This is a genomic window from Suilimivivens sp., from assembly GCF_037359455.1.
In the GTDB taxonomy this organism is placed as follows: Bacteria; Bacillota; Clostridia; order Lachnospirales; family Lachnospiraceae; genus Suilimivivens; species Suilimivivens aceti.
Genome location: NZ_JAXXXI010000035.1, coordinates 115,343 through 173,013 on the forward strand (window position 1 = coordinate 115,343; position 57,671 = coordinate 173,013).

A 57,671-nucleotide genomic window follows, 5' to 3' on the forward strand; every position below is an offset into this window, starting at 1 on the left:
ACAGGAGATGCTCCAGAAATATAAGGAGCTGCAGGATATCATTGCCATTCTTGGTATGGAGGAGCTGTCTGAGGAGGATAAGCTGACCGTAAGCCGTGCAAGAAAGATCCAGAGATTTCTTTCACAGCCCTTCCATGTGGCTGAGAACTTTACTGGTATTCCCGGAAAGTATGTACCGCTTAAGGATACGATCCGTGGTTTCCAGGCGATCATTAACGGAGAAGCAGATGCTTATCCGGAAGCAGCATTCTTTAATGTCGGAACGATCGAGGATGTGGCAGAAAAGGCGAAGGCAATGGAAGGTAGTGTATAGGCAGAGGCTGGCAGACGGTCTTGAAAGGAGCTTATGATGTCAGATTTTTATTTGAAAATGATCTCCAGTAATGGAGTCTTTTATGAAGGACTCTGTAATTCATTGATCATTCCGGCACCAGATGGAGAAAGGGCTGTTATGGCACACCATGAAGAGCTTATGATCGCTGTGACAGAAGGGGAAGCCAGATTCCGGAAGAAAGAGGGAGAGGCTTTTACCAGTGTGGTAGTAGGACGTGGCTATTGCCAGGTAGCCAATAACAGAGTTGTGCTTTTGACAGACACGATAGAAAGACCGGAGGATATTGATGAAAACCGGGCAAGAGAAGCGCTGGAAAGAGCAAATGAACGGCTGCGCCAGAATCAGAGCATCCGGGAGTATCATATGACGCGGGCGGCCATGGCAAGAGCACTTGCAAGGATCAGGGAATCGGAAAAATTTGCAGGACATTAAAGCTGGGAATCATAAAGAAAATGCAGGCTGTCTGGCCTGCATTTTGTTATATTTATTTTTCGTGGATGGGGTAGCCGCTTTCAGAGAGGATAGCGGCTGCCTTTTCTATGCTTTCTTCAGCATAAAATTCAATATTCAGGGCACCCTCCTGCTGTTCTCTGTTGTGGAGGATACCAATATTCTTGATACTGATATTATGATCGGCCAGAATGGCAGCAACATTTGCGATGGAACCGGTTCTGTCGGCAATATCAATGCTGAGGGTATAAGAGGTTTTGATAGGACCGCTGGAAGCATTGATGAAGGAATCCCGGTATTCTCTGGCACTGCGGAAAAAATCATAGATCCGTTCACCGTCTGCAGCGGAAATCTCCGTGCGGATCGCAGAAAGGGCTTCCATATAATGGTCAAGCAGAGTAAGGATATTATCCCTGTTAGTCAGGCAGATCTGCTGCCACATATCAGAAGAAGAGGAAGCGATCCTTGTGATGTCCTTAAACCCCCCGGCAGCGATCATTTTCATCAGTCCTTCACTACCGTCCTCTTCCTTTACCAGATTGACAAGGGAAGCAGCGATCACATGAGGCAGATGGCTGATGGCAGCGGTGATGTAGTCATGCTTTTCACAGGTGATCACAAGAGGGATGGCCTTCAGGGAGGTGACAAGCTCCCTGTATTTTTCGACCCATTCCTTCCTTACGGAAGCGGTAGGGGTGAGGATATAGTAGGCATTCTGCAGAAGAAGTGCCTTGGAGTTGGCAAAGCCTGTCCGTTCACTGCCAGCCATGGGGTGGCCTCCGATAAACTGATCCTCCAGAGAAAGCTCTTTAATATGCCTGTGGATATCGGATTTGACACTGCCGACATCGGTAAGCAGACAATCCTTTGAGAGGTATGCTTTAAGAGCCAGAAGGTTTTCGTCATTAAAGGATACCGGTGCGCATAAGAAAATATAGTCACAGGAAGAAAATTCACTGCTGATACTGGAAAGCTCCAGATCAAGGATACCTTCTGAAACAGCAAGTGCAGTTGCTTCCCGGTTGACATCATAACCGATCAGCCGGTAATCCGGGTGATACTGCCGAAGGGCCCTTGCGATTGAACCGCCGATCAGGCCAAGACCGATAAAGCCACAGGTAATCTGATGTTCCATGATGATTTTTCTTCCTTTCCGGGTACAAAATACTAAGGGTAATATAGCACTTTAAAGCACGAAATTCAACTGGAATGTATAAGAGATGGAAAATACTATGAACAATGCTGACGTGTGTACTTAATTAACAAAAAGTATTGAAAAATTCAGATTATTTTAGTAAAATGTACTCATGGGTTTTCCTGGAGAAAAGGATTTTAAATTCAAATTTTGTTAAAATGCCCAAAATAACAGAAAACGGAGGAAACAATATGAATATTTACACTACTGACAAGATTCGTAATGTCGTTCTGCTGGGACATGGCGGCAGCGGCAAGACCAGTCTGGTTGAGGCTATGGCATATCTGTCAGGTATTACTTCCCGCCTTGGAAAGGTAGATGACGGAAATACAGTGAGCGATTTTGGCAAGGAAGAGCAGAAACGTAAAATTTCAGTGAGTACTTCCGTGATCCCGATCGAATGGGCTGGAAATAAGATCAATATCATTGATACACCTGGCTTTTTTGATTTCGCAGGCGAAGTGGAAGAGGGCATCAGTGCTGCCGGAGCAGCGATTATTGTAGTTAATGGTAAGGCCGGTGTGGAGGTCGGTACGAAGAAGGCATGGGATCTCTGCGAGAAGTACAAACTGCCCCGCATGATCTACGTCAGCAATATGGATGTGGATAATGCATCCTTCCGTCAGGTAGTAGAAGATATGACCGCCATGTTTGGCAAGAAAATGGCTCCCTTCCATCTGCCTATCCGTGAGAATGAGAAATTTGTCGGCTACATCAATGTCATTACAGAGACAGGTAACCGCTGGCAGGGTAAGGAGGTTACAGAATGCGAGGTGCCGGATTACAATAAGCCAAATCTCCAGATCTGCAGAGATACCCTGATGGAATCTGTGGCAGAAACCAGTGAAGATATGATGGAGCGTTATTTTAACGGAGAGATATTTTCAGAGGCGGAGATCAGGGCAGCACTTCGGACCAATGTCTGTGATGGCAGTATCGTCCCCATGACAATGGGTTCCAACACACTGTGTCAGGGTATGTATACACTGCTTGACGATATCATCAAGTACTTCCCGAGTCCGGAGAACAGGGTAGTAGCAGGTATCAATATGAAGACCAGTGATATTTATCATGCGGACTATGATTTCTCCAAGGCCAAATCTGCTTATATCTGGAAGACGATCGTAGATCCCTTCATTGGAAAGTATTCTCTGATCAAGGTGAACTCCGGTGTATTAAAGGCAGATGATATGATCTACAATGTTGATAAGGATATTGAAGAAAAGATCAGCAAGCTGTATGTAATGCAGGGAAGCAGGGCGATTGAGATCAAAGAGCTTCATGCGGGGGATATCGGAGCACTTGCCAAGCTGACAGCAGCAAGAACCGGTGACAGTCTATCCACTAAGGCTACGACAATCAAGTATGGTAAATGGGAGCTGCCGGTACCTTATACATATATGAGATATAAGCCTAAGAATAAAGGTGATGTTGATAAGATTTCCCAGGCTCTTCAGAAGATTTCCCATGAAGACCTGACCATGCGCTATGTCAATGATGCAGAAAATAAGCAGATGCTCCTGTATGGAATGGGTGATCTTCATCTGGAGGTGATCGCAAGCAAGCTTCTGAATGAATATAAGGTTGAGATTGAACTGAGCAGGCCTAAGGTAGCCTTCCGTGAGACCATTAAGAAAACCTCTGATGTGGAATATAAGTATAAGAAGCAGTCCGGCGGTCATGGACAGTATGGTCACGTAAAGATGCGTTTTGGCCCTTCCGGTGATCTGGAAAAGCCTTATGTATTTGAACAGGAGGTTGTAGGCGGCGCCGTGCCGAAGAACTACTTCCCGGCTGTAGAAAAGGGTATCCAGGAAGCAACTGTGAAGGGACCTCTGGCAGCCTATCCGGTTGTTGGAGTAAAGGCGGTTCTTTACGATGGATCCTATCATCCGGTTGATTCTTCAGAAATGGCATTCAAGACTGCAGCAAAACAGGCATTTAAGAAGGGCTTTATGGAAGCTGGGCCGATCCTCTTAGAGCCGATCATGTCACTTAAGGTTACTGTACCGGATTCCTATACCGGAGATGTTATGGGAGATCTGAATAAGAGAAGAGGAAGAGTGCTTGGCATGAATCCGGTAGCCGGAGGAAGTCAGGAGATCCTGGCAGATGTTCCGATGATGGGACTGTTTGGATATTGTACGGATCTTCGTTCCATGACGGGAGGAAGAGGAGATTATTCCTATGAATTTGCCCGTTATGAACAGACACCCTCTGATATTCAGGAGAAGGAAGTAGCAGCGAGAGCTGCCAAGGTAGCAGAAGGAAATGAAGAATAAAAGACGGATGTCTTTTTAGAGAAGGAAAAGAGGACACATATGGGGGTATGTGACCCTGAAGAAACGGTGCTGCGCACAGGCGCAGTGCCGTTTCTTTTTCTTGACAATGCTCTTAAGAGTAGGTAAAATTGTGATTGGTTTATTATGCCATGATGAGAGGAGAGTTTACAATGGCTGAATTATATAATCACAGGGAAGTAGAGACCAAATGGCAGAAGGTCTGGGACGATGAAAAGGCTTTCAAGACATCAGATGACTTTACCAAACCGAAATACTATGCACTGGTTGAGTTCCCTTATCCTTCAGGACAGGGACTTCATGTAGGACACCCAAGACCGTATACGGCACTGGACATCGTAGCCAGAAAGAGGAGAATGCAGGGCTACAACGTTCTGTATCCCATGGGCTGGGATGCATTCGGACTTCCTACCGAGAACTATGCGATCAAGAATCATATCCATCCAAGGATTGTTACCGAGAATAATGTGAAGAGATTTAAGAGCCAGTTACATTCCCTTGGCTATTCCTTTGACTGGGATCGTGAGATCAATACGACTGACGTTAAATATTATAAATGGACACAGTGGATCTTCTTAAAGCTGTTCAAGGCCGGACTTGCCTATAAGGCAGAGATGCCGATCAACTGGTGTACCTCCTGTAAGGTCGGACTTGCCAATGAAGAGGTAGTCAATGGTGTCTGTGAGAGGTGCGGAAGCGAGGTTATCCGTAAGGTAAAGAGCCAGTGGATGCTGAAGATCACTGCTTATGCAGACAAGCTGATCGAGGGACTGGATACGGTAGATTATATTGAAAGAGTCAAGGTTTCCCAGAAGAACTGGATCGGTAAGTCAACCGGTGCGGAAGTAGACTTTGCTGTTAAGGGCAAGGATGAGAAGCTGACAGTTTATACCACAAGACCGGATACCCTTTTTGGTGTAACCTACATGGTCATCAGCCCGGAGCATCCGATGATCGATAAGTATAAGGATGATCTGAAGAACTATGATGAGGTCGTTGCCTATAGAGAGCAGGCAGCGAAAAAATCTGATTTTGAGCGTACAGAGCTTGCCAAGGACAAGACTGGTGTCATGCTGGATGGCCTGACAGCGATCGACCCTGTGAATGACAAGGAAATTCCGATCTGGGTTTCTGATTATGTACTGATGAGCTATGGTACCGGTGCCATCATGGCTGTACCTGCCCATGACGAAAGAGACTGGGAGTTTGCAAAGAAGTTCAATATGCCGATCATCGAGGTCGTAGCAGGAAGTCCTGTTGATGTCAATGAGGCTGTTTATACAGATGTAGCAACAGGAACACTGGTGAATTCAGGATTCCTTGATGGATTATCCGTTGCGGATGCCAAGGAGAAGATCATCGAGTTCATGACCGAAAAGGGAATTGGACATGCAAAGACCAATTATAAGCTGAGAGACTGGGTATTCTCCAGACAGCGTTATTGGGGAGAGCCGATCCCGATCGTACACTGCGATAAGTGCGGCTATGTAGCGCTGCCGGAAAGTGAGCTTCCACTGGAGCTTCCGGATGTGGAAAGCTATATGCCGACAGATAATGGCGAATCACCTCTTGCAGCCATGACGGAGTGGGTAAATACTACATGTCCCTGCTGTGGAGGTCCTGCCAAGAGAGAAACAGATACCATGCCTCAGTGGGCCGGATCATCCTGGTATTTCCTGCGCTATACTGATCCGCACAATGATAAAGAACTGGCAAGCCAGGAAGCACTGAAATACTGGATGCCTGTTGACTGGTACAATGGCGGTATGGAGCATACCACGCTGCATCTTCTGTACTCCAGATTCTGGCACAGATTCCTTTATGATGAGGGAGTTGTTCCCTGCCCGGAACCGTATCAGAAGAGAACCTCCCACGGCATGATCCTTGGATCTAACGGAGAAAAGATGAGCAAGTCCAGAGGCAATGTTGTCAATCCGGACGATATTGTACGAGACTATGGTGCTGACACCTTACGTACTTATGAAATGTTTATCGGAGCCTTTGACTTAAGCGCATCCTGGTCAGAGGATGGTGTGAAGGGCTGCAGAAGATTCCTTGAAAGAGTATGGAAGCTGCAGGATATCCTGACAGAGGAGGATGGTTACTCTGCTGATATGGAAGTAAAGCTGCACCAGACCATTAAGAAGGTCAGCAGCGACTTTGAAAACCTGAAGTATAATACAGCGATCGCAGCCATGATGGCACTGATCAATGAATTCTATAAGAAGAATTCCGTAACAAAGGGTGAATACAGGACACTGCTTACACTGCTGAATCCGGTTGCTCCCCATATCACAGAGGAACTGTGGCAGAGAGCAGGATTTGACGGAAGAGTTTATCAGACAGTATGGCCCGAGTTTGATGAAGAGAAAACAAAGGAAGCTACAGTAGAGATCGCTGTCCAGATCAATGGTAAGACAAGAGCGACTCTGGCGATCCAGAAGGATGACCAGAAGGATACTGTCATTGAGAATGCGAAGAAGGTGATCGCTGATAAGCTGACCGGAAGCATTGTAAAAGAAATCTATGTACCGGGAAGAATTGTAAATATTGTTATGAAATAAATGTCAGGGACTGCAGAATGATGCTATATCAGTCTGCAGTCCCCTTTTTTGCACGCAGGATCAGGAGCGCGCCCGCATGGAAAGAATCTTATCCATTTTGGACAGCTCTTCTGGTGTGGCGTGCTTCTTTAGCACAGCGGCGATAGTGCTGATTTCCTCATCTGAGAACGTGACCTTCTTTTCCTGTCCCCGTCGGGCTACTGCCATTAAAAATGGGAGGAGCTGCTCTTTACGCAGATTACTGCTTTCAAAAACCAGCGCCTGAAGGAATTCCAGCTTATAGGGATCGATATTTTGCAGGGATTCATCCTGCATCCATTCATTTGTCATTATGGTTACCTCCAAACATCTGAAATATTTCCTGCTGCTCAGGAGTGAGCATATTGATTAGTAACGACATGATATCCGGTGAAGAGCCTGAAGAAGGATCACCAGATGAAAACAGATCAGACATATCAGCAAATCCGGGGATCATATCTTTCATGGTTTCCATCGTTTTTGAAAATTCCCGGTACATTTCCATGCTTTGGAAAAGGCTGCAGAGCTGCTCAATCTGTTTCTTTTCCTTTTCATCACAGTACGGAAGAAGCTCTTTACAGAGAGAGGGAAGATCACGGGAAGCGTCCGGTCCAGTGCAGCCGCAGAGAGGATGAGGATTCTGGTTGTAATAATGGATCGTATATTGCAGCTCAAGAAATTTAATATAAACAGCCATGGATTTCTGAGCCTGATAGTCCAGACAGGAAAGAAGGATCTTAAGCATGGCAATATGATTTGTGCTGAATAATGTGTCAAATGCCATTACCTTGTTCCCATCCTGCTGCTCCATGGAATCCTCCTTTCAATGCCTGACGGATGAAGCTGTTTTCTCTGCTATCTTAAATGTATGAGCTGACTACCGGTCCTATGCAGAAAAGTAGGCCCTTTTCAGGACCTACCTTCAGAAATGATGAAAAGAATCAGAAGCTGTTAGTTGCATCCGCAGCTGTTGCCGCCACAGCAGCCAAGAAGTAAGAGAATGATCAGAATACTTTCACATCCGCAGCCGTTGCCAGAGTTAAAAAGACTGTTATTACCACAGCCGTTGCCACATCCGCCACACAGGCACAGTAAGATGATGATCCAGGTCATGGTGCTGCATCCACATCCGGAATTAGAAGATGTATTGGATGTGCATCCACATCCGGTAGCTGTTAAATCACTCATGGTATTGCCTCCAAAAGGGTTTGTTGTTTTATGCTATATCTTATGAAGGCAGGCTTGTATGTGTTTCTATGGGGGACAGAAAATTTTTAAAAACTGGCCAAAACGTCATTCTTGAAAATATACTGATATTTGCATATGATATAGATATCCTATCTGTACAGGGCTGGCAAGGGGAAAGGAAGTGAACGTCATGGTTTCCGATGAAGAATTATACAGGCGGTACGTAAATGGAGATGAAACGGGACTTGATGAATTAATGAAAAAATACGGTAATCCGCTGACTATGTACATAAACGGGTATCTGCAGGATGTTCACGAGGCTGAGGACCTGATGATAGAGGTTTTTTCCTATCTGTTTACGAAAAAGCCCCACATACGGGATGGAGGACTGAAAGCATATATGTATAAAGCAGCGCGACATATGGCATTGCGTCATAAGAGCAAACGGAGACATTCCTTCAGCCTTGACGACCTGGATGGAGAGCCAGATGGGAAAATGCTGGTGGAGGATGTTGTACGGACCAAGGAGCGCAACCGGATCCTGCATTTCTGTATGGGAGAGCTGAAGCCGGATTATCGGGAGGCTCTCTATCTGACCTATTTTGAGGGCATGAGCTATTTGCAGGCAGCCGAGGTTATGGGGAAAAGCGTAAAGCAGATCACAAACATGGTGTACCGGGGAAAAGAAAGACTGTGCGGATTACTGGAACGGGAGGGAATCACAAATGCGGAGTAATGAGGAAAGGATTGCCGAGGTGAAACGGCGGATCGAAAAAAGAGAGAGAGAGGAAAGACTGCACCGCAGCCGGATCACTGGCATCTGTGCAGTAGCAGCAAGCCTTGTGCTGATCATCTGTCTCTCCTTTTTCATACCTGATGCTGCCAGCCGGAGCCGGAACAATAGCTATTCCAATTATGATATGGCAGCCAGCATATTTGGCAACAGTGAAGCACTTGGCTATATTGCCATAGGGCTGCTTGCTTTTCTACTTGGCATATGTGTTACCATTTTGTGCTTCCGCATCCGCCTGCTGGATGGGCAGAGCCAGGATACAGAAGATAAAAAGGGGGACAGAGAGGATGGAGCTGATCAATAATCTTTTACAATTTCTGGCTGCCCTGCTGGGGTTTGGTCTTGCGGGTATCCGGTACTGGAAAAAACGCAGTCAGGCTTATTTCCTGCTGACCTGCTTTTATGGCTGTTTTACACTTGGCGCACTTTACTGGACACTTTATCTGCTGTTGTTTTCAAAAACGCCACAGGTTTTTTATGTATCAGAGTTTGGATGGATCTCAAGCGTTATTTTCCTTCACATTCTGCAATATACGCTGTCCAGTGGGGAAGAGCGTTCTTTCAAATGTAACGCGGCATGGCTTTCGCTGATCATTGGGGTTCCCCTGTTTTTGTTTTTCTGCAGCTATGGTGATATTTTGTCCAACCTGCTATGGTGCGCTATGATGATCATTATTTCTTACTGCTCCATCAGGGGGCTTTTCTATGCAGAAAAACAGATAGGGTGTGAGAAAAATATGAAGTATTTTCACATCGTGGTCTTATGCTATGTGGCTGCAGAGTATGCACTCTGGATTTCAGGCTGCTTCTGGCAGAACAACAGTTTTTTAAATCCCAATTTCTGGTTTGATATTCTGCTGACCTGCTGTATTTTGTGGCTGCTGCCTGCTACAAGAAGGGCGGTGGTATCATGACTTACATAGAAAATGTGTTCATCTGTATGGTGTCACCGCTGCTGATCGGGGCTCTTTGCATGGGGAAACGGAAAATCAGTTTCTTTTTCTTCTGCTTTGCCGGAATGAGTGCATGTATGCTTTCTGCTTATATCAATACATTTTTTGCTGTGCTGTACAAGGCAGATGCATTTGTGGCTGCTGCAGAGATTGCTCCGGTTGTAGAGGAAGTGATGAAGTTTCTGCCACTGCTGTTTTTTCTTCTTATATTTGAACCGGAGCCGGGGAAGATCAAGACGGCTGCCATGATCGTTGGTCTTTCCTTTGCAACCTTTGAGAATGTCTGTTATCTGATACAAAATGGCGCAGAGTATTTTTCATTCATTTTCTTCCGCGGGTTTGGAACGGGAGCAATGCACGTAATATGCAGTGCAATCGTGGGAGATGGGCTTGCGTATGCATGGCATCGGGCATGGCTGAAAATCGCCGGAACCTGTGGTCTGCTCGGGGCTGCTATTACCTTTCACGCGACATATAATCTTCTGATCGCTTATGGAGGCGCAGCACAGTATATTGCATATGCCCTGCCTGTCATGATTCTGGCAGCCGGAAAACTGATATTTAAAAAAAGGTGAGAGTTTTTCTGATTTTCTGTACCTAAGATAATAAAGGATCTTTTTTGTAATGTATTAGGAAAGGAGCTTCAGACAATATGTATGATACAGAAAAACGTGTCAGGCTGGTGAAAAAACGTGTGCTTGAAAAACGATACTGGCAGGAAAGAAGCCTGATCTGCCGGCTGTCTGTCCTGTGCATGGTATTGTTCGTGCTTCTTGTGGGAACAGCGGGTGCTGTGACCGGGCAGACACAGATCACGGCACAGGGAATGTATGGCGCTATTCTTCTGCATGAGGATGCCGGGGGCTATGTGCTGACAGGAGTTGTTTCTTTTGCGGCGGCAGTCGTGATTACTGCATTGTGTATCAGATTGAAAGAAAAGAAATGAACTGTTACACATTATGTAAGAATGGGAGAAGCATACATTGACTTTAGGAGCTGGATGAGGGATAATAAGCAGGATGAAAAGAACCAAATCAAAGGAGATCAGCCATGAGATTATCCGAGCTAGCAGAAGGAACACCGATCAGACTGGAGGCATCCCGGGACGGCGGAAAGAAAACTGAAATCTGGGGAAAAATACGAAGGAATTCCGAGAAGAGATGCCAGATCGATATTTATTACTATGAGGGACTGAATATTGATTTGAATTCTCCAGATTATGATATAGAGGCAGTTGCATTTGACCATGGTGAAAAGAAGATCGAATGGATCAACAGAGCAGAGGCTGGTAATGAGAAAAAAGAGGACAGGCTTCAGGAAAAGAGGGAGTCGTTCCGTATCTACATAGGGATCCCGGTAGACTGCCAGATTGAGGGAGAAGACAGCTTTGTGCTGCTCGTGGATGTCAGCGAAAAGGGCTTCCGTATCGTAAGAAGAGAAAGCACAGCACTGAAGGAAGGAACTTTTGCAGAGCTTCATGTTGAAGACGAAGAATTTGACTTTGTGCTTCAAGGGATTATCGTCTGGAGCAAACAGATTGATGATGGCAAGATCATGTATGGCTGTAAGCTGCTGAAAGAAAAGAGCAGCGAGGAGCTGCTTCCTTACATCAAGGTAAAGCAGAAAAAGCTTCTGGAAGAACTGACAAGAGAAATTGGACAATGAAAAGAAGGAACTGTTTTGCGGCAGTTCCTTTTTCCTATTTCGATATATAGCGAAAAGTCTTGAATAAATTTCAACATATAGTAAAATAAATTATATATGTCATAAAGGAGAAGTGGGCGCCATGACGGCAGATATGCTGACAGTAGCCGGCAGACGTTTCAGAACCAGAGCTGATTATGAAGCAGCGCTGCGGGATCTGAAAAAGATAGAGCAGATCAAAAAGAAACTGGATCAGGAGAATCCGAAGCAGGTATATGAATTATATGCAGAGCTGCAGAGTGGGAGCTTCCGGTTTGAAACAGTAGTTGGTACTGATTTTGATGATGAGATATATGAAAAAATAGAAGCTTTTAAAGCACAGGGAATCACCGCCAGTAATGCAGGCACTAAAAGAAAATACATAAAAGAGAAAAAAGCAGGAAGAAAAGAAAAATCCGCAGAAAAGAAAAAAAATCAGACTGTGCACTCAGCGCAGTTTGACAAAAATCTGGAGAAACAGATCCAGAAGGAGCTGAAGAAAAGAGAAAGAAGACGGAAGCTGATCGTAGTGCTGGCTTCCGGGATCGCAGTGGTCTGCTTTGGGTATTTTGGTTTTTATTATTTTCAGAGTACAAGGACAGGCATGGATTATGAAAGTCTTGCAGAATTAAAAGGAAGCAGGACACTGAGCCAGCTAAATATGGGCAATGATGTTACAGTACACAGGACATCAGAGGATATGCCTGAGATACTCGACGAATATAAAACCTTATTTGAAAAGAATAAAAAGCTAATCGGATGGCTTAAAATTGACGATACAATAATAGATTATCCTGTCATGCAGACATCGGATAACAAGTATTACCTTGAGCATAATTTTAATCAGGAATATGACAAAAACGGCAGTCTTTTTCTGGACTGCTCCTGTAGTGTGTATCCAAGAAGCACGAACCTGATCATATACGGGCATCATATGAAGTCCGGGCAGATGTTTGGACAGCTTCAGAAATATGCCAAGGAATCCTATTATGAAAAACATAAAGAAATTCAGTTTGACACCATCTATGAAAAGGGAACCTATGAGATAATGTATGTATTCCGTTCCCAGGTGTACAACGAAGATGATCTTGTTTTTAAATATTATCAGTTTATTAATGCAAATTCCGGAACAGAGTTTCAGTCATATATGGAGGAGATGAAGAAGCTTTCCTTATATGATACGGGAGTGACAGCAGGCTTTGGAGACAGCCTGTTAACCCTGTCTACCTGTGATAACTCGCAGAAGGACGGAAGATTTGTGGTAGTGGCAAAAAAGATTTTATAAGGTCTTTGATCGATAGAAGGATACAAAGATGAATAGGGAGAAAAATCTGATGGCAAAAGCAAAGGAAACAAAGGTAAAAAATCTCAGACTCAGAAGAAGGATAAGGAAAACAGTCGGTGCACTGTTTATGGCATCTGCGGTAGCAGTGGCTGCGATACCTGTGCAGGATATAGAGGCTGAGACTTTGAAAGCTGATTCTGTAAATGATACCAGAAATAACATTTCTTATAATTCAGCAAATCATGATATTTCTTATGATATGCAGACAGCATTGTCAGGGCCTGGAAATAAGCCGACAAATACTTCCTACTATGTAAGAGACAATGGCGGTACATGGTCCCTGAACTGGCAGTTTAAATATTATGTGGTACAGGTTAATAATGCGAATGCAGCTATTATTTCTGATTACAATGATACCTTTCAGGAATCAGAGATTAATATAGACAGTTATACCTCCAATGAGTATATGAAGGTAAACAAGACGGAATTCGATAGCTTCTATAACACAGGAACAGGAAGCCAGAAAACTTCATTTGCCTATGATCCAGATTACCTGAATTACAATTCGAGCGGACAAAAGACAAAAGAAATGGAGTGGATTGAAAAGTATCGTAAGGAGGAATACGATACCTTCATGGAAAAATGTGATTATTACCTGAAGTATACAAAAGCAGAAAAAGCATATAATGACGCTATTGATGAGTGGAACAAAGCTGGAGCCATAGAAGAGAACAAACCGGAAAAGCCTGCCATATTAAATGATCCTGCACCATCACAGCCAACAAAACTGGAATATGTGCCTGCTAATGATTTTTCACCTGCCGAGAAATATAAGTATTATTGTGACCAGACACCTGCGATCAGTGTGTATGGTGACTTTGCACTGGTACCGGCAAAAGATGGTACGCCGGAAGCAACAGAAGCAGATATTTATCTGGTAAAGGCAGATACGGCTACTTCAGATACAGATAAACTGGGCTTCCTTGTAACTGGAACGGCACCGATGCCTGTTCTTGGTGTAGCAAGTAATGCATTTAAGGGTGTTACGAACGTTAATACTCTGAATATGCCTGATACACTGAAATATGTAGGAGATGAGGCTTTTGTAGGAAGCTTTATCCAGAATGTGGAGCTGAACAATGTACAGCATATCGGGAACAGAGCCTTTAAAAACTGTTCTGATCTGAAAACGGTATCCCTGTCATATACAAGTAAGATAGGAGCGGAATGCTTTTATGGCACAGGAATTACACAGGTAAGCTTTCCTTCCCTGCTTTCAGAGATCGGATATGGCGCATTTGCAAACTGCTCCAATTTAAATGAAGTGAATTTAAATACGATCACGACAGAATGCACGATCGATGATTATGCATTCTATAATGATCCGGCTATCCAGAGTATTCAGATGGACACCTCCGGTGTTATTGACCTGGGCGAAGGTGTATTTGCTCTTTCCAGTGCACCGACAGGGGGACTTAAAAATATCGCCTTACCCAATGGCATTACAGGAGAAAAGAATAAAAGTGAGCTGGGAGATTTGCTGTTTGCAGGAAGAACCGATCTTGAAACTGTAAAATTCCCGAGCAACTACGGTACTGGAATTTCCAATAAGGTGAATGTTCCTTCCGGAATGTTCCGAAGCTGTGCAAGCTTAAGGGAAATTGATTTTTCGCCAGCAAAAGGAAGCAATATCAATGGATTCGTCGGTTTTAACGCAACTGATACGTCAGCAGATTATAATCTGTTATTCCTGGATGTGATCAATCCTGATTTTCAGGTTAAGGGACCGGAGACAAATCTTTCCGGACAAACTGCATTTCCAAGAAAATCCACCTGGAATGCCTTTACTAAGGTTTCCAATTTTGTACCCTACAACTACGTGGATTCCAATGGAGTAAATTGCTATGAAGTAAGTGATGGTAAATATCTGCTGCAGGCAAATGAAAATGGTGAACTGACCTCCTGCGAGCTGATAGACAGAACCACCAGTGCATATCCGATCGATCTCATTATTCCGAGCAAGGTCGGAAATTATCCTATTACCAAAATAAGCAATGGCTGTTTTGCAGATGATAAGCTGAGAGATGCAATCAGGTCTATTACGATTGAGGATAATTCTATCCAGACGATCGATGCAGAAGTATTTAAGGGACTTGGTAAGCTGGAACGTGTTGAGATAGGAGATTCTGTAAAGAGCATAGGGGACAGTGCTTTTGCAGATTGCCCTAAACTGATCGATGTAACATTCCATACACCGTCAGTTGGATATGATGGCTTTACAATTGGAAATAATGCATTTAAAACGACCAGTAATGAACTGACCTTCCATGGAGATATTGTGCCTGGATATGCGCCATTTGATTTTGCAACTGATAAAGACAGCAGTAAAATAGATGATCAAGGTAAAAGAATATGTTACAAGAGTCTGGCACCGGATTTCCTGACTGTTATGTATGACAATAAGTCTGGTGAAGTAACGCTCTTGGATTATCCCAAGTATAATGAGCTTGATGAGCGTAATGCGGACTACTGTGCTGCAATGGAGAAGTATTATACAGAAAAGTATGGAAGCAGTCAGACTGCTTATGACGGATATCGTGACGACTTTACCAAGCAGTGGGCAGCTGCAGCTACACCGGAAGACCGGGAAAATGTGTACAAAGGTGTTTATTATGGACCGTGGATTGATGATGATTATGAAAAGGATTTTGATACATGGTGTACAAAAAACGGAATACAAAGTACAGCAATACCAAATGCAAAACCAAATGCCTTTTATAAATTGCCGGAAAACAAGTATAGTATACAGAAAAATTATGAACGGGGAAGCAGTGCCAGAGGAGAATTTGAAGCTGTTACTGATGAAGAGCTGCAATGGATCAACTCCTGTCTGAATATTGTGGTTCCTGCTGGAGTAACCTCTATAGATGCAACTGAATTTTTCGATGCAACTGAGAACACAAGAAATGTGACTACATATTTTGATTCCTCGGATGAGGGATATAAGAGTTACCAGATGTGTACCAGAAGCACAGATGATTCCATTCCCGGGCTCTTCAGCGGCTATTATAAGGATTATGATAGTGGAAGTGATGAAGAAAAGCAGTATGAAACAGAAAATAAGGGAAATGACAGAATTCTGTCTGTTACGATGACAGATGTGAAATATCTGCCGGATTATGCCTTTGACAGCTGTGAAAGACTGCAAAGTGTTACATTGGGCAGTGCATGTACTGATATTGGCACAGCGCCCTTCAGGGGATGTGATTCATTAACTGATATTACAGGAAATGATTATTTTGCAGCAGAGAACCGTATTGTATATTCTGTGAATGAAGATGGAACCTACACGATAGAAGAGTGTCTGCCCTCCAGAGGAAAGACCGGAAGCAGTCCTATCGTAGCATCATCGACAGATCCTATTATTTCTAATGTCAGTGAAATTAAAGATGGAGCCTTTGAAGACTGTGATGACGTCGTAAAGGTATATCTGGATGATGCCAAAAATCTGAAAATAATTCCTAAGAACTGCTTTAATGACTGCGATATGCTGAATGAAGTCGGGCTTCCGGATTCAGTAAACCGTATAGACAAAATAGCTTTTGGTAAAAACACAGGAATTGAAGTAACGATTCCCGGCAAAGAAGTACATATTGTAAGTGATGCCTTTGAGCATGTATCAACCAATACGATTAAAACCTATAAGGGTACTTCTGCAGATGATTATGGTCAGTATTATAATATTAATGTAGAGTATTTATCTGACCTGTATACAGTAAAATTCCTGGATTATGATGGGACACTCCTGAAAGAAGTAAAGGATGTTGAAGCCGGAAAGAGTGCTGAACCGCCGGCTGATCCGACAAGGACTGGATATACATTTACCGGATGGATGCCTAAGGACGGTTATAATAACGTAACATCAAATGTAACACTGATCGCCCAGTATTCGGATAATTCCGGATCTTCCAACAGACATACGGTTACCTTTTATGCATATGATGGTAAGACGGTCATAAGTACACAGTATGTAGACCATGAAGGTGCAGCAACGGCGCCAATGCCGCCAGCAAGGAGTGGCTATAAGTTTGTAGCGTGGATACCGGATAACTTCTCCAAGGTAACACAGGATATGAGTATAGTAGCATCCTATGAGAAAGGTGATTCTGAAAACAGTGGAAGCGGCAGCGGAAGTGGTTCCAAGTCCTCCGCATCTCCGTCACCTACTGCAAGTCCAGGAGCAGGAGATTCTACGAAGAAATATACCGTAAGTGTATCCGGCGGAAGTGGCAGCGGAAGCTATGCAGCCGGGGCAGTAGTTGCGATCAACGCATATTTTATGGGTGAGGGACAGACCTTTGATAAGTGGACAACATCTACTGCAGGAGTAGGCTTTGCCAATGCCAGTGCATCTTCTACAACATTTACGATGCCGGCAGCCAATGTTGCGATCACAGCAACCTATAAGGCAGGGAAAGGAACTGCAGCAACGGGTAGTGGCGGATCCGGCAGCAATGGCGGAAGCAGCAACAGCAGCAATGGAACAGCTAATACAGGAAATAATTCAGGAACAGTAGTAGAGATCACGAAGCCGGGTGTATCCAATACAGGACTGGCCGGAGCAACTGTAACAGGAGCAACGGATAACTTTGTTGTCAAGATCACTGAGGATCAGAGCGCTACGGATGCTGTAACAGCAGCCCTGCAGGCTGAATATGGTGATATCAGCAGGATCCAGTATTTCCCGATGGATATCAGTCTTTATGATTCAACCGGAAGGACCAAGATAGCAGATACGACTGGAATTTCTGTCAATATTACCATGCCGATCCCGGATGAACTGGTTCAGTACGCAGGCAATAACAAGGCCGGTGCGGTTGCTAACGGAAGCCTGGAAGGTCTTGGCGTGAAGTTTACAACAGTAAATGGAGTTCCCTGCATTAACTTTACAGCAACCCATTTCTCTCCGTATACGATTTATGTAAATACAGCCAGTCTGACAGCTTCAGGTACGATTGATGCAACACCTAAGACAGGTGACCCGATCCATCCCAAGTGGTTCCTGGCAATCGGTATGGCATGTATTTCACTGGTACTGTTCTTCAAGAAGGACAGGGTGTATATAAAAAAGGCAGGCTGATTGGAAGAGTGGAGAAATTATGAGCAGGAAAATAGCGAAACTTCTGAGTGCCATGCTGCTGGCGCTTGCCATAGCAGTCACTCAGATTCCTGTGTCAGATGCGCAGGCCAGTGTGGTGGTATCTTCTGACTTTCAGACAGATGGAACTAAATTATTAAAATATACAGGCACGGCTCAGACCGTGTCTGTTCCTGATGGGATAAAGGAAATTGGAGAAGAAGCGTTCTCTGGGAATGATGATCTGATCCAGATTGATCTTGGAGATCTGGTGGAAAAGATTGATTACAGAGCCTTTGCAGACTGTGGAAGCCTTCGGACTGTGAGATGTGGAAATGGCATGCAGGAGATCGGTATGGGTGCCTTCAGTAATGATACATCGCTTGTCAATATGTCGCTTGGAGATCAGGTGAAGGAGATAGGAAGCGGTGCCTTTGCCGGCTGCAGCAGCCTGAAGAGTGTAGAGCTCTCTGCAGGAAATACCTATTTAAGCTACAGTAACGGAGTCATTTATGACGATGAACAGAAGATCATCTATGCACTTCTTCCCGGCTATGAGAAGGAGGCTTTTACTCTTCCATCTACAGTAGAGGAGATCAAGGGATATGCCTTCTGGGGGAACCCATATCTGTCCTATGTGAAGCTGGACAGTGCACTGACGAATATTCCGGCATATGCCTTTTCCAATTGTATGAATCTTCAGGAGGTTTCGATTCCTCTTCCGGTAAGAACCATAGAGGCAGATGCGTTTCAGGATTGTGTGAATCTGGCGAAGGTCAATCTGCCGGAATCTATCAATAACATTCACGATACAGCCTTTGATGGCTGCAGTAAGGTGGAGTTTGAAACAGTTCCAGGAACCTATGGGGCGGCCTATGCGGCAGACAGAAAGGCAGCCCAGGCAGATACTGTAGAATATGAAGAGACCGGGGATACCCAGGTAGTTTCACCGGATGCAGTTACAGGAAATGCTGATGCACAGAGTACAGGAACAGATGAAGCTGCAGATGGGCAGCCATCAGCGTCACCACCACCATTACCATCACCGTCAGCCACAGTGCCTCCTGAGGTTCATGTGGTACAGGGAAGCTATAACAGTGAAAGGCTGCTTGGGGAATCCAGTATTGTAGCTGGAAAGGCAGTTGTATTTATTGATAATAAGCAGTCCGATGTAGTTGCCGGAAACAATGGGAAGGTCAATCTGCAGGATGCGGCAAATACTGACAACAACAGTGGAGATACAGAAGGTCTTGGGTCTTTACTGGCACAGAATGCAGAAAAAGGAAAAGATTTTCCAAAGTATACAGTAGTCGGGGATAAGATTGCCTCTAAAGCCTATTATCAGGATGGGACAATTGATACTTATGAGATAGAGGACGGGATCCATGAGATCGGAGAGTTTGGCTTTGCAAGAAGTGCACTTAAGGAAATACAGCTCCCGGATGGCATAACAACGATCGGATATGGTGCTTTTTATCATTGTGACAGTCTGACGGAGGTTTCAATCCCGGACAGTGTGACACAGATTGAGGGGAATGCCTTTGCGAAGACACCCTGGATCCAGAATGCCATGAGAGCTTCGGCGTCCTATCCTTATCTGGTAGTGGGAGATGGGATATTACTTGCCTATGATGGAAATGACAGTATTGTAAATATTCCTGCAGGTGTAAAAAGGATCGTGCCGGAATGCTTCAGGGATCATATGGGCATTACAGCAGTAAATCTGCCGGACAGCCTGATCGGAATCGGTGAAAACGCTTTTGCGGGCTGTAAAAATTTAAAAACGGTAAATGGTGGAAAAAACTGCAAAGAGATCGGTGCCGGAGCATTTCAGGACTGTCCGTTATCAAAGATCGTGATCCCGGCATCTGTAGAAAGTATCGGAATCGCGGCCTTTGACAGCAAAGGAGGAACTGATACGGTAACCTTTGAAGGAGAAACGCTGCCTGTCATGACGTTTGGAAGCAGTGCAGAAAGACTTTCCATGCCACAGTCCAGAAGTCTGGTATTTTCCGGCTGCAGGACGGCAGTTGTCAGTGACCAGATCACAGATTTAACAGGAACAGTACTGGAGAATGGAACCTTTGGTATGAAGGGGAGTGTCAGACAGGAAAACCAGAATGTACTGGCAGAGCTGACAGGACCACAGGCACAGACCACAGAAACAGGGGTAAGTGTCCGGATAAACAGCAGCCAGATCAGAAATGACGGGGCAGACACCATGGCAACCATGCCGGGAAATGATGACAGCTACCTGCTGACGGTTGATGATTCCGATGATGCAGCAGCAAAGATTACCGCTGCTTATGGAGAATTATATGGAGGTGCACAGCCCTCTGACCTGAAAGCATTTGATATTTCCCTGAAAGACAGTACAGGACAGATCCCCATAAAGAAACTGGGAAGACAGTATATGACAATACAGCTTCCGGTACCGGATGGACTTTCAACGGATAATCTTCATCTTGTGACACTGGATGAGGATGGTCAGCTTGAGGCTGCAGAGTTCCAGGTACTTTCCCTGGAGGATGGCGACTACATCCAGTTTACAGCAAGACATTTTTCACCTTATGGGCTGTATCATGGCAGTAAAGCAGTAGGACAGGGACAAGTGATAGGTGGCGGTGCACTGATCGGACTTTCCGGAAATAAAGATGATACTCCGGATACCGGTGATTATTCCCATCCCAAATGGGCATTTGCAGCCGGACTATTTTTTGCTTCTGTAGCATTGTTTTTCTACAGGGGAAACGAGAAACGAAAAAAGAAATAAAAAGAAATAAAAGCGCATCAGAAAGACTTCTGGCATAGAATAATTAAAAAGCCGGGAGTCTTTTTTATGTTTCGTGTCAGAGAACAGCTTGGGTTTAGTGATAAACTGCTTGCAGAATGTGGGAGGGACAGAATTACAGTAGCTATGCTGGATACAGGAGTAGCCAGACATCCGGATTTTGATGACAGGCTGCTTTTGTTCCGGGATTTTGTCAATGACCGGAAGGATTTTTATGATGACAGCGGGCATGGTACTCATGTAGCAGGCTGTATCTGTGGAAGCGGCAGGGCTTCTATGGGAAGATACCGGGGGATTGCTCCCGGATGCAGACTGATCGTAGGAAAGGTTTTGGATTATCGTGGAGACGGCATGCTCCAGAGCATGACAAGGGCATTGGAGTGGATATTGAATAATCAGGAAGAATTTCAGATCAGGATACTGAATATTTCTATTGGTATGGGTGAAGCATCAGATGGGGAACGGATGCGGGAGCTGCTTTTGCTGGTAGATGAGGTGTGGAACCGGGGGATCATTGTGGTATGTGCAGCCGGAAATGGAGGTCCAGGAGCAATGACCATTTCACCTATTGGAGCACGTAAAAAGGTGATCACGGTAAGCTGCAATGAGGATGGATATTTTGGAGAAAGGGAAGATCTCTGCGAGGAGTACAGCAGCCGGGGACCAAGTCCCTATGATATGAGAAAGCCCGATATTGTGGCACCGGGAACAGATATTATTTCCTGTAATGCTTTCTTTGAAAAAAGAGGGTTCCGGTATCGGAATGCCTATACCAAAAAGAGTGGAACTTCCATGGCAACACCGATCGTGTCAGGAGCTCTGGCACTTCTTTTACAAAAATATCCGAAGATGACAAACGAACAGGCAAAGCATAAGCTGATAATGACAGCAAGAGATCTGAATGAGCCGTGGAGCAAGCAGGGAGCTGGCATGATAGAGATAAATTCTTTGTTGACATGAGATGTTTTATTGTATACAATTATACATGGACTTTGGGAATAGTTCAGGAGGAGATAGTGCGATGGCAGAAGAAAACAATGTTTTTTTAGACAGACCGGTGTTTTTAAATTCCAAGAATAATCTGCTCGAGATAGAAGAGCATATGTATATTCTGGATGATGTAGAGAAACCGCAGGTATTCAGAAATATGTTTCCTTATTCAGAGGTACCTAAGATCCCTTTTAATGACAGGATCGTGCCTCACAATATGCCTAAGGATATCTGGATCACAGATACTACCTTTCGTGATGGACAGCAGTCAAGAGCACCTTATACCACAGAGCAGATTGTAAGGATCTATGACTATCTGCACAGACTGGGCGGACCAAATGGTATGATCCGTGCCAGCGAGTTTTTCCTTTACAGCAAAAAGGACAGAGATGCTGTATACAAGTGTATGGAGAGAGGATATCAGTTTCCTGAGGTGACAAGCTGGATCCGTGCCAGCAAGGAGGATTTCAAGCTGGTCAAAGAGATCGGAATGAAGGAAACCGGTATTCTTGTGAGCTGTTCTGATTATCATATTTTCCTGAAATTGAAAATGACAAGACGCCAGGCAATGGAGCATTATTTAAGCATTGTCAGGGACTGCCTGGAAGAAGGCATCAGTGTCAGATGCCATCTGGAGGATATCACAAGAGCGGATATTTACGGTTATGTCGTGCCATTCTGTCTGGAGCTTATGAAGCTGATGGAGGAGTATAAGATTCCGATCAAGGTAAGAGCCTGCGATACCATGGGCTATGGTGTCAATTATCCGGGTGCTGTTATCCCGAGAAGTGTACAGGGTATCATTTATGCGCTGCATACCCATGCAGGTGTACCGCATGAAATGATCGAGTGGCATGGACATAATGATTTCTATAAAGCAGTGGTCAATTCCACAACGGCATGGCTGTATGGATGCTCCGGTGTCAATACATCTCTGTTTGGTATTGGTGAGCGAACCGGTAATACGCCTCTTGAGGCCATGGTATTTGAGTATGCCCAGCTAAAGGGAGATTTAAATGGTATGGATACCACTGTGATCACTGAGCTTGCCGAGTACTATGAAAAGGAGATCGGCTATCATATTCCGGAGAGGACGCCTTTCGTAGGAAAGAACTTTAATGTGACACGTGCCGGAGTTCATGCAGATGGACTGTTGAAAAATGAGGAGATCTATAATATATTTGATACGGACAAGTTTTTAAACCGTCCGGCACTCTGTGCAGTCAGCAACACATCCGGTCTTGCAGGAATTGCACACTGGATCAATACTTATTTCAAACTGAAGGCTGAGAAGCAGCTTGACAAGTCAAGCCCACTCGTTGCAGAGGTCAAGAAATGGGTAGACAAACAATATGAAGAAGGCCGTGTGACTGTCATAACAGATGCAGAGCTGATCGAGCAGATCGCAATAGCCTGCAAAAGGCTTGACACAACTATCGGTTAGAGGGCAATGATAACAGAATGAGCAGTTATGATGTAAAAAAAGAAGTAACAGATAAATATTCCTTAAGAGGCAGAGTGTTTAACAGGCTCCGGGAGGATATTTTAAGCGGAAAGTATGAAGAGCACGAGGAGCTGAAGGAGGTTGCCATAGGGGAAGAGCTGGGAGTCAGCAGAACGCCTGTAAGAGAAGCCTTCAGGCAGCTTGAGCTGGAGGGACTGATCCAGATCATTCCCAATAAGGGTGCCTATGTGACAGGTATTACCGCCAAGGATGTAAAGGACATTTACATGATCCGTTCCTCCCTGGAGGGAATGTGTGCAAGACTTGCCACGGAGAATATCACAGAGGAGCAGCTTGAAGAACTGGAAGAGAATGTATATCTGGCAGCATTCCATGCGTCCAAGGGGCATATGGAACAGATGACGGAGCTGGATAACAGGTTTCATCATATCCTGTATGATGCCTGCAATTCCAAGATGCTGGAAAGACTGCTTGTAGATTTTCACCAGTATGTAGCAAGGATCAGACAGAAGACGCTTTCCACGAAGGAAAGAGGAATTGCATCCAATAATGAACACAGACAGATCATGGAGGCTATCAAGGCAGGCAATGCAGATGAAGCAGAAAGACTGGCAACCCTGCATATGAATAATGCCTATAATAACATGGTAAAGAATGGCCTGTACGATATTTATAAGAATGAAGAGCAGGAATAGGAGAGAAAGAGCATATGGCTGAGAAGATAAAAATGACCACCCCGCTCGTGGAAATGGACGGGGATGAAATGACCAGGATCCTCTGGAAGATGATCAAGGATGAGCTGCTTATTCCTTATATTGATCTGAAAACAGAATATTATGATCTTGGGCTGGAACATAGAAATGAGACTGATGACAGGGTAACTGTGGAGAGTGCGGAGGCTACGAAAAAGTATGGTGTGGCTGTTAAATGTGCGACCATTACACCAAATGCAGCCAGAATGACAGAATATAATCTGAAGGAGATGTGGAAGAGTCCGAATGGTACGATCCGTGCGATCCTTGATGGAACTGTATTCCGTGCGCCCATCGTAGTAAAGGGAATCGAGCCCTGTGTCAGAAACTGGAAGAAGCCGATCACACTGGCACGTCATGCCTATGGTGATGTCTATAAAAATACAGAGATCAAGGTGCCGGGACCTGGAAAAGCAGAGCTGGTGTTTACAGCAGAGGACGGAACAGAGACAAGAGAACTGATCCATCAGTTTACAGGAAGCGGTATTATCCAGGGAATCCATAATACAGATAAATCCATTACCAGCTTTGCGAGAGCATGCTTCTCCTATGCATTATCAACGAAGCAGGATCTGTGGTTTGCAACTAAGGATACTATTTCCAAGAAATATGATCATGACTTTAAGGATATTTTCCAGGAGGTATATGAAAAGGAATTTGAAGCGCAGTTTAAGGATGCAGGAATCACCTATTTCTATACGCTGATCGATGATGCGGTAGCCAGAGTCATGAAAGCAGAGGGCGGCTTCATCTGGGCCTGCAAGAATTATGACGGTGATGTGATGAGTGATATGGTTTCTTCTGCATTTGGCTCCCTTGCCATGATGACCTCTGTGCTGGTATCCCCTGCCGGTGTTTATGAGTATGAGGCAGCACATGGAACGGTACAGAGACATTATTATAAGCACCTGAAGGGGGAGGAAACCTCTACAAACTCTGTGGCAACGATATTTGCCTGGACCGGGGCACTCCGGAAAAGAGGGGAACTGGATGACCTTGATGATCTGATCGCCTTTGCGGACAGGCTGGAAAAGGCAACCTTAAAGACGATCGAAGACGGTAAGATGACAAAGGATCTTGCCCTGATCACATCCCTTGAAAATGTAACTGTTCTGAACAGTGAAAGCTTTATTAAAGAAATCAGAAAAACGCTGGAAGCCTTATAAGGCCTCCAGCGTTTCCCATTTTTCATATAATTCTTCAAGTCTTGCAGAGATGCTTTCTTTTTCCTTTGTCAGCTCCTGAAGCTTTGCCACATTGGTCGCATTTTCGGGAAGTGCCATTTCGTTATCAAGCTGTTTATCTTTTTCTTCCAGCTTTGCGATTTCTTCTTCACATTTCCGGATATCATTTTCCTTCTTGCGCTGCTTTGCCTGCTGCTCCTTCTGGGCTTTCCAGTCCTGCATGCCCTCGGAGGGCGGGGCAGGGGCTTTGGAAACAGTATTTTTCACAGCAAGATCTCCGTTTGGAAGATCACCGGTTTTCTTTTCCAGATAATAATCATAGTTTCCAAGAAAGCCGGTAAGCTGGCCGCCAGATAGTTCCAGGATCCTGGATGCCGTCCGGTTAATGAAGTATCTGTCATGGGAAACATACAGGACAGTTCCTTCATAGGCATTTACCGCATCCTCAAGGATTTCCTTGGAGGCGATATCAAGGTGGTTTGTCGGCTCATCCAGGATCAGGAAGTTGGATTCGGAAAGCATGAGCTTAGCCAGGGAAACGCGACCTCGTTCTCCACCACTTAAATCACGGATCAGTTTGAATACATCATCACCGGTAAACAGAAAAGCTGCAAGTGTATTACGGATCTGGGTACCGGTAAGAGAAGGGTACTCATCAGAAATTTCGTCAAAAAGCGTTTTGTCCGGATGCAGGACATGATGCTCCTGATCGTAGTAGCCAATATGTACATTTGTACCAAGTGTGATCGTACCACTGTCGGCAGGAACAAGGTCATTGATGATCTTAAGGATCGTGGTTTTCCCTGTACCGTTATCACCAATGATGGCTACGTGTTCGCCTCTTTTAATATCCATGCTGATATCCTGGAACAGGGAAAGGTCATCGAAGGATTTGGCAAGATGCTCTATATGAAGAACATCATTTCCACTCTGACAGCGGGGAGTCAGTGTCATATGGATATCAGCCCGGGTTTCCGTTGGTTTTTCAAGGACTTCAATCTTATTCAGCATCTTTTCCCGGCTTTCTGCCCGTTTGATGGATTTTTCACGATTAAAGCTTTTCAGCTTTTCAATGACTGCCTCCTGATGACGGATCTCCTGCTGCTGGTTCAAATAGGCATTTCTTGCAGCAGTACGCAGAATTTCCTTTTTGGCGGCATAAGCTGTGTAATTGCCAAGGAAGGTAGTAGCCTTTGTCTGATCAATTTCAATGATCTTGCCGGCAAAACGATCCAGAAAATAACGGTCATGGGAAACAGTAAGAACGGCACCCTTATAATTCAGAAGATAGTTTTCAAGCCAGGCAATTGCATTCAGGTCGAGATGGTTTGTTGGCTCATCGAGGATGATCAGCTCCGGTTTTTTCAGGAGGAGCTTTGACAGGGCGACTCTTGTTTTCTGACCACCGGAGAGAGTGGAAATCTGTTTGCCAAAATCCTCTTCGGCAAAGCCAAGTCCCTTTAGCACACCACCGATCTCACTCTGATAGGCATAGCCGTTTTCCAGTTCGAACTGATGGTTCAGCCTGGCATAGTTTTCCATGAGGCTGTCCAGCTCACTGCCGTTTACAGTATGCATTTTTTCTTCCATCTCACGGAGCTGTTTTTCCATGGCAATGACAGGTGCTTTGACAGAGAGTAATTCTTCATAAATGGTATTTTCACTGTTTACATTCTGGTTCTGCGCCAGATAGCCGAAGGAGGCCTCCTTTTTCAGGGTGACGATACCGGAATCAGCAGGCAGCTCCCCAACGATGATACGCAGCAGAGTAGTTTTGCCCACTCCGTTGATACCAACAATTGCTGCTTTGTCGTGCTCTTCAATATGGAAGGAAACATCCTTGAGGATGGGTTTTTCATTAAAGGCTTTGGATAGATTCTGACAGGATAAAATCATAAAAAAATGTCCTTTTCGTATTTGTTTTTATCATCTTAGAGTGTAGCGTTTTGGCGGCTTTCTGTCAATGCAGGAAGAATTGACATTTTTTTAACATTGAGCTATGATAAAATTATTAATCATATGGGAGCTGGTATTGTGGAAAATAAAGGAATATCACAAGCCGTCATAGGACGGCTGCCAAGATATTTCCGGTATCTTGGTGAACTGAAGGACCAGGGGATCGAGCGGGTTTCCAGTCAGGAATTAAGTGATATTATGAAGGTGACTGCTTCCCAGATCCGGCAGGATTTCAACAATTTCGGTGGCTTTGGACAGCAGGGCTATGGATACAAGGTAGAATATCTCTATGGCGAGATCGGTAAGATACTTGGTCTTGATCAGACGCATAATCTGATCATCATAGGTGCCGGAAATCTTGGTCAGGCGCTGGCCAATTACATGAACTTTGAAAGAAGAGGATTTTTATTTCGGGGGATATTTGACAATAATCCGGCGCTGTATGGCAGGAAGATCCGGGATATGGAAGTGCTTCCCATGAGGGAGCTGTCGTCCTTTGTCAGAGAGAATGCGATCGACATTGCAGTGCTTACCATTCCAAAGAACTGTGCAGTAGAAGTAGCCGAGGAACTGGTCAAGGAAGGAATCCGTGGCATCTGGAACTTTGCACATGTGGATTTGAATGTGCCGCCGGATGTACAGGTTGAGAATGTACACCTTTCAGACAGTCTCATGAAGCTGACCTATAATATTAACCGATATGAAACACATTATGATGCCTGATGATTGGAGTGAGGAAACGTGGCAAAATCAGACGAAGAATTCAGACATGCCCTTTCTGGCAGGAAGCTGCCGCCATTGACATTGGATCACCAATGGCACCAGCTGGTTGTAAGCATAGGGGCAGAGAAGAAGATTCACACACTATCTGCAGAACAGACAGAGCTGTTAAAACAGCAGGCCGGTGCGGCGAATGAATTGAAGAAGCTGAAAAAACTGAAAAAAAGACTGATGGACGAGATCGTTACACTGGCTGAGACCGGATGTGACGGGACAGATAAGAAGGCTGAAAAGAAGCTGGATGAGCATAAAGCACTGATAGAAGAATGTAACAGAAAGATTGATGAATGCGAGGATCTTCTGATCAGTCTGCCGGGAGAACTGGATGAGGTCAATCGTAAGCTGATGCTGAAGACCATGGAGATTTCCTATGACCTGCTTAAGAAAAATGGGCAGGAAATTGAAACTCTCACAGAATGGATTGATTCTACGAGAGAAGAATTAAAGGAAAAGCTGGTGAGAAGGCAGGAGATGCAGGGAACCAGCCAGAATATTTATACTTATATGCATAATGTCTTCGGACCGGAAGTAGTCGATATATTTGATCTTCAGAATTTTAAGCCTGTTATAAAAGAACAGGAAGAAAAGAAATCATAGAAAGTCTGCCCGCTGGCGTACTTTCTATTTCTTTTTGAAGGGGGTTTTATGGAGTATATTGTTACATCCAAAGAGATGAGAGTGTGTGACATGACAGCGATCAAAGACTGTGGGATACCTGCCATGGTACTGATGGAGAGAGCGGCACTTTCTGTGTTCTCTGAGATAGAGGCATTTCTCTCTGAAACGATCCGTATTGCAATATTTGCAGGCTGCGGAAACAATGGGGGAGATGGACTTGCACTTGCAAGGCTGCTGGCAGAAAAGGGGATCCACGCTGATATTTTCCTGATAGGAAATACAGAGAAGCTGAGCATGGAGTGCGGGAGCCAGCTCTCGATCCTGAAACAGCTTGGTATTACAGTCAATAGCAAATCAGCAAAAGCAGAATATGATATGGTAGTGGACTGTTTGTTTGGAACAGGGCTGACAAGAGAGATCACAGGGATATATGAAGAAGCTGTCAGGGCAATCAACTGTTATGGTGAAAAGGGAAGCAGAGTGATCGCTGTGGATATCCCTTCAGGAGTCTGTGCAGATTCCGGGAAGATACTGGGGTGTGCAGTGAAGGCTGAGCTTACTGTTGCTCTTCAGTATGGAAAAGCAGGACACTATCTGTATCCGGGGAAAATGCTGTGTGGTCATACCGTGGTTCATAATATTGGTATCCCAGAGTCTTTCAAATCAGGAAAGGAGCCTTCGTTTTTTTCATACAGGGAAGAAGATATACATGGGATTCTGCCAGAGAGAGCAGCGTTTGGCAATAAAGGAACCTTCGGGAGGATACTGCTTGTAGCGGGAAGCAGGGATATGGCTGGAGCAGCACTTCTGTGTGGAAAAACAATTTTAAGAAGTGGTGCCGGTATGCTGAAGATCATTACAGCTGCCGAAAACAGGGATCTGATCTTAAGGGAGCTTCCGGAAGCCATGATCTATGCTTATGAGGATAAACCTGAGGAAGAAAAAGTAAGGCAGAGTATAGCATGGGCAGATGTGATCGTGGCAGGATGCGGGATCTCTACAGATGAAAACGCAGAGCTGCTGATGGAAATGATCCTGGAACAGGGAGAAAAAAGAGCAGTTATTGATGCGGATGGTCTGAATCTGATCGCAAGGGAAGGCTCTCTGCAGGAAAAGCTGTTAAAATATCAGAAGGGCAGGGTGATCCTGACACCCCATCCAGGGGAATTTATCCGTCTTGCAGGCATTTCCATGAATACCTACAAAGAAAATCCGGCATTTTATTTAAAGAAGCTGGCAAAGGAGTATGGCTGCGTGATAGCAGGCAAGGATGCGGTAACACTTGTTGCGTCACCGGATGAAAGGATGGTTTATTTGAACAGGACAGGAAATGACGGGATGGCTACTGCAGGAAGCGGGGATGTGCTTGCCGGTGTCATTGGGGCACTGTCTGCTTCACTTGAATATTTTCAGGCAGCATGCTGTGGAGTATTCCTCCATGGGCTTGCCGGAGATATGGCTGCAGAAAAGCAGGGAAAACGGGGAATGCTGGCATCTGACATTTCTGCTGAACTGAAAGAACTGCTGAAGGAAGAAACAGCAGAGAGGGAAAAGAGGATCTGATCATGAAGGAAGAATATCAGAGGGTATATGCACAGATCGATCTGGACGCACTGATCCGGAATGTGCAGCATATAAAGACCAATATGAAGCAGGGGGTAAAGTTGATCTGTGTGATAAAGACGGATGCTTACGGACATGGCGCAGTGCCGGTCGCAAGAGAGCTGGAGCAGCTTGAGGAAGTAAGTGGTTATGCTGTGGCAACAGCAGAGGAAGCACTGGCTCTCCGGAAAGCGGGTGTGCGGAAAATGATCCTGATTCTTGGGTATACATTTCCCTACAGCTATAAGGAATTGATACGGGAAGATATCAGAATGGCGGTATTCCGGGAGGATACGCTCATGCAGCTTGCGGAGGCCGTCAGGGAACTGGAGAAGGAGGGGATACACAAGAAAGCAATAGTCCATGTGAAGGTGGACACAGGTATGAGCAGAATTGGGATCACACCGGATGAAAGAGGACTTTCCTTTGTACAGAAGCTTCTTGCAGTGAAGGAGATTGAGGCAGAGGGGATTCTGACACATTTTGCAAGAGCAGATGAGGAGAATAAGGCTTTTACAGAGAAGCAGTTTGAAAGCTTTTCTTCCTTCATCAGACTGATAGAGAAGGAAACCGGCCATATTTTTGCAATCAGGCACTGTGATAACAGCGCAGGGATCATTGAGCTGCCACAGGATGATCTGGATGCCGGGAGAGCAGGGATCATTCTTTACGGTCTCTGGCCATCTGATGTGGTGTCAAGGGAGATCGTTGAACTGACACCGGTACTGTCCCTGCATAGCAGTATTATTTATATTAAGGAAATAGAGAAGGGAACACCGGTAAGCTATGGAGGCACCTTTGTTGCAGACCATACCATGAAGATAGCGACCATACCGGTAGGATATGGAGATGGCTATCCAAGGGGACTTTCCGGTAAGGGAGAAGTACTGATCCATGGAAAAAGAGTGAGAATCCTCGGCAGGATCTGTATGGATCAGTTTATGGCAGATGTTTCTGATATAGAAGACGTCAAAATGGGAGATGAGGTAATCCTGATCGGAAGAGATGCCGGAGAAGAGATCACCATGGAAGAGCTTGGCAGGCTTTCCGGCCGGTTTAATTATGAACTTGCCTGCTGCCTCTCAAAGAGAGTGCCAAGGGTCTATACAAAGGAAGGGAAAGTCCGGTATATCCAGGATAATTATCAGGACATATAACGGATTTTCTCCTGTGAATTGAATACCTTCAGATATAAATGGAAAGAATCAGTACTACAGAACATTTAGAATGAAGGGTGTGTGTAGATGAAAAGAGGAGATATTTATTATGCAGACTTACGGCCGGTGATCGGATCAGAGCAGGGAGGCATCCGTCCGGTACTTATCATACAGAATGATATTGGCAACAGGCACAGTCCGACGATCATCTGTGCAGCTATCACTTCACGCATGAACAAGGCGAATCTTCCGACGCATATAGAATTGCAGGCAGGAAGGTATGACATGATGAAGGACTCGGTCATTTTGCTGGAGCAGCTGCGTACCATTGATAAGCAGAGACTGAAGGATAAAGTATGCCATCTGGATGAGGACATCATGAAAAAGGTGAACCGTGGTCTGATGATCAGTCTGGAACTGACTACATAAACTTGACTAGCGGCTGTGAAAATGATATATTTTATCGTGATATTCTGTCTGGCGTGTACAAAGGAGATGAAAAATGAAAAACAATTTGTTCCGCAAGCTTGGGATCTACGGGGAAGAGACTCCTGACAATGTGGAAGAAGAAATTATTTCCATGGTGAATGAAGGTCATGAGCATGGAGTGCTTCATGAGACAGAAGCGGAAATGATTACCAATATTTTTGAGTTTGGCGACAAGGAAGCCAAGGATATTATGACAAACAGGTCAAATATCCTGGCCATAGACAGAGAAATGACATTGTCAGAGGCTCTTGATTATATGCTCAGTGAAAATAAGAGCAGATTTCCTGTATATCATGAAAATATCGATCATATAGAAGGAATCCTTCATTTCCGGGATGCGGTACGTTCCCATAATATTCCGGGAAATCTGGAGAAACCTGTAGGAGAGATTGAGGGACTTGTCAGGGAAGCCATGTTTGTTCCGGAAACAAAGAATATTGCAGATCTGTTCAGAACCATGCAGAAGACCAAAACCCAGATGGTTATCGTGGTAGACGAGTATGGACAGACGCTTGGACTGATTGCCATGGAAGATATTCTGGAAGAAATCGTTGGAAATATCATGGACGAATATGACGAAGAAGAAAAGCATATCCGTGAAACCGGAAATACCGATGAGTACATAATTGAAGGTGTGACCAAGCTGAAGGAGCTGGAAGAGAGATTTGGTATTTCCTTTGAGGAACAGGAGTTTGAAACGCTGAATGGATTCCTGATCTCCAAAATGGATAAGATTCCTGAAGAGAATGAAAAATTTTCTATTGTTGTAGACGGCTATGAATTTAAAATACTGTCAGTGGAAAACCGGATGATCAAAGCCGTGTTGGTGAAGAAGCTGGCAAAAGAAGAAAAAGAAGATAAGAAAAAAGGAGAAAACTGAGATGTCAGGACATTCAAAATTTGCAAACATTAAGCATAAAAAGGAAAAGAACGATGCAGCCAAGGGCAAGATCTTCACAATCCTTGGAAGAGAGATCGCTGTAGCTGTAAAGGAAGGCGGACCGGATCCGAGCAATAACTCAAAGCTTGCCCAGGTAATTGCAAAGGCAAAGGCCAACAATATGCCCAATGATACTATTGAGCGTGGGATCAAGAAAGCAGCAGGAGATGCTTCCAATGTAAATTATAAATATATCACTTATGAAGGATATGGTCCGAATGGTATTGCCATTATTGTTGATGCACTGACAGATAATCAGAACAGAACAGCAGCCAATGTAAGAAATGCATTTACCAAAGGAAACGGTAATGTAGGAACACCTGGCTGTGTATCCTTTATGTTTGACAAGAAGGGTCAGATCATCATTGACAAGGAAGAGTGTGACAAGGATGCAGATGAACTGATGATGCTTGCACTGGATGCCGGAGCTGAAGATTTTTCCGAAGAAGAGGACAGCTTTGAGATCATCACAGATCCCGATGCGTTTGATGAGGTATTAAAGGCAGTTCAGGAAGCCGGTGTAGAGGCAGCTTCTGCAGAGATCACCATGATCCCACAGAACTATGTAGAGCTTACTGATGAAACAGCGATCAAGAATTTAAACAGGATTCTGGATCTGCTGGATGAAGATGATGATGTACAGGCCGTATACCACAACTACGATGAATAAAAAAAGAAAAATAACAGCAGGAATATTATTTTGCCTGATATTTGTATTGTGTGCAGGGATCAGGGGATTTCTGCTGGCAGACGGGCAGATTCCACTCAGCGATGACGCATCTCTTTATGAAGCATCCATGATCCGCGAAGAAAAAAATGAGCCGGTGATGACAAGCGGAGTTGTTTTTGCCTATACAGAAATCCTGACAGATGTACTGAAATTTACGGGAAATAAACTGGAAGCAGTGGCTGTGATGCAGCTGCTGCTTCAGTGTGCTACTGTAGTGCTTTTATACTTTGGCTGCTTTGCCCTATCAGGAAGGACAGCAGCATTGTTGGAGGCACTCTTTTTTTCTGTATTTCCATTTTTCTGGCAGCTTATGTTTGCGGCAAGACCGGAAAATATCTATCTGGCAGGCTTTGGCTTTTTACTGCTGCTGACTGGCCTATGCAGGCAGAAAATAAACAAGGGAGGCTTTCACAGAAGGAGCATGGATGAATTCCTGATTTTTCTGACAGGCTTTGTAAGCGGGGTGCTTCTGATCTGGCATCTTATGACAGTTTTCCTGATTGTTGTATTTCTGGCAGTGGCAGCTTTCCATGCAGCACAGATCCTGGAGAGACGGAAAGATTCTAAAAACAGGATTTTCCTTATTTATACGTGCGGTATTTTGCTTGGCTGTTTTGGCACCCTGATGAAATATACAGGGATAACAGGAAATACTCTTATAGAGCAGTTTTCCTGGTGGATCAGTTCTTTCACAGCTGTACAGTTTCAGGGACTGTCGCCATTTTTTGTGTTTCTTCTGCCAGGATCCGTACTTGGCACTGCAGGAATACAGCTCCTGATGGATAGGATCGCAGAAAGAAAAGGATCTTCATTGTCAGTTGACGAGGCAGTGGAAGAGGTGGAAATGGCTTTGACAGAGGAACCGGAAAGCAGAGGGGAGATGGAGACGGTGGAAGAAAAGAAAGAAAAAAAGAAAGTCAATTATATAGAAAACCCGCTTCCTTTACCAAAGAAGCATGTGAAACGGAACTTTGATTTCAAACTCGATAAGCGAAAAGATGATTTTGATATTGATATCGAAGAGGGAGACGATTTCGATATCTGATCCATAAGACAGCTGTCTGGATCCTGCAGGTGCATTTGCAATAATCGCATCTGCAGGATTTTTCATTATCCTGCGCATAATCAAAAAAGGGTCCGATGGATCCATTTTAATTGCAGGAAGAGCGGTTCTGTATAGACATTATAAAAACTCATATACTAAGGAAAAAGAAAGGATATGAGGAAAAATGTCTGATAAGAAAAATGAAAAAATAGAAGCAGAAAGGCACAGAAGTGAAAAAATAGAAGAAAGCGGGCAGGCTACACTGGACCGGAATGATAAAAACAGGACCATTCATCTGATCTCCATTATAGGGGAGGTAGAGGGGCACGATAATCTGGGAAGCAATTCCAAAACAACCAAATATGAGCATATCCTGCCACAGCTTGCAGCCATAGAAGACAGCAGTGAGATCGATGGGGTACTTGTGCTTCTGAATACCATGGGCGGGGATGTGGAAGCAGGACTTGCCATAGCAGAAATGATCGCATCTCTGAGCAAGCCTACCGTATCTCTTGTACTTGGAGGCAGTCATTCCATTGGCGGTCCCATAGCGGTCAGTACAGATTATTCGTTTATTGTTCCTACAGGAACCATGGTGATCCATCCGGTGCGGATGAACGGAATGGTGATCGGCGTGCCGCAGACCTTTGATTATTTCAAGCAGATACAGGACAGGATCACAAGCTTTGTCTGTGATCACTGTGAGGTTTCACAGAGGCGTTTTGAGGAGCTGATGATGGAAACCGGAGTCCTGACCAAGGATGTAGGTACCATACTGGTCGGGGAAGAGGCTGTGAAAGAGGGGATCATTGACGAAGTGGGAGGTATCAGGGAAGCAATGAAAAAGCTTTATGAGCTGATCGAAAAAAAGAACACTAAAAAAGGAAAAAATCTTAAGGGTGACAAGAGAGGATGAAAATGATATACTATATCTTGTTACGCTTTGTAAACAAAGAAGTGCGGAAGGAAATGTTTTTGTAGATGGCGCAGGCAAAAAAAAGTTCCGGCAGAAGCAATTATAACAACAGCAGAAAATCAGCCGGAAACAGTCAGAGAAAGACAACTTCGGGAAGAAAATACAGTAGCAGCACACAGAAAAGAAGCAGTGCACCCATGGATTCTGCGATCAGAAATGAGATTATACTGATCGGCTTACTTGCGGTAGCAGTGGTTCTCTTTTTGTGCAATTTTGGAGTAATTGGTGTAGCAGGAGATCAGATCAGTCATGTGATGTTTGGAATTTTTGGGCTACTGGCTTATATTGTACCAATTGCTTTTTTTGTAATGATCGCATTTGGCATGGTAAACAGCGGAAACAGTATTGCCACCAGGAAGCTGATCGCAGGGGTTATCCTGTTTCTGCTGATCGGCAGTGTATTCGATCTGTTTACGGGACGCCCTTCTTTGGCAGAGAGTTATCAGATCAGAGAAATCTATACGGGATGCAGCGAGAACAAAAACGGTGGAGGTGTCATTGCGGGAACCTTGGCCTATCTGATGTATCATTTTCTTGGACTTGTAGGATCCGTGCTGGCGATCCTTGTCGGGGCGGTCATCTGTATCGTTGTGATCACAGACAAATCCTTTGTTACCGGTGTCAGAAAGGGGAGCCAGAAGGTGTATGAGCGGACCAGGGAGGATGCCAGATACCGGAAGGAGCGTGCGAGGATCCGCAGGGAAGAGCAGGAAGAGGAAAGAAGAAGAGCCGCAAGAGAGCGGCAGCTTTATGAGGAAGAGCTGGAGAATGAAAAAATTCTCCGTATGGATAAAAAGGTCAGTGGTGTCATGATGGATACGTCACTTGCAAGAGATGAGAAAGAAGAGAAAACAAGGGATGATATGCATGAGATCAATCTGAAGAGCGTGTCTGATCATGGGCAGAGAGAGACAGCAGAGGAAGAAGAGATAGAAAAACTGCCATCAGGAGCCTCAGATTCTGCAGCTTCTTCGTACTATGAAGAAGAGGATGGCAGTGATGCCATGATGGAGATTACCGGAGCAGATTTTGTACAGGATGAGGAGATGCCTTATCCGGAGGAGACGACATCTTATCAGGAAGAGCCTGTATATGAATCCCCGGCAGCTGTACCGGTAAGGCAGGAACAGCCAGTCAGAAAAGAAACACCAGTAAAACCGGTAGCAGCACTGAAGAAGGATCCTGGTGCGGTCAGAAGCTCTTCCGGTGCGGTAGGCACGGTTGTGACAGGAGAAATGTATCAGAAGCTTCATGAGAAGAAGTCTGTGGAGAAGGAATATCATTTCCCGCCAATAGACCTGCTTAGGAAAGGGAAGGCAAAGAGCGTAGATTCTTCCAGAGAGCTGCGTGAGACGGCAGAGAGGCTGCGCCAGACACTGCAGACCTTTGGCGTTAAGGTGACGATTACGGACATCAGTCAGGGACCTGCAGTTACAAGATATGAGCTGCAGCCGGAACAGGGAGTTAAGGTCAGCAAGATCGTGGGACTTTCCGATGATATCAAGCTGAATCTGGCGGCTACCGATATCCGTATCGAGGCACCAATACCCGGTAAGGCAGCCATTGGAATCGAAGTACCGAATAGAGAGAATACAGCAGTTGCTTTAAGGGATCTTTTGGATACAAAGGAGTTTAAGGAGTTTGACTCAAGGCTTGCCTTTGCAGTTGGAAAGGATATTGCCGGTAAGACGGTGGTAACAGATATTGCAAAAATGCCACATATGCTGATCGCCGGAGCAACAGGATCCGGTAAATCCGTATGTATCAATACTCTGATCATGAGTATTCTCTATAAGGCGAAGCCAGATGAGGTGAAGCTGATCATGGTGGATCCAAAGGTAGTAGAGCTGAGTGTATATAATGGTATTCCTCATCTGCTGATCCCGGTAGTGACAGATCCCAAGAAGGCTGCGGCAGCCCTTCACTGGGGTGTTGCGGAAATGACAGACAGATATCAGAGATTTGCTGATTTCAATGTCCGTGACCTGAAGGGGTATAATAAAAAGCTGGAAGAAATGCAAGCCAGGGGAGAAACGGAAATACCTGCAAAGATGCCGCAGATCGTGATCATCGTAGATGAGCTTGCTGATCTGATGATGGTAGCTCCTGGGGAGGTAGAAGAATCCATCTGCCGTCTGGCGCAGCTTGCAAGAGCGGCCGGTATCCATCTGATCATTGCTACGCAGCGTCCTTCCGTCGATGTTATTACCGGTCTGATCAAGGCCAATATGCCAAGCCGTATCGCCTTCAGTGTATCCAGCGGTGTGGATTCCAGAACTATCCTTGATATGAACGGGGCAGAAAAGCTTCTTGGAAAGGGCGACATGCTCTTTTATCCACAGGGCTATACCAAGCCGGCCAGAGTACAGGGCGCCTTTGTATCAGACAAGGAAGTATCAGATGTGGTTGAATATCTGAAGAATCAGAGACTTGGCAATGTTTACAACAGTGATATCGAAGAAAAGATCGCAGATATGGGAGCAGCCTCTGCAGGAGGCAGTGCAGATACGACGTCTGATAAAGACGAATATTTCGTGGAGGCCGGAAAGTTCATCATTGAAAAGGACAAGGCATCCATTGGTATGCTGCAGAGAATGTTCAAGATCGGTTTTAACCGGGCAGCAAGGATCATGGATCAGCTCAGTGAAGCCGGCGTGGTAGGCGAAGAGGAAGGTACCAAGCCAAGAAAGGTACTGATGAGCATGGAACAGTTTGAGCAGTACATAGAGGAACAGCTATAAATCATAGGGGAGAGAAAGGAAGCAGGGCATGAAAACAGATATTCAGATTGCGCAGGAGGCAGAGCTTTTACCGATCAGAGAGGTAGCGGAAAAGCTTGATATTACAGAGAATGAGCTGGAGCTATACGGAAAGTATAAAGCCAAGCTTTCTGATGAATACATGGAAAGAATCAGTAAAAACCCGGATGGAAAGCTGATTCTTGTGACAGCGATCAATCCGACTCCGGCAGGAGAAGGCAAGACAACGACAAGTGTAGGTCTTGGACAGGCCTTTGGCAGACTGGGAAAGAAAGCGGTGATCGCGTTAAGAGAGCCTTCCCTTGGGCCGTGCTTTGGGATCAAAGGCGGTGCGGCCGGAGGCGGTCTGTCACAGGTGGTGCCTATGGAGGATCTGAATCTTCACTTCACCGGTGATTTTCATGCTATTACTTCTGCCAATAATCTGCTTGCAGCTATGCTGGACAATCATATCCAGCAGGGAAACGAGCTTGGGATTGATACAAGAAGTGTTGTATGGAAACGCTGCCTTGATATGAATGACCGTGTTCTTCGTAATGTTGTGGTTGGTCTTGGGGCAAAGACAGACGGTTTTGTCAGAGAGGATCATTTCGTGATCACTGTAGCATCTGAGATTATGGCGGTTCTGTGCCTTGCTGATGATATGAAGGATTTAAAACAGCGTCTTGGAAGAATGGTGGTTGCCTACAATTATGAAGGAGAGCCTGTCACTGCAGCGGACTTAAAGGCAGTGGGCGCCATGGCAGCTCTTTTAAAGGATGCGTTAAAGCCCAATCTGATCCAGACGCTGGAGCATACTCCTGCGATTGTACATGGTGGGCCTTTTGCCAATATTGCCCATGGCTGTAATTCTGTCAGAGCAACCAAGATGGCACTTAAAATGGCTGATTATGTGATCACAGAGGCTGGATTCGGTGCAGACCTTGGTGCAGAAAAGTTTATGGATATCAAATGCCGTATGGCAGGATTAAAACCGGATGCGGTTGTTCTGGTTGCGACTGTGCGGGCATTGAAATATAATGGAGGTGTTCCCAAAAACGAACTGTCTGCAGAAAATATGGATGCACTCCATAAGGGAATCGTCAATCTGGAGAAGCATATAGAAAACCTGCATAAGTTCGGCGTACCGATCGTGGTGACGCTGAACAGCTTTGTAACAGATACAGAGGCAGAAATTTCCTATATCCGGAAATTCTGCGAAGAGAGAAACTGTGAATTTGCACTTTCTGAAGTATGGGAAAAAGGCGGTGAAGGCGGTATTCCTCTGGCTGAAAAGGTACTTGACACCCTGGAGAACAAAGAAAGTGATTTCCATGTTCTGTATGAGAATGAGCTTTCCTTAAAGGAAAAGATTGAGACAGTTGCCAGGGAGATTTACGGTGCTGATGGAGTCAATTATACTTCAGCCGCTTCAAAGCAGCTTAAGAAGCTGGAGGAGCTCGGATTTGGAAAGCTTCCTGTATGTATGGCAAAGACCCAGTATTCCCTGTCAGATGATCCGACGCTTCTTGGAAGACCGGAGGGCTTTTCCATCAGTGTCAGAGAGGCCTATGTATCCGCAGGAGCCGGATTTGTGGTGGTACTGACAGGCGCTGTCATGACCATGCCGGGACTTCCGAAGGCACCGGCAGCCTTTAATATTGATGTTAATGAAGAGGGTGTGATCACCGGTTTATTTTAAGGGGGACAGTATGGCACAGATTATCGACGGAAAGGCAATTTCTCTTGCCATTAAGGATGAACTGAAAGAAAAAGCGGCGAAGCTGAAGGCGGAGGGAACGGAAGTTACCCTGGCTGTGATTCAGGTTGGCAACAATCCGGCTTCGACCGTGTATGTAAGAAATAAAAAGAAGGGCTGTGAATATATCGGGATCGGATCCCTTTCTTATGAGCTGCCGGAGGAAACTACAGAAGAAGAGCTCCTTTCGCTGATCCGTGAACTGAATGGCCGAAAGGATGTAAATGGTATTCTTGTCCAGCTTCCGCTGCCTGCACATATCGATGAAAACAAGGTGATCCGCACGATCGATCCAAAGAAGGATGTAGACGGATTCCATCCGGAGAGTGTAGGTGCACTCTGTATTGGACAGCCTGGCTTTGTGTCCTGTACACCGGCAGGTGTGATCGAGCTCTTAAAGCGTTCCGGTATTTCCATAGAAGGAAAGGAATGTGTGATCCTTGGGAGAAGCAATATCGTAGGCAAGCCGATGGCACTTCTGATGCTTCGTGAGAATGCTACAGTTACCGTGGCTCATTCCAGGACAGCAAACCTGAAGGAAGTAGCAAAAAGAGCAGATATTCTGATCGCAGCCATTGGAAAACCGAAGATGATCACAAGGGAATATATAAAAGAAGGTGCAGTTGTGATCGATGTGGGTATCAACAGGGATGCAGATAATAAGCTGTGTGGAGATGTGGATTTTGATGATGTTGCAGAGATCTGCAGCGCCATTACACCAGTTCCGGGCGGTGTCGGACCGATGACGATCGCAATGCTTTTGAATAACTGCATCCAGTCTGTAGAACTGCAGAAATAAAAGGCACAGGAAACAGAGCAGGGAGTGTTTTATATGAAATGTCCGTCGTGCGGGAAAGAGATCGAACCTGGACATCTCTATTGCGAATCATGTGGACTTGAAATCAGGATTGTGCCGGATTTTGAGCCGGAAATAGAAAACAGCATAACAGAAACTCTGTCAACGGTTGGAGAAGAGATTAAGGAAAGAGAAACAGAGGGAAACGGACAGGAGGCTGAAACAAACGGCAAGGAGCATGAAGGATTCTTTCTGGAAGAAATGAACAGAAGCCGTATCCGGTCAAGGGTGATCAGTCTTGCTGCGGCACTGCTTGCCATAGTGATATCTGTTCCTCTTCTGTATATTCATTATTCTGCTTCCTACCAGACACAGAAGGCTGAAAAGCTGGCTGATCAGGGAAAATACCGGGAAGCTGCGGCACTGCTTGAAAAAGCGGGAAGGCAGGAGGGAGATATAGTCAGAAACACATTGCTTCTGGCATCGTGCTATGAACAGCTTGATGATACAGAAAAAGCAATCCAGGTACTGACAGAAGAAATCGATAAAGGACAATTTCCGTCTGAAGAAATGGAAAAGCTTTATGAAAGGGTGATCCGGCTTTATGAAAAGCAGGGGCGGTTTGATGCGATCAATGATCTGCTTTCAGACTGCAGAGATGAAAGCATTACCACTGCCTTTCAGCATTATATGGCGCTTTCTCCGGTGTATAATTATGAAAGTGGAAATTATGATGAGGTTCTTTACCTGCGGCTGCAGGCCAATACGACCGGGCATATTTACTACACACTGGATGGAACAACGCCTACAGCTTCCTCAGAGATATACACATCCCCAATTTTTCTGGAAGCTGGCAGATATCAGGTTAACGCCGTTTTTATCAATGAATATGGTATAGAAAGTGACGTAGTAAGAAACTGGTATTCCATTAATCTGACAGTACCGGAGGCACCGGCGGTATTACCGGAGAGTGGGAAATATCAGGTGCCGACCCTGATTGAGATGGATATTCCGGTGGGCTGCAGCATTTACTATACAACAGATAAATCAGAGCCTGACAGCAGCAGTATTCTCTATACAGAACCTATTTCCATGCCTCTTGGAAGAAGTAATTACAAGTTTGTTGTGATTTCAGCTGAAGGTGTAAAGAGCGAAGTGACAAGCAGAAGCTATGAATTTACCATGGATGGCAGTGTTTCCTTAAATACAGCTTCCTCAGCTGTTATCAGGGCGCTGATGGCACAGCATATCCTGACAGATGAAAAGGGACATGCCTTTGGTGAGACGGGAATTCATTCCTTTGTGTATGAAACTGTTGTGCAAATTGGAAATAGCTATTATTATATATTTGGTGAGTATGTCACCGACGGCAATGGCAATAGGAAAAAAGAAGAAAGAATGTATGCCGTGGAAGTTTATACGGGAACCCCAAACAGACTGATTTATGATGAAAACGGTCAGATGGGACTGATCCCGTTAATATAAAACAGGAAAGGATATAGAGATGTACAAGATTTTAGAAGCAAAAGAACTGACACCCAATATTTATTACATGGTGGTGGAAGCAAAAAGAGTGGCAAGGTCCTGCCAGCCGGGACAGTTTGTGATCGTAAGAACAGATGAAAGGGCAGAAAGAATCCCACTTACCATCTGTGATTATGACAGGGAAAAGGGAACCGTTACTATCGTATTCCAGGTAGTCGGAGCCGGAACAGAATTTATGTCTCATTTAAAGACAGGTGATGCCTTCCACGATTTTGTAGGTCCTCTTGGACAGCCTTCTGAGCTGGTTCACGAAGATAAGGAAGAACTGAAGAAAAAGAAAATCCTTTTTGTTGCGGGTGGAGTGGGAACTGCACCTGTTTATCCGCAGGTAAAATGGCTCCATGAGAACGGCATTGATGCAGATGTCATCGTTGGTGCAAAGACAAAGAGTATCCTGATCCTTGAAAAGGAAATGGAAGCAGTTGCAGGCCGTCTTTTTGTTACCACAGATGATGGCTCCTATGGAAGAAGCGGTATGGTAACGCAGACCATTACCGATCTTGTAAATGAAGGTAATCATTATGATGTATGTATCGCCATTGGACCCATGATCATGATGAAATTTGTCTGCAAGCTGACAAAGGAACTGAATATCCCTACTGTAGTCAGCTTAAACCCTATTATGGTAGACGGAACCGGTATGTGCGGCGCCTGCCGTGTCACTGTAGGCGGAGAAGTGAAGTTTGCCTGTGTTGACGGACCGGAATTTGATGGACTGCAGGTTAATTTTGATGAAGCTATGCAGCGTCAACAGATTTATAAGACTGCAGAAGGAAGAGCCTATCTTGCAGCAAAAGAAGGAGCAACCCATCACGGCGGCTGCGGAAACTGCGGAGGTAATGACTAATGGACGTATTAAAGAAGACACCTGTCAGAGAGCAGGATGCGAAGGTAAGAGCAACCAATTTTGAAGAGGTCTGCCTTGGCTATAATGGAGAAGAAGCAAAAGAAGAAGCAAGCAGATGTATCAACTGCAAGAATGCCCAGTGTATGAAGGGATGCCCGGTATCCATTAACATTCCGGGGTTCATTGAGAAGGTAAAGAATGACGATATCGAAGGTGCTTATCAGATCATTTCCGAATCCTCTGCACTTCCGGCAGTCTGCGGACGTGTATGTCCTCAGGAGAGTCAGTGTGAAGGCAAATGTATCAGAGGTATCAAGGGAGAGCCTATCTCCATCGGAAAGCTGGAGCGTTTCGTAGCAGACTGGGCTTCCGAAAACGGAATCAAACCCCAGGGAGCTGCAGAGAAGAACGGTAGGAAGGTTGCTGTGATCGGATCCGGTCCTGCAGGACTTACCTGTGCCGGCGATCTTGCCAAGATGGGCTATGATGTTACGATCTTTGAAGCACTTCACGAAGCAGGCGGTGTACTGGTTTATGGTATCCCTGAATTCAGACTTCCGAAGACCAGAGTCGTAGCGAAGGAAATCGAGAACGTTAAGTCACTTGGTGTAAAGATTGAAACCAACGTGGTTGTCGGAAAATCCGTTACCATTGATGAGCTGCTGAATGAAGAGGGCTTCGATGCCGTATTTATCGGATCCGGTGCAGGGCTTCCGAAGTTCATGGGTATTCCCGGTGAGCAGGCAAACGGAGTATTCTCTGCCAATGAGTACCTGACAAGAAGCAATCTGATGAAGGCATTTAATGAAGATTCCAATACTCCTATCATGAGAGGTAAGAAGGTTGCTGTTGTAGGCGGTGGTAACGTAGCCATGGATGCAGCAAGAACAGCACTCCGTCTTGGCAGTGAGGTTCATATCGTATACAGAAGAAGCGAGGAAGAGCTGCCTGCCAGAGTAGAAGAAGTACATCATGCAAAAGAAGAGGGCATTATCTTTAATCTGCTGACTAACCCGGTAGAGATTCTTGAAGATGAAAAGGGCTGGGTAAAAGGCATCCGCTGCATTAAAATGGAGCTCGGAGAGCCTGATGAATCCGGCAGAAGACGTCCTGTGGAGGTTCCTGGATCTGAGTTTGTGATTGATGTGGATACCGTTATCATGTCACTTGGAACTTCTCCGAATCCGCTGATCTCTTCCACGACCAAAGGTCTTGAGATCAACAAGAGAAAATGTATTGTTGCGGCAGAAGAGAATGGACAGACATCCAAGGAAGGTGTTTATGCCGGTGGCGATGCGGTAACAGGAGCAGCGACTGTTATTCTGGCAATGGGTGCCGGAAAAGCAGGAGCAAAAGGCATTGATGAGTATTTGAGAAATAAATAAATGAAAAAAGAATTTGATCAGGAAAAAGCAAAAATTATTGTAACAATCCTTCCTTTTGTGCTGATCGTACTGGTTTTGTTTATCACTTTTGTGGTATCTGCTGTCAAAAATAAAAATAACAGTGAAAGCCGGGATGAAGATCTGCAGGAAAGCATTATGGATTATGCTGATGAGAATATGCCGGAGCAGAATGCAGGTGAGAAGCAGGAAATAGCAGCTGCAACTCCCACACAGACCGGGGCGGAGGAGAAAACGGACGGGAAGGCAGATGCCTCCCCGATTCCGGAACAGACCCCCTATCAGGAAATTATGCAGAATGGTACTGTGGACTACAGCAAGATTACCTATGACAAAGATAGTCAGCTTAAGGAAATGATGGAGTACTGGGCTGACAGCAATCAGAAGGCACTGGATGATCTGGCATCCCTTGACCGCTTCCGGGCCATGAGCTACAGCCTGCGGGGTTCTACAGATTTCTACTATTATGGAGATAAGGACAGCAATGGACTTCCTTCCGGAACGGGAATTGCCGTTTATGCAGACAACCAGTATTATTATGGAACCTGGAAAGACGGAAAACGGGATGGCAAGGGAACCTTTATCCATTATCATGTGCATAATGACAGCAAAAATACAGATCTGTATACGTATCATCAGTACACGGGCGGATTTGCAAATGATCTGCCGGATGGAGAAGGATCCGAGCATTTTGATTTTAATACGGCGAATTTCAAGAAGGGTGAACGTTATGTGGGAAACCGGATCGGCAGTTACAGTGGTGGACTTCTGAACGGGGACTTCTATGTGACAACAACAGACCTGAATGACAAGATGGAGGAATGGGAAGGCACAGCAGACCATGGAACCTGGGTTTACCAGAATGCCAATAAGGATAAAAAGGGAAACCGTACTATTCTTGTGATGATCGGGGATGAAGAGAACTTTATATGGATGCAGCCGTCTGTAAATAAAAATATAGGGGTACCGTGTCTGATTTCGAAGTATAAAATAGCAGAGTGATCTGCGTCCTGGGGAGGTGTTTTTATGGCTTCGTATGTAAATAATACAGAGAAAGCAGAGAATAACAGGTCTTCTGCCTATACTCTGCTGATCGTGGGTATAGCTGGATTTATTCTGGTTGTCCTTTATTTTCTGGACGTGATACCGGTCAGAGGGCTGAACAAGTACATGATCAGCGGCGTTATGGGGGCGCTTTTTCTGCTTTTCATCATTATGGGCTGTGTTTCCTTGAGAAGTGCCAGAATATTTGAAAAGAAGGCCGGCAGTGAGAACAATCTGACAAGTGAGATCAAAAAGTGGTGTATGACCAATCTTTCGGCAAAGGCCATTGACGAATCACTGCACTTTGATCAGGAAGAGGAAGAAGCAAAGTATTTTGCCAGAACAGAAAGGGTAAAGGAACTGATTTCAGGAAAGTTTATGAATCTGGATCAGGATTATCTGGAACGGCTGGCTGATGAGATCTATGCATCCATTTTTGAAAAGAATGGGCAGGAAAAAGAAACGGATTTATGAAAATAACAGTTATCTGTGTAGGAAAAGTAAAAGAAAAATTTTACCGGGAAGCCATTACGGAATTCAGTAAGCGGCTTTCCGGCTACTGCAGGCTGGAGATCATCGAGGTTGCAGATGAAAAGACACCGGACAGTGCAGGAGAAGCGCTGGAGGAACAGATCAAAAAGAAAGAGGCATCCAGGATATTAAAATATATCAAAGAGGATGCTTTTCTTTTTACACTTGAAATCCAGGGGAAGCAATATGATTCCGTAGAACTTTCTGAGAGACTTGAAAAGCTGATGACGATGGGGAAAAGCCATATCCAGTTTGTGATCGGGGGTTCGCTGGGACTGCATGATAGTGTGACAAAGAGGGCAGATGAGGCAATTTCTTTTTCCAGAATGACCTTTCCTCATCAGCTTATGCGGGTCATACTGCTGGAGCAGATTTACCGGAGCTTCCGTATCCTGTCAGGGGAGCCTTATCATAAATAAAGAGAAGGGAGAATGTGACTATGCGCATGTATGATCTGATCATGAAAAAAAGAAACGGAGGCACACTTTCACGGGACGAGATTTTTTTTATGATTGAGGGTTACACAAAAGGGAATATCCCGGATTATCAGATGTCAGCCATGATGATGGCAATCTATTTTAACGGCATGAATGAAAAGGAGACAGCCGCACTTACCATGGCTATGGCAGAGAGCGGGGATCAGCTTGATCTGTCAGGCATTCAGGGAATCAAGGTAGATAAACACAGTACAGGTGGCGTGGGAGATAAGACGTCCCTTGCCCTGACGCCTATGGTCAGTGCCTGTGGTGTTAAGATTGCCAAGATGAGCGGAAGAGGACTTGGACATACCGGCGGCACCATTGACAAGCTGGAGAGCTTCCAGGGATTTTCTACTTCCTTAAGTGAAGAAGCATTTATCGACCAGGTGAACAGGATCGGAATTTCCATTATCGGACAGACAAAGAATCTGGCACCGGCCGACAAGAAGCTGTATGCCCTGCGGGATGTAACGGCCACAGTAGATAATATGTCACTGATCGCATCCTCTATTATGAGTAAGAAGCTGGCAGCCGGAGCAGATGCCATTGTCCTTGATGTGAAGACGGGAAGCGGTGCTTTTATGAAGGAAGAAGCAGATGCCATGCTGCTTGCCGGTGAGATGATGACGATTGGGAAAAATGCCGGAAGAAAAATGATGGCTGTGCTCTCTGATATGGATCAGCCACTTGGAAATGCTGTAGGAAATGCCCTTGAGGTAAAGGAAGCGATCGAAACACTGAAGGGACATGGACCTGCGGATTTCACAGAGCTTTGCATGACACTTGGAAGCTGTATGCTTATGGTGGCAGAGATCGCAGAGAATGAGCAGCAGGCAAGAGAGATGCTGAAGGAGGCAGTTGACAGCGGAAAGGCACTTGATAAGCTGGCAGAGCTTGTGGAGGCACAGGGAGGCGATAAGAGGATGGTGTATGAAACTGATCTTTTGCCAAAGGCATCCAGTATTACACCACTTCTTTCTGAGAAGGACGGATATGTGGAAAAGATTCAGTGTGATGAGGTAGGGATCTGCTCTCTGATCCTTGGTGGCGGCAGGGAGACCAAAGAGAGTGCGATCGATCTTTCTGTAGGAATTGTCCTTACAAAGAAGGTGGGAAGTCATGTAAAGGCAGGAGAACCACTGGCCTATATTCATTCCAATGAGGAAGCAAAACGTCTTGCCTGTGAGGAACGGCTGCGGAAGGCATTTCATATTGGAGACAAAGTGAAAAAAGAAGGTGCGATCATACATCAGATCCTGAAGTAGTTCTGCCAGCTCTTTTTCTGTCATATAGTATAGCATGATGAAAAAAGAAAAAAAGAATCACAGAATGCAGATCCGGGAAAAAAGGGAGCTGGTGGTGGAGTCTTTAAAGCTTCCAAAGGATTCTCTCCTTGGGGCATCCATCATAACAGTGACCGGAGAAAATGATATTTTCGTGGAAAATTATAAAGGGATACTGCAGTATTCTGATGATCTGATCCTGCTGCAGGGAAAAAACAGAAAGATAGAACTGAAAGGAAAGAAGCTTACGATTTCCTACTATACTAATGAGGATATGAAGATCAGGGGAATGATCGAAACCATCAGTTTCCTGTAAGAGAGCCAAATTTAAGTTGTGAGGTATGGAATGCTGCAGTTGATTCGTTTCCTGAAGGGATATGTGAGGATCCGTCTTAGTGGGTATTCTCCGGAGCGGTTTATCAATTTATGTGGGAATCATAACATTCTGCTGTGGGATATACAGAACCACGGAAGCTTTTATACGATGTCAGTCAGCCTGAAGGCATTCCGGCAGCTGAAAAAGATCACAAGAAAGACAGGAACAAGGGTAGTCATAACGAAACGTTGTGGACTGCCCTTTCTTATGGTAAAGGTTCAGAAACGAAAAATTTTTCTGGCTGGCATTGTCTTAAGTCTGCTTTTCTGGATCCTTATGTCAGGCTATGTATGGAATATCCGGGTCACAGGAAACCATTATGTGACAGAGGAGGTTCTTATGGATTTCCTGTCTGAAAACAATATTAAAACCGGAATGAAAAAAAAGCAGCTTGCCATGGAAGATGTGGAAAAGAAGATCAGGAATGAGTTTCCGGTTGTCACATGGACGTCTGCAAGAATGGACGGAACCAGTCTTGTGATCCAGATCAGAGAAAATGAAAAACTCCCGGAAATAAAAGAAGGGGAGAAAGGCACACCCGATGAGGGCTATGATCTGGTGGCTGACAGGGATGGTACGATCGTGGGCATGATCACAAGAAGTGGCAACCCTGTTGTTAAGGAAGGGGATTTGGTACAGAAGGGAGATATTCTGGTAGAAGGATGTGTCCCGATCATGAATGAGAACGGAGAAGTAAAGAGATATGAATACTGCAGGGCTGATGCAGACGTTATGCTGTCTTTTTCTTTTGACAGGGAATGGAAGTTCCCGGAAAAATATGAGTACAGGGCATATACAGGAAGAGAGAAAAAAGGACTGTGGATGCTTGTAGGAAAAAGGGAATTTCATCTGGGTCTCCCGGGGAAAGCATACCGGGAAGGGGATTGTATCATGGAGACAGAGCAGATGCGGCTGTTTGGAAATTTTCTGATTCCCTTTTACCTGATTTCTGAAAAAAACAGGGAGTATGTTACAGAGGAAAGAATTTATGAACAGGCAGAGATCCAGAAGCAAATGGAGCATAAAATTCAGAAATTTGTAGAAACTTTAGAGGAAAAAGGGGTACAAAATATAAAAAAAGATGTTACAATAAAGAAATATAAGGGGATTTATGCCCTTATAGTGGAATTTGAAGTAACGGCACCATGCTCCGGGCTGCAGAAGACAGAGATCCGCATGACCGGAGAGGTGCAGGGAGAATAAATGGAAACAGGCGTGAGAGAAGTACAGGTGTCGGCCGGACATATCCAGAATCTGTTCGGACAGTTTGATAGAAATGTAAAGAAACTGGAGAGACAGTTTGACGTTTCGATTACCGACAGAAATGGGAAGATCATCATAAGCGGAGCAGACCGGAATGCTGAAATGGCGAAGAATGTACTGGAAGAGCTGAATGCTCTGTCAGAGAGAGGAAACAACATCGAAGACCAGAATGTTGATTATGCGATTGCCATGTGTATGGAAGAAAATAAAAGCGATGTATTACTTGAAATAGATAAAGACTGTATCTGCCATACGGTTTCCGGTAAACCTGTAAAACCGAAAACGCTTGGGCAGAAGCAGTATGTGGACAGCATACGTAAGAATATGCTAGTGTTCGGACTTGGACCTGCAGGAACCGGTAAAACCTATCTTGCCATGGCTATGGCAATCACAGCCTTCAAGAATCAGGAGGTAGAGAGGATCATCCTGACAAGGCCGGCAATCGAGGCAGGAGAAAAGCTTGGATTTCTGCCGGGAGACCTGCAGAGTAAGGTAGATCCCTATCTTCGGCCTCTGTACGATGCCCTGTATCAGATCATGGGAGCAGAGTCCTTTATGAAAAATATGGAAAAGGGTTTGATCGAGGTTGCGCCCCTTGCCTATATGAGAGGAAGAACACTGGATAATGCCTATATCATCCTTGACGAAGCCCAGAATACAACACCAGCACAGATGAAGATGTTCCTGACGAGAATCGGTTTCGGTTCCAAGGTGATTATCACAGGAGATGCATCACAGAAGGATCTTGCACCGTCTTCTGTTTCCGGACTGGATATTGCGGTACGTGTACTAAAAGGAATTGATGATATTGCATTCTGTAATATGACAAGCAAGGATGTGGTAAGACATCCACTTGTACAAAAGATCGTTAAAGCTTACGAAGTATATGAAGTAAAGGAAAAAGACAGTGCAAAAAGCAGAGCGGGAAACAGAAGCAGAAAATCAGGTTATGGCAAAAGAAAAGATAATTGACAGTATCAGGAAGCTGCTGTTGTTTTTCCTCACTGTGCTTTCTGCAGCATTTGCAGCTTATCTTTATCAGAAAACAGTATATGAAATTGCAGAAACAGTTGTTTTCACGTCAATTGCAGCAGGCGGAATGCTGTTTCAGATGGCAGAGAAGGAACATACGGAAAATACCGGCCGGTTTTTTTTGTTATATCTGCTCTTTCTGATATTAAGTGTGTTTTTTCCACTGATCCCTGAAGGGGGATATCCTTATCTGGCCGTTTTCACTGGACTGATGCTTTTTTCGGATCGGATGACCGCCATGAGCGCTGGAAGCACACTGCTGCTTATCAGTGTTCTGCTTTGCAGTGACGGAGATGCGGTACTGTTCATCATGTACTTTGTGATCGGCATGGTGGGAGTTTACCTTTTCTACGGACTGGATGAAAGCTTTCAGGTGGGAAGGCCGCTGCTTTGTTCATTACTGCTGCAGTTTGTATGTCTGAGTGTATGGGAGATCCTGCTGGCAAATGATGGCTTTTCCATGGAAATGCTGATCGTACCGGCATTTAATACGCTGGTCAGCCTGATTCTTATGGTAATTCTGCTGAAGCTGTTTAGTTTTTCAATCATATATCGCACCAGAGATGCTTATATGGATGTGAATGACCCGGAATGCCCGCTCCTTGTCAGACTGAAGGAGCAGTCCAGAGAGGAATATTTTCATGCGATCCATACGGCATATCTGTGTGAACGGATCGCATCAAAACTCTACATGAATGCAGCCGCAGCCAAAGCAGGGGGATATTATCACAAGATAGGGGTACTGCAGAATGATAATTCCTATGAAGCCGTGGAAGGTATTCTGGCGGAATATCATATGCCTGGACAGGCACTGCAGATACTGAAGGAATATCTGCAGCCAGATATACCAATACGTTCCAGGGAAACAGTAGTACTTCTGTTTGCAGATACCATGATATCGTCAATCAGCTATCTCTTCAAAAAAAACAAAGAGGCAGTACTTGATTATGACAAGCTGGTTGAGGCAGTTTTTCAGAAAAAGTTAAGCAGTGGTATCCTGAACCAGAGTGAGATCTCTATTGGAGATCTGGAACAGATGAAAAAAATATTAGCAGGAGAACAGCTATACTATGACTTCTTACGTTGAAAATGAAACTGAGATGACATTTCCTTTTGACTGCAGGGAAATTCTGGAAAGTGTTATGGAGGAGGTTCTTGCAAGTGAGAACTGCCCCTATGAAGCACAGGTCAATCTGCTGATCACAGATAATGATGGAATACAGGAATATAACAGACAGTTCAGGGACAAGGATATGCCGACGGATGTTCTGTCGTTTCCCATGATCCCCTTCAGGACGGAGGCTGATTTTTCTGTTGCAGAAGAGGCAGAGGCAGATTATTTTGATCCTGACAGTGGGGAGCTTATCCTTGGAGATATCATTATTTCTGCAGAGCGGGTATTTCAGCAGGCAGAGAGCTTTGGCCACTCACCCAAAAGAGAATTTGCTTTTCTTACAGCTCACAGCCTGCTTCACCTGTGCGGGTATGATCATATGGTGCCGGAAGAGGCGGCAGTTATGGAAAAGAAGCAGGAAGCTGTGCTTGAAAAACTGGGAATAACAAGAGATATTTGATAAATAAGGAGTACTTATGAGCAGAAAGGGAAAAGAGGCAAAGGGGAGAAGAAAGGAAAGCTACTGGACAGTTCTGATCTTTACCTGCATTGCCAGTCTGATCCTCCGGGTTCCCCTGATTTATATGACAGGGGAAAAAGGAGTTGCGTTTGGCAGCTTTGCCATAGAATTATATGTAGCAGCTGGCTGCTTCTTTACGTATGGATTTTCATCAGCAACAGCTTCACTTGTCAGGTACCGTGTCAGACGAGAACAGTATGGAAACGCCGCCAGAGTCCTGAAGAATGCATTGATTGCCGGGACTTTTGCAGGTATTCTGTGCAGTGCGCTTCTGACCTTATCCGGACCGGAATTTGCAAAAAATGTACTGCACCAGCCGGTTGCAGGTATGTGCATCAGTATCATGGCACCGGCGATTGTGTTTGAGATCATGACAGGAGTATGGAAGGGGTATTTTGAAGGAAATGGATCGCATATTCCTTCTTCTCATTCCATCGTCATAAAATCAGTAGTTATGATCACTGCGTCCCTGATCAGTACAGGGATCCTTTACAGATATGGGCAGAAGGTATCTGCACTTCTGCAGGACAGCATTTATGCAGCTGCATATGGTGCGATTGGTATCAGCATCGGTATTCTGATCTCTTCCGTTGTAGGTTTCCTGCACATATTATTCGTATTTCTGATTTACCGAAAGAGCAGTGGCAGGAAGGAGCAGCTGAAAAATCAGGACAGAGGGCAGCACATTTTTCGTATGCTGATGGGCACAGCACTGCCATTTATGATATATGCCCTTCTGGGAAGAGGGATTCTTTTGCTGGATGGTATCCTTTTTATCAGACAGAAAGAGGGTACGGCTGATACTGTTCTTTTATGGGGAAATTATTATGGAAAGTGTCTGCCGGTGCTGGGGATCATGATTCTTTTCTGTATTCTTTTTCATGAAGGGTATATCAGAAGGATTATCTATTTTATGGACAGAGAAGAATTCCGTATGGCCAGGGAAAGAATGGCAGAGTTTATGCAGCACATCATCTTGATTTCATTTCCGGTGGCTGTATTTACAGCGGTATTTTCTGAAAATCTGCTGAATCTGTTCTTTAAGGGAAACAATGCATCACTGGCACAGGCGGTAGCGACAGGAAGTATCCTGATCCCGTTATTTGCTATAAGCTATGCATGTGCGGAATTACTGGTCAGAATGAGAAAAATGCGATATGTACTCAGTCTGGAGGGGATTGCAGCGATCACTCACGGTATCCTGATGATTGTTTTGCTGCAGAGTATGGGAGATTCCCTGTTTGGTATTCTGATCGCACAGATTGTACCACTTGCAGTTTTTACTGTGCTGTCTTTTATACTGGTGCTCAGGGGTATCCAGTACAGGATAGATTACATGAGAAGACTGGCTTTTCCGGCAGCAACGGCTGCAGCAGCCGGGCTGGTATGTCTGGCATTCAACAAGCTGCTTAGTTCTTTTGCAGGAAGTACGGTATCCATGATCATTTGCATTCCTGTAGGGATTGTGATCTATATTATATTACTTCTTATATTAAAAGCAATAAGTGAGGATGAGATCCAAAAGCTTCCTCTTGCGGGAATGATTCTGTTTATTGGAAAACTGACAAGGCTCCTGTAGTATAGAATCGGATATTTTGGCTGATACTGTTTATAAAAAGGAATAGTAAAAGGTGAATTGCTATGAAATTTGTAAAACGTATCAGCCTGTTTTTTATCTATCCGGCTGTCATGTTTACGATAGGTGCCTTTTCCGGGGGGATGGCAGAGCGTTTTTTTTATCCTGGAGAAGGAACAACTGTAAAGGAAAAGCAGAAAGAAACAGAAGAAGAATCAGAAGATACTGTGATAGAAACAGGATATCAGAAGACACCGGTTCTGACAGCTGATACAGACTATATCGTTATGACCTATGATGCTTTTACTGGGGAAATGTCAGAAAAGGAAGAAAATGCGCCGCAGAAATATGTAGGACTGACAAGGGAAGAGCTTCAGCAGGAACTTGAGCTTTATGAAAAGAGTCCTTCTCTGACGGATCAGGAAGAAGGTCTGTCCGGTGTTGAACTGTTATCCTTTTCCGGAGACCGAGTCGTTGTACGGAAGAATTATGAAAAAGCTGAAGAAGGATATTATCTTGTTTGTGAAGACCACAAGGTGGTTGTGTACGACAGAAGTCTGACGCATATGTATCTCAATACAGGGATCCTTCTTGAAAATCTGCCATGGGAGCTTCAGAATGAGATCATTCATATGAAGTTGATCAGGACAGAGAGTGAATTGTATCACTTCCTGGAATCTTATTCGAGCTGATGGGAATGGAGAAAAGATGAAAATTGCAATTATAGGCGGCGGAGCGTGCGGAATGATGGCAGCGATAGCTGCCACAGAGCAGAAAGCAAGTGTGACTGTCTTTGAAAAGAATAATAAAGCTGGTAAGAAGATTTTAGCGACCGGTAATGGAAAATGTAACTTCAGTAATCTTGATTTTCATATGGGAATGTATTACTGTAAGGATAAATCAAAACTGGAAAACTTCTTTCATGAATTTTCCTGTCAGGATATGATCAGATTCCTTGAGGAGAACGGAATCCTGATCAGAGAAAGGAATGGTTATCTTTATCCTTATACAGAACAGGCAGCAACGATCAGGGATGTGCTTGAGAGAAACCTTGAAAAACATCATGTAAGAGTTCTGTGTGAGACAGAGATAACAGAGGCCTGTTTTCATCAGAAGAAACAGCAGTTTCTTGTCAGATATGAAAAGAAGGAAGAGGCTTTTGACAGACTGATCCTTGCCTGCGGAAGTCCTGCATCCTTGAATAAGGGAATGGATTTTTATGGCTATCGTCTGGCTAAAGGCTTCGGGCACCATCTAAATCCAGTAGTCCCGGCACTTGTACAGCTTCGGTGCAGCGATCCTTTTCTGAAGGAAGCAGCAGGGGTCCGGACAAAAGCACGCATCACATTATTGGCAGATGGCAGGAGGCTGGCAGAAGAAGAAGGAGAATTGCAGATTACTGATTATGGGATTTCCGGGATTCCGGTGTTCCAGTTCAGCAGGGTAGCAGGATATGCTCTTCTTGAAAAAAGAAAAGTGACAGCGGAGATAAATCTTCTGCCGGAATTTACAGAGGAAGCCTTTGAAGAAATGGTCATTGACCGTTATGAAAAGCTGAATGGATATAAAATTTCTGATTTTGTGCTTGGACTTACAAACAGTAAGCTGAATGGAGCCATACTGCATCTGCAGGGATTAAAAAAGGAGCTGGAAATAAAGGAGATCGGGCTCTCCGGAACCAGAAAGCTGATGTCCTGCTACAGGAAGCTTACCGTACATATTGAACAGTCAAATGGTATAGAACATGCACAGGTCTGTGCAGGTGGTATTCCACTGGAGGAAGTGTCGGAGCATCTGGAGTCCCTGAAACAGAAGGGGCTGTATCTTGCCGGAGAGCTTTTGGACGTGGATGGGAAGTGCGGAGGCTATAATCTACAGTTCGCCTGGACAAGCGGTGTCATAGCTGGAAGAAGTGCAGCCAGAAGGCAATGATCTGAAAAGACCGTTACAGGGAATGTTGATACGAAAACTTTAGTTAGAAAATACAATAAGGAACTAGAAATGCTCAGAATCAGTCAATTAAAACTGCCGATCACCCATACAAAAGAAGAACTGGAACAGAAGATCCGGAAGGTGCTGCGGCTTTCAAAAACACCGTCCTATACAATCTTACGCAGGTCTGTAGATGCCAGGAAAAAGCCGGAGCTGTTTTTTCAGTACAGTATAGATGTAGAAGCAGAAAAGGAAGATCAGGTTTATAAACGTTGTGACAGGAAACAGGTCATGCAGATGGAAAGATCAGAATATCATTTCCCAGTACAGGGTTATCAGGGGAAAGAGAGACCGGTTATCATTGGTGCAGGACCTGCAGGACTGTTCTGCTGTTATATGCTGGCGGAAGCCGGTTTTAAGCCTGTTCTGTTAGAACGGGGAAAATCAGTAGAGGAACGTACCTGTGATGTCCGGAAGTTCTGGGAGACGGGAGTTCTTGATACGGAGTCCAATGTACAGTTTGGAGAAGGCGGTGCAGGGACCTTTTCAGATGGCAAGCTGAATACCCTGGTAAAGGATAAATCAGGACGGAATCGTAAAGTACTTTCCATCTTTGTCAGGGAAGGGGCACCGGAAGAAATATTATATGATTATAAACCCCATATCGGAACGGATGTATTATATCATGTTATTCAGAATATGCGGAAAACCATCCTTGAAAATGGGGGTGAGATCCGCTTTCAGTCCAAAGTGACGGATCTGCTGATAGAGAATGGGAGGATCACCGGTGTTGAGATCAATAACCATGAGACACTGAAAGCTTCTTATGTGGTACTGGCGCCCGGACACAGTGCAAGGGATACCTTTGCAGCACTGCAGAAAATGAAGGTGCCCATGGAGCCAAAGCCCTTTGCGGTAGGATTCCGGGTAGAGCATCCACAGAAGCTGATCAACCATGCCCAGTATGGAATGGATGAAAATGAGATCCTTGGCAGTGCACCCTATAAGCTGACAGCATCCGTGGGTGGAAGAGGGGTATATTCCTTCTGTATGTGTCCTGGAGGCTATGTGGTAAATGCTTCTTCGGAAGAGGGACATCTGGCTGTGAATGGGATGAGCTATTATAAACGGGACAGTAAAAATGCCAACAGTGCTGTGATTATTACTATTGATCCTTCTGATTATGGAGACGGGACAGACCCGTTGTCAGGTGTGGCTTTTCAGCGGGAACTGGAAAGAAGGGCATATCTTGCAGGGAATGGAAGAGTGCCGGTAGAGCTTCTTGGCACGTTCAGGGAAGCCGTCCTGCCGGGAGAAGCTGACGAAAAAACTGATGTGTCAGGGACAGATGCATCACAGCCCTTTGACAGAAAGGGAAAATGCGCAGAGCATGTTCCACCAGATTTTTCTCCATGTATCAAAGGAGCGTGGGCATTTGGAAAGGTACATGATATACTTCCAAAGGAGCTTTCCAGGGATTTTGTCCGTGGCATGGAGGATTTTTCAAGAGTGATTCCGGGATTTTCAGACAGCAGTGTTCTGATCGAAGGGGTGGAAAGCAGAACCTCATCCCCGGTCAGGATCCTTCGGGATGAACGTCTGGAATCTGATATCAGAGGATTATTCCCGTGTGGAGAGGGTGCCGGTTATGCCGGGGGTATTACTTCTGCCGCTATGGATGGAATAAAGGTTGCTGAAGAAATTGCAGGGAGGATTGCCTATGGAGAACAAAAGCAGGATGCACAAACAGGGTATCAGAAGTAAGTATCTTGGATATCGGGATGCTCTGGGGGCAGAGGTACGGCTCCAGAAGAGTATGCAGATCTGGGAGAACATCAGAAAACAGCCGGAGTTTCAGGAGGCTGAGAATGTACTTGTCTATATGGATTACCGCAGTGAGGTGATGACGACCGGACTGGTTGAGGAGATGTTTCTGTCGGAAGCGCCAAAGCATGTTTTCGCACCTGTGGTAGAGGGAATGACAATTTCTTTTTATGAAATCAGATCCCTGTCTGACCTTCATGCAGGCTATCAGGATATCCGGGAACCACAGGAGGA

Annotated in this window: 51 protein-coding genes (2 of these 51 running past the window's edge); 46 read left to right on the forward strand and 5 right to left on the reverse strand. The window is 44.9% G+C overall.

The window, feature by feature from the left end:
* Together atpD and atpC are read left to right on the forward strand one after the other, a co-directional pair.
* A protein-coding gene (atpD, locus tag WJQ40_RS05655; protein WP_262573268.1) for a F0F1 ATP synthase subunit beta crosses the window boundary here: on the forward strand, positions 1 to 313 show its end. Its footprint begins 1,085 nt before the window's first position; only the last 313 of its 1,398 coding nucleotides appear in the window; its start codon lies off the left edge, out of view; it ends in the stop codon at positions 311 to 313.
* 36 nt (positions 314 to 349) lie between these two features.
* Complete coding sequence (gene atpC / locus WJQ40_RS05660) at positions 350 to 766, forward strand: ATP synthase F1 subunit epsilon (RefSeq protein WP_337538518.1); 417 nt, start codon at positions 350 to 352, stop codon at positions 764 to 766.
* 52 nt (positions 767 to 818) lie between these two features.
* Here atpC and WJQ40_RS05665 read toward each other — a convergent pair whose 3' ends face one another.
* Positions 819 to 1,919, reverse strand: coding sequence for a prephenate dehydrogenase (locus WJQ40_RS05665; protein ID WP_337538521.1), 1,101 nt, complete (start codon positions 1,917 to 1,919; stop codon positions 819 to 821).
* Positions 1,920 to 2,170: 251 nt separating this feature from the next.
* On the opposite strand from WJQ40_RS05665, the gene WJQ40_RS05670 reads away from it, so the two are divergent.
* Both WJQ40_RS05670 and leuS read left to right on the forward strand, forming a co-directional pair.
* Positions 2,171 to 4,261: an elongation factor G gene (locus tag WJQ40_RS05670; protein WP_337405983.1), complete on the forward strand. Its 2,091-nt coding sequence runs from the start codon at positions 2,171 to 2,173 to the stop codon at positions 4,259 to 4,261.
* A 170-nt stretch (positions 4,262 to 4,431) separates the two neighbouring features.
* A complete protein-coding gene (gene leuS / locus WJQ40_RS05675; protein ID WP_337538524.1) occupies positions 4,432 to 6,843 on the forward strand; it encodes a leucine--tRNA ligase in 2,412 nt (803 codons plus the stop codon).
* Between the two features lie 60 nt (positions 6,844 to 6,903).
* Here leuS and WJQ40_RS05680 read toward each other — a convergent pair whose 3' ends face one another.
* The 3 genes from WJQ40_RS05680 to WJQ40_RS05690 form a co-directional block, all read right to left on the reverse strand.
* Positions 6,904 to 7,173 (reverse strand): hypothetical protein, encoded by a 270-nt coding sequence (locus tag WJQ40_RS05680; protein ID WP_118796857.1) that lies wholly within the window; start codon positions 7,171 to 7,173, stop codon positions 6,904 to 6,906.
* Positions 7,163 to 7,672, reverse strand: coding sequence for a hypothetical protein (locus WJQ40_RS05685; protein WP_118796858.1), 510 nt, complete (start codon positions 7,670 to 7,672; stop codon positions 7,163 to 7,165). Before WJQ40_RS05685 ends, WJQ40_RS05680 begins: the two co-directional genes overlap by 11 nt.
* A 140-nt stretch (positions 7,673 to 7,812) precedes the next feature.
* Entirely contained in the window at positions 7,813 to 8,049 is a 237-nt protein-coding gene (locus WJQ40_RS05690; RefSeq protein WP_118796859.1) for a chorion class high-cysteine HCB protein 13, read from the reverse strand.
* Between the two features lie 190 nt (positions 8,050 to 8,239).
* On the opposite strand from WJQ40_RS05690, the gene WJQ40_RS05695 reads away from it, so the two are divergent.
* The 13 genes from WJQ40_RS05695 to WJQ40_RS05755 all read left to right on the forward strand — a co-directional run bounded on the left by WJQ40_RS05695 (position 8,240) and on the right by WJQ40_RS05755 (position 25,064).
* Positions 8,240 to 8,785, forward strand: coding sequence for a sigma-70 family RNA polymerase sigma factor (locus tag WJQ40_RS05695; protein WP_337538527.1), 546 nt, complete (start codon positions 8,240 to 8,242; stop codon positions 8,783 to 8,785).
* Positions 8,775 to 9,146, forward strand: coding sequence for a DUF4179 domain-containing protein (locus WJQ40_RS05700; protein WP_337538530.1), 372 nt, complete (start codon positions 8,775 to 8,777; stop codon positions 9,144 to 9,146). Before WJQ40_RS05695 ends, WJQ40_RS05700 begins: the two co-directional genes overlap by 11 nt.
* Positions 9,130 to 9,756: a histidine kinase gene (locus tag WJQ40_RS05705; RefSeq protein ID WP_337538532.1), complete on the forward strand. Its 627-nt coding sequence runs from the start codon at positions 9,130 to 9,132 to the stop codon at positions 9,754 to 9,756. The genes WJQ40_RS05700 and WJQ40_RS05705 overlap by 17 nt, the downstream gene beginning before the upstream one ends.
* On the forward strand, positions 9,753 to 10,370 hold the full coding sequence (locus WJQ40_RS05710) for a PrsW family glutamic-type intramembrane protease (protein ID WP_337538535.1): 618 nt from the start codon (positions 9,753 to 9,755) through the stop codon (positions 10,368 to 10,370). Before WJQ40_RS05705 ends, WJQ40_RS05710 begins: the two co-directional genes overlap by 4 nt.
* Before the next feature lie 77 nt (positions 10,371 to 10,447).
* On the forward strand, positions 10,448 to 10,741 hold the full coding sequence (locus WJQ40_RS05715) for a hypothetical protein (protein ID WP_118796864.1): 294 nt from the start codon (positions 10,448 to 10,450) through the stop codon (positions 10,739 to 10,741).
* A gap of 104 nt (positions 10,742 to 10,845) precedes the next feature.
* Positions 10,846 to 11,460, forward strand: a complete 615-nt coding sequence (locus WJQ40_RS05720; RefSeq protein ID WP_337538539.1) for a PilZ domain-containing protein — start codon at positions 10,846 to 10,848, stop codon at positions 11,458 to 11,460.
* 121 nt (positions 11,461 to 11,581) lie between these two features.
* The gene (gene srtB / locus WJQ40_RS05725) at positions 11,582 to 12,763 is read left to right on the forward strand and encodes a class B sortase (RefSeq protein WP_337538541.1); all 1,182 of its coding nucleotides are present in this window, start codon (positions 11,582 to 11,584) and stop codon (positions 12,761 to 12,763) included.
* A 49-nt stretch (positions 12,764 to 12,812) separates the two neighbouring features.
* On the forward strand, positions 12,813 to 17,903 hold the full coding sequence (locus tag WJQ40_RS05730) for a leucine-rich repeat protein (RefSeq protein WP_337538544.1): 5,091 nt from the start codon (positions 12,813 to 12,815) through the stop codon (positions 17,901 to 17,903).
* 19 nt (positions 17,904 to 17,922) lie between these two features.
* Entirely contained in the window at positions 17,923 to 20,673 is a 2,751-nt protein-coding gene (locus WJQ40_RS05735) for a leucine-rich repeat protein (RefSeq protein ID WP_337538546.1), read from the forward strand.
* A 66-nt stretch (positions 20,674 to 20,739) separates the two neighbouring features.
* Positions 20,740 to 21,651: a S8 family peptidase gene (locus tag WJQ40_RS05740; RefSeq protein ID WP_337538548.1), complete on the forward strand. Its 912-nt coding sequence runs from the start codon at positions 20,740 to 20,742 to the stop codon at positions 21,649 to 21,651.
* Between the two features lie 61 nt (positions 21,652 to 21,712).
* Complete coding sequence (locus WJQ40_RS05745; RefSeq protein WP_262573245.1) at positions 21,713 to 23,125, forward strand: 2-isopropylmalate synthase; 1,413 nt, start codon at positions 21,713 to 21,715, stop codon at positions 23,123 to 23,125.
* A 17-nt stretch (positions 23,126 to 23,142) separates the two neighbouring features.
* Positions 23,143 to 23,841, forward strand: a complete 699-nt coding sequence (locus WJQ40_RS05750) for a GntR family transcriptional regulator (RefSeq protein WP_118796870.1) — start codon at positions 23,143 to 23,145, stop codon at positions 23,839 to 23,841.
* Between the two features lie 14 nt (positions 23,842 to 23,855).
* Positions 23,856 to 25,064 carry an NADP-dependent isocitrate dehydrogenase gene (locus WJQ40_RS05755; protein ID WP_337538553.1) on the forward strand — a complete coding sequence of 403 codons (1,209 nt, stop codon included), beginning with the start codon at positions 23,856 to 23,858 and terminating at the stop codon, positions 25,062 to 25,064.
* Here the strand turns inward: WJQ40_RS05755 and WJQ40_RS05760 are convergent.
* Complete coding sequence (locus WJQ40_RS05760) at positions 25,059 to 26,978, reverse strand: ABC-F family ATP-binding cassette domain-containing protein (RefSeq protein WP_337538556.1); 1,920 nt, start codon at positions 26,976 to 26,978, stop codon at positions 25,059 to 25,061. The two genes, WJQ40_RS05755 and WJQ40_RS05760, sit on opposite strands and share 6 nt — an antisense overlap.
* Before the next feature lie 138 nt (positions 26,979 to 27,116).
* On the opposite strand from WJQ40_RS05760, the gene WJQ40_RS05765 reads away from it, so the two are divergent.
* The 29 genes from WJQ40_RS05765 to WJQ40_RS05905 form a co-directional block, all read left to right on the forward strand.
* Positions 27,117 to 27,761, forward strand: coding sequence for a redox-sensing transcriptional repressor Rex (locus WJQ40_RS05765; protein WP_337538558.1), 645 nt, complete (start codon positions 27,117 to 27,119; stop codon positions 27,759 to 27,761).
* Between the two features lie 18 nt (positions 27,762 to 27,779).
* On the forward strand, positions 27,780 to 28,415 hold the full coding sequence (locus WJQ40_RS05770) for a hypothetical protein (protein WP_118796873.1): 636 nt from the start codon (positions 27,780 to 27,782) through the stop codon (positions 28,413 to 28,415).
* A gap of 48 nt (positions 28,416 to 28,463) precedes the next feature.
* Positions 28,464 to 29,999: an NAD(P)H-hydrate dehydratase gene (locus WJQ40_RS05775; RefSeq protein ID WP_337538561.1), complete on the forward strand. Its 1,536-nt coding sequence runs from the start codon at positions 28,464 to 28,466 to the stop codon at positions 29,997 to 29,999.
* Between the two features lie 2 nt (positions 30,000 to 30,001).
* Positions 30,002 to 31,195 (forward strand): alanine racemase, encoded by a 1,194-nt coding sequence (gene alr, locus WJQ40_RS05780; protein WP_337538564.1) that lies wholly within the window; start codon positions 30,002 to 30,004, stop codon positions 31,193 to 31,195.
* An 87-nt stretch (positions 31,196 to 31,282) separates the two neighbouring features.
* On the forward strand, positions 31,283 to 31,624 hold the full coding sequence (locus tag WJQ40_RS05785) for a type II toxin-antitoxin system PemK/MazF family toxin (protein WP_118796876.1): 342 nt from the start codon (positions 31,283 to 31,285) through the stop codon (positions 31,622 to 31,624).
* Positions 31,625 to 31,697: 73 nt separating this feature from the next.
* Positions 31,698 to 32,564, forward strand: coding sequence for a hemolysin family protein (locus WJQ40_RS05790; RefSeq protein WP_118796877.1), 867 nt, complete (start codon positions 31,698 to 31,700; stop codon positions 32,562 to 32,564).
* A 1-nt stretch (position 32,565) separates the two neighbouring features.
* The gene (locus WJQ40_RS05795) at positions 32,566 to 33,294 is read left to right on the forward strand and encodes a YebC/PmpR family DNA-binding transcriptional regulator (protein ID WP_118796878.1); all 729 of its coding nucleotides are present in this window, start codon (positions 32,566 to 32,568) and stop codon (positions 33,292 to 33,294) included.
* A complete protein-coding gene (locus tag WJQ40_RS05800) occupies positions 33,248 to 34,399 on the forward strand; it encodes a hypothetical protein (protein WP_337538568.1) in 1,152 nt (383 codons plus the stop codon). The genes WJQ40_RS05795 and WJQ40_RS05800 overlap by 47 nt, the downstream gene beginning before the upstream one ends.
* 184 nt (positions 34,400 to 34,583) lie before the next feature.
* Entirely contained in the window at positions 34,584 to 35,315 is a 732-nt protein-coding gene (locus WJQ40_RS05805; protein WP_118796880.1) for an ATP-dependent Clp protease proteolytic subunit, read from the forward strand.
* A gap of 65 nt (positions 35,316 to 35,380) precedes the next feature.
* Positions 35,381 to 38,116: a DNA translocase FtsK 4TM domain-containing protein gene (locus WJQ40_RS05810; protein ID WP_337538571.1), complete on the forward strand. Its 2,736-nt coding sequence runs from the start codon at positions 35,381 to 35,383 to the stop codon at positions 38,114 to 38,116.
* A 28-nt stretch (positions 38,117 to 38,144) separates the two neighbouring features.
* On the forward strand, positions 38,145 to 39,815 hold the full coding sequence (locus WJQ40_RS05815; RefSeq protein ID WP_337538575.1) for a formate--tetrahydrofolate ligase: 1,671 nt from the start codon (positions 38,145 to 38,147) through the stop codon (positions 39,813 to 39,815).
* Between the two features lie 10 nt (positions 39,816 to 39,825).
* A complete protein-coding gene (gene folD / locus WJQ40_RS05820) occupies positions 39,826 to 40,671 on the forward strand; it encodes a bifunctional methylenetetrahydrofolate dehydrogenase/methenyltetrahydrofolate cyclohydrolase FolD (RefSeq protein WP_337538578.1) in 846 nt (281 codons plus the stop codon).
* Positions 40,672 to 40,704: 33 nt separating this feature from the next.
* The gene (locus WJQ40_RS05825; RefSeq protein ID WP_337538581.1) at positions 40,705 to 42,153 is read left to right on the forward strand and encodes a chitobiase/beta-hexosaminidase C-terminal domain-containing protein; all 1,449 of its coding nucleotides are present in this window, start codon (positions 40,705 to 40,707) and stop codon (positions 42,151 to 42,153) included.
* A gap of 19 nt (positions 42,154 to 42,172) precedes the next feature.
* Positions 42,173 to 43,060 carry a sulfide/dihydroorotate dehydrogenase-like FAD/NAD-binding protein gene (locus WJQ40_RS05830; protein ID WP_118796885.1) on the forward strand — a complete coding sequence of 296 codons (888 nt, stop codon included), beginning with the start codon at positions 42,173 to 42,175 and terminating at the stop codon, positions 43,058 to 43,060.
* Positions 43,060 to 44,445: an NADPH-dependent glutamate synthase gene (gene gltA, locus WJQ40_RS05835; RefSeq protein WP_337538583.1), complete on the forward strand. Its 1,386-nt coding sequence runs from the start codon at positions 43,060 to 43,062 to the stop codon at positions 44,443 to 44,445. Before WJQ40_RS05830 ends, gltA begins: the two co-directional genes overlap by 1 nt.
* Positions 44,446 to 45,465, forward strand: coding sequence for a hypothetical protein (locus WJQ40_RS05840; protein WP_337538586.1), 1,020 nt, complete (start codon positions 44,446 to 44,448; stop codon positions 45,463 to 45,465).
* 24 nt (positions 45,466 to 45,489) lie between these two features.
* The gene (locus tag WJQ40_RS05845; protein WP_262573223.1) at positions 45,490 to 45,981 is read left to right on the forward strand and encodes a hypothetical protein; all 492 of its coding nucleotides are present in this window, start codon (positions 45,490 to 45,492) and stop codon (positions 45,979 to 45,981) included.
* A complete protein-coding gene (gene rlmH, locus WJQ40_RS05850) occupies positions 45,978 to 46,457 on the forward strand; it encodes a 23S rRNA (pseudouridine(1915)-N(3))-methyltransferase RlmH (RefSeq protein WP_337538590.1) in 480 nt (159 codons plus the stop codon). The genes WJQ40_RS05845 and rlmH overlap by 4 nt, the downstream gene beginning before the upstream one ends.
* A gap of 20 nt (positions 46,458 to 46,477) precedes the next feature.
* A complete protein-coding gene (locus tag WJQ40_RS05855) occupies positions 46,478 to 47,782 on the forward strand; it encodes a pyrimidine-nucleoside phosphorylase (RefSeq protein WP_337538594.1) in 1,305 nt (434 codons plus the stop codon).
* Between the two features lie 64 nt (positions 47,783 to 47,846).
* Positions 47,847 to 48,116: a YabP/YqfC family sporulation protein gene (locus WJQ40_RS05860; protein ID WP_262573218.1), complete on the forward strand. Its 270-nt coding sequence runs from the start codon at positions 47,847 to 47,849 to the stop codon at positions 48,114 to 48,116.
* Positions 48,117 to 48,146: 30 nt separating this feature from the next.
* The gene (locus WJQ40_RS05865; RefSeq protein ID WP_337538597.1) at positions 48,147 to 49,379 is read left to right on the forward strand and encodes a sporulation protein YqfD; all 1,233 of its coding nucleotides are present in this window, start codon (positions 48,147 to 48,149) and stop codon (positions 49,377 to 49,379) included.
* Positions 49,380 to 50,411: a PhoH family protein gene (locus WJQ40_RS05870; protein WP_337405811.1), complete on the forward strand. Its 1,032-nt coding sequence runs from the start codon at positions 49,380 to 49,382 to the stop codon at positions 50,409 to 50,411.
* Positions 50,389 to 51,558 (forward strand): hypothetical protein, encoded by a 1,170-nt coding sequence (locus WJQ40_RS05875; RefSeq protein WP_337405810.1) that lies wholly within the window; start codon positions 50,389 to 50,391, stop codon positions 51,556 to 51,558. Before WJQ40_RS05870 ends, WJQ40_RS05875 begins: the two co-directional genes overlap by 23 nt.
* Positions 51,542 to 52,045, forward strand: a complete 504-nt coding sequence (ybeY, locus tag WJQ40_RS05880; protein WP_337538600.1) for an rRNA maturation RNase YbeY — start codon at positions 51,542 to 51,544, stop codon at positions 52,043 to 52,045. Before WJQ40_RS05875 ends, ybeY begins: the two co-directional genes overlap by 17 nt.
* Before the next feature lie 16 nt (positions 52,046 to 52,061).
* Positions 52,062 to 53,684, forward strand: coding sequence for a polysaccharide biosynthesis C-terminal domain-containing protein (locus WJQ40_RS05885; protein WP_262573210.1), 1,623 nt, complete (start codon positions 52,062 to 52,064; stop codon positions 53,682 to 53,684).
* A gap of 62 nt (positions 53,685 to 53,746) precedes the next feature.
* A complete protein-coding gene (locus tag WJQ40_RS05890) occupies positions 53,747 to 54,373 on the forward strand; it encodes a hypothetical protein (protein WP_118796897.1) in 627 nt (208 codons plus the stop codon).
* Positions 54,374 to 54,389: 16 nt separating this feature from the next.
* Positions 54,390 to 55,613, forward strand: a complete 1,224-nt coding sequence (locus tag WJQ40_RS05895; protein WP_337538605.1) for an aminoacetone oxidase family FAD-binding enzyme — start codon at positions 54,390 to 54,392, stop codon at positions 55,611 to 55,613.
* Positions 55,614 to 55,682: 69 nt separating this feature from the next.
* Positions 55,683 to 57,377 (forward strand): FAD-dependent oxidoreductase, encoded by a 1,695-nt coding sequence (locus WJQ40_RS05900; protein WP_337538608.1) that lies wholly within the window; start codon positions 55,683 to 55,685, stop codon positions 57,375 to 57,377.
* On the forward strand, positions 57,334 to 57,671 hold the 5' portion of the coding sequence (locus WJQ40_RS05905) for a 5-formyltetrahydrofolate cyclo-ligase (RefSeq protein WP_337405298.1). It continues 259 nt past the right edge of the window; 338 of the gene's 597 nt are visible here — the first part of the coding sequence; its start codon is at positions 57,334 to 57,336; the stop codon falls past the right edge of the window. The genes WJQ40_RS05900 and WJQ40_RS05905 overlap by 44 nt, the downstream gene beginning before the upstream one ends.

Excerpts from the sequence above, each read along its gene's own strand:
- atpC (WP_337538518.1), top strand. The coding sequence starts at position 350 with ATGTCAGATTTTTATTTGAAAATGATCTCCAGTAATGGAGTCTTTTAT.
- WJQ40_RS05665 (WP_337538521.1), bottom strand. The coding sequence starts at position 1,919 with ATGGAACATCAGATTACCTGTGGCTTTATCGGTCTTGGCCTGATCGGC.
- WJQ40_RS05670 (WP_337405983.1), top strand. The coding sequence starts at position 2,171 with ATGAATATTTACACTACTGACAAGATTCGTAATGTCGTTCTGCTGGGA.
- leuS (WP_337538524.1), top strand. The coding sequence starts at position 4,432 with ATGGCTGAATTATATAATCACAGGGAAGTAGAGACCAAATGGCAGAAG.
- WJQ40_RS05680 (WP_118796857.1), bottom strand. The coding sequence starts at position 7,173 with ATGACAAATGAATGGATGCAGGATGAATCCCTGCAAAATATCGATCCC.
- WJQ40_RS05685 (WP_118796858.1), bottom strand. The coding sequence starts at position 7,672 with ATGGAGCAGCAGGATGGGAACAAGGTAATGGCATTTGACACATTATTC.
- WJQ40_RS05690 (WP_118796859.1), bottom strand. The coding sequence starts at position 8,049 with ATGAGTGATTTAACAGCTACCGGATGTGGATGCACATCCAATACATCT.
- WJQ40_RS05695 (WP_337538527.1), top strand. The coding sequence starts at position 8,240 with ATGGTTTCCGATGAAGAATTATACAGGCGGTACGTAAATGGAGATGAA.
- WJQ40_RS05700 (WP_337538530.1), top strand. The coding sequence starts at position 8,775 with ATGCGGAGTAATGAGGAAAGGATTGCCGAGGTGAAACGGCGGATCGAA.
- WJQ40_RS05705 (WP_337538532.1), top strand. The coding sequence starts at position 9,130 with ATGGAGCTGATCAATAATCTTTTACAATTTCTGGCTGCCCTGCTGGGG.
- WJQ40_RS05710 (WP_337538535.1), top strand. The coding sequence starts at position 9,753 with ATGACTTACATAGAAAATGTGTTCATCTGTATGGTGTCACCGCTGCTG.
- WJQ40_RS05715 (WP_118796864.1), top strand. The coding sequence starts at position 10,448 with ATGTATGATACAGAAAAACGTGTCAGGCTGGTGAAAAAACGTGTGCTT.
- WJQ40_RS05720 (WP_337538539.1), top strand. The coding sequence starts at position 10,846 with ATGAGATTATCCGAGCTAGCAGAAGGAACACCGATCAGACTGGAGGCA.
- srtB (WP_337538541.1), top strand. The coding sequence starts at position 11,582 with ATGACGGCAGATATGCTGACAGTAGCCGGCAGACGTTTCAGAACCAGA.
- WJQ40_RS05730 (WP_337538544.1), top strand. The coding sequence starts at position 12,813 with ATGGCAAAAGCAAAGGAAACAAAGGTAAAAAATCTCAGACTCAGAAGA.
- WJQ40_RS05735 (WP_337538546.1), top strand. The coding sequence starts at position 17,923 with ATGAGCAGGAAAATAGCGAAACTTCTGAGTGCCATGCTGCTGGCGCTT.
- WJQ40_RS05740 (WP_337538548.1), top strand. The coding sequence starts at position 20,740 with ATGTTTCGTGTCAGAGAACAGCTTGGGTTTAGTGATAAACTGCTTGCA.
- WJQ40_RS05745 (WP_262573245.1), top strand. The coding sequence starts at position 21,713 with ATGGCAGAAGAAAACAATGTTTTTTTAGACAGACCGGTGTTTTTAAAT.
- WJQ40_RS05750 (WP_118796870.1), top strand. The coding sequence starts at position 23,143 with ATGAGCAGTTATGATGTAAAAAAAGAAGTAACAGATAAATATTCCTTA.
- WJQ40_RS05755 (WP_337538553.1), top strand. The coding sequence starts at position 23,856 with ATGGCTGAGAAGATAAAAATGACCACCCCGCTCGTGGAAATGGACGGG.
- WJQ40_RS05760 (WP_337538556.1), bottom strand. The coding sequence starts at position 26,978 with ATGATTTTATCCTGTCAGAATCTATCCAAAGCCTTTAATGAAAAACCC.
- WJQ40_RS05775 (WP_337538561.1), top strand. The coding sequence starts at position 28,464 with ATGGAGTATATTGTTACATCCAAAGAGATGAGAGTGTGTGACATGACA.
- alr (WP_337538564.1), top strand. The coding sequence starts at position 30,002 with ATGAAGGAAGAATATCAGAGGGTATATGCACAGATCGATCTGGACGCA.
- WJQ40_RS05785 (WP_118796876.1), top strand. The coding sequence starts at position 31,283 with ATGAAAAGAGGAGATATTTATTATGCAGACTTACGGCCGGTGATCGGA.
- WJQ40_RS05790 (WP_118796877.1), top strand. The coding sequence starts at position 31,698 with ATGAAAAACAATTTGTTCCGCAAGCTTGGGATCTACGGGGAAGAGACT.
- WJQ40_RS05795 (WP_118796878.1), top strand. The coding sequence starts at position 32,566 with ATGTCAGGACATTCAAAATTTGCAAACATTAAGCATAAAAAGGAAAAG.
- WJQ40_RS05800 (WP_337538568.1), top strand. The coding sequence starts at position 33,248 with ATGAAGATGATGATGTACAGGCCGTATACCACAACTACGATGAATAAA.
- WJQ40_RS05805 (WP_118796880.1), top strand. The coding sequence starts at position 34,584 with ATGTCTGATAAGAAAAATGAAAAAATAGAAGCAGAAAGGCACAGAAGT.
- WJQ40_RS05810 (WP_337538571.1), top strand. The coding sequence starts at position 35,381 with ATGGCGCAGGCAAAAAAAAGTTCCGGCAGAAGCAATTATAACAACAGC.
- WJQ40_RS05815 (WP_337538575.1), top strand. The coding sequence starts at position 38,145 with ATGAAAACAGATATTCAGATTGCGCAGGAGGCAGAGCTTTTACCGATC.
- folD (WP_337538578.1), top strand. The coding sequence starts at position 39,826 with ATGGCACAGATTATCGACGGAAAGGCAATTTCTCTTGCCATTAAGGAT.
- WJQ40_RS05825 (WP_337538581.1), top strand. The coding sequence starts at position 40,705 with ATGAAATGTCCGTCGTGCGGGAAAGAGATCGAACCTGGACATCTCTAT.
- WJQ40_RS05830 (WP_118796885.1), top strand. The coding sequence starts at position 42,173 with ATGTACAAGATTTTAGAAGCAAAAGAACTGACACCCAATATTTATTAC.
- gltA (WP_337538583.1), top strand. The coding sequence starts at position 43,060 with ATGGACGTATTAAAGAAGACACCTGTCAGAGAGCAGGATGCGAAGGTA.
- WJQ40_RS05840 (WP_337538586.1), top strand. The coding sequence starts at position 44,446 with ATGAAAAAAGAATTTGATCAGGAAAAAGCAAAAATTATTGTAACAATC.
- WJQ40_RS05845 (WP_262573223.1), top strand. The coding sequence starts at position 45,490 with ATGGCTTCGTATGTAAATAATACAGAGAAAGCAGAGAATAACAGGTCT.
- rlmH (WP_337538590.1), top strand. The coding sequence starts at position 45,978 with ATGAAAATAACAGTTATCTGTGTAGGAAAAGTAAAAGAAAAATTTTAC.
- WJQ40_RS05855 (WP_337538594.1), top strand. The coding sequence starts at position 46,478 with ATGCGCATGTATGATCTGATCATGAAAAAAAGAAACGGAGGCACACTT.
- WJQ40_RS05860 (WP_262573218.1), top strand. The coding sequence starts at position 47,847 with ATGCAGATCCGGGAAAAAAGGGAGCTGGTGGTGGAGTCTTTAAAGCTT.
- WJQ40_RS05865 (WP_337538597.1), top strand. The coding sequence starts at position 48,147 with ATGCTGCAGTTGATTCGTTTCCTGAAGGGATATGTGAGGATCCGTCTT.
- WJQ40_RS05870 (WP_337405811.1), top strand. The coding sequence starts at position 49,380 with ATGGAAACAGGCGTGAGAGAAGTACAGGTGTCGGCCGGACATATCCAG.
- WJQ40_RS05875 (WP_337405810.1), top strand. The coding sequence starts at position 50,389 with ATGGCAAAAGAAAAGATAATTGACAGTATCAGGAAGCTGCTGTTGTTT.
- ybeY (WP_337538600.1), top strand. The coding sequence starts at position 51,542 with ATGACTTCTTACGTTGAAAATGAAACTGAGATGACATTTCCTTTTGAC.
- WJQ40_RS05885 (WP_262573210.1), top strand. The coding sequence starts at position 52,062 with ATGAGCAGAAAGGGAAAAGAGGCAAAGGGGAGAAGAAAGGAAAGCTAC.
- WJQ40_RS05890 (WP_118796897.1), top strand. The coding sequence starts at position 53,747 with ATGAAATTTGTAAAACGTATCAGCCTGTTTTTTATCTATCCGGCTGTC.
- WJQ40_RS05895 (WP_337538605.1), top strand. The coding sequence starts at position 54,390 with ATGAAAATTGCAATTATAGGCGGCGGAGCGTGCGGAATGATGGCAGCG.
- WJQ40_RS05900 (WP_337538608.1), top strand. The coding sequence starts at position 55,683 with ATGCTCAGAATCAGTCAATTAAAACTGCCGATCACCCATACAAAAGAA.